The sequence below is a fragment of the Streptomyces sp. PA03-1a genome (assembly GCF_033792805.1).
Taxonomy (GTDB): Bacteria; Actinomycetota; Actinomycetes; order Streptomycetales; family Streptomycetaceae; genus Actinacidiphila.
The window spans coordinates 1-42,793 of the sequence record NZ_JARAVO010000053.1 but is presented as its reverse complement, the minus strand read 5'-3'; the positions used below and the strand labels follow the sequence as shown (position 1 = coordinate 42,793).

Here is a 42,793-nt window from a genome sequence, read left to right as displayed (position 1 = left end):
GGGGTGCGCAGGGCCGTCCGGCGCCTGCGGCCTCGGCCTTCGGGGGGTGGATGGCCGGCGCCGGTACGGCAGGAGCCGCCCCGATGCCGGAAACCGTGGGGGTGTCGGCCAGTCGGGGGCGGGGATCGGGGAGCCGGTCGAGTGCGACTCCGCACAGGGCGTGGTGGTCGGCGGGCGGTCCGTCGCCGCGGGCGACGTCCTGGTCCGGGCGGGTCGCGGCGTCCTGCGGCTGGCACGGGGCCGCCGCGGCGGGACCGGCGGTGAGGGTGTCGCCACCCGTGCGGTCCGGCCCGTGCGCGCAGGCCACCAGGTGGATGCTGGTGAACACGAGCACGCCCAGCAGCAGGAGCACTCCGCGGAAGGAGATGCGCCGACCAGCTCGCCACGTCATGTCACGGATCGTAGTCGATCAGTCGCTCTACGCGGGGAAGGGCCTCGCGCCGCGGAGCCCTTTCATCGGGCCGGCAGGTCGAGCAGCCGGAAGCGGCCGGGCGGGACGGACCAGGTCCGGCCGCCGATGCGGATCCGGAGCGGTGCCCCCGCGGAGGCGGGGACGGCGACGCTGATGCGGCCTCCGTCGACGTGGATCCGCACGCCCCAGTGACCCCGGTAGCGGACCGTGAAGGCGAAGCGCGACAGCTCCGGCAGCGGCGCCGGATCGAGCCACAGGGCGTCCTCACGGGCTTCCAGACCGGTCAGGCCGCGCTGGACGAGGTCGAGGGTGCCGGCCATGGCACCCAGGTGTATGCCTTCCTCGGTGGTGCCGCCCTGGACGTCGGTGACGTCCCCGAGCAGTGCCTCCTGCGCGCAGGACCATGCGTCGGCCGGGTGGGCCCGGGTCAGCACCCAGGCGTGCACCACCCCGCTGAGGGTGGAGCCGTGGCTGGTGCGGCGCAGGTAGTAGTCGACCGTTGACTGCCACGTGCCGTCGTCCAGCCGGTACCCCAGGCGCCCGAACAGGCGGTGCAGTTCGGTGGGTGGGAACAGGTAGCCCAGCATGAGCACGTCGGCCTGCTTGGACGCCCGGTAGCGGTTGACCGAGTCCCCCTCCGCCTCCAGGATCCGGTCCAGCCGGCGGATGTCCCCGTACCGGGCCCGGTAGCCCGCCCAGTCGAGCTCCTCCAGCCCGTCGTAGCCCGTGAACTGGCTGATCACGCCGGCGTGCCAGGGGACGTACAGCTTGCGCGAGACGTCCTCCCAGCGGTCCGTCTCCTCCGGGCCGAGGCACGTCCGCTCGCGGAGTTCGTCGCGGCGCGGCGCGGGGAGGGTCCGCCACAGCTCCAGGGTCCGCTCCAGTACCCAGGCAGCGGTGACGTTGGTGTACGTGTTGTCGTCGACTCCGGGCGTCGCGGAGCCGGGGTAGGCGTCGTGGTACTCGTCGGGTCCGACGACGCCGCGGATGCGGTAGCGGCCGCCGGTGTCGCAGTCGGGGTCCCAGGTGGCGCGGCAGGCCCAGAAGCGGGCGATCTGCAACAGCATCTCGGCGCCCTTGGTGTACAGGAACTCCGTGTCGCCGGTGGCCTGGCCGTACCGCCAGATGTTGTAGGCCACGGCGGAGCCGACGTGGTGCTGGAGCCGGGTGTGGTCCGGCAGCCAGCGTCCCGAGCGCGGGTTGAGGTGGAGGGTCTGGGTCTCCTCGCGTCCGTCGCTGCCGCTCTGCCACGGGTACATCGCTCCCGTGCACCCCACCTGGTCCGCCGCCCGGCACGCCTCCTCCAGACGGCGGTGGCGGTACTCCAGCAGCGCCCGGGACACCTCGGGGAAGTGCAGGTCGAGGTAGGGCAGGACGAACAGCTCGTCCCAGAAGACGTGTCCTCGGTAGGCCTCTCCGTGCAGTCCCCTGGCGGGCACGCCCACGTCCAGCTCGGCGGTGTGCGGGGAGAGGGTCTGCAGGACGTGGAAGGCGTGCAGCCGCAGGATCCGTCCGGCTTCGCCGGGAACGTCCAGGCCGGCGCGGCGCCACAGCCGGGCCCAGGCGGCGGTGTGCGTGGCGAGGAGGCCGGCGAAGTCCGGGGCCCGTTCAACACGGTCGAGGGCGGCGTGCAGCGGGTCGCTGATCGCCGGGTCCCGGGAGGTGTGCAGGGCGACGGTCTTCTCGACGACCGCCGGCCGGTCCGGCGCGACCGGGACGGTCAGCCGGTGGACCACGGTGCGCTCCCCCGGCTCCAGTGTCCGTACGGCCGTCGGAGACGTCGTGGCGCGTGTCCGCGCGGCGAGCGCGATGCGGATGTCGGAGGCGGTGGTACGGCACCGCAGCCAGACCGTGTCCGGTTCGGAGGTTCCGGTGTGCATCCGGGTGAGGTGACGGCCGTTCAGGTCCTGGTAGCGGGCGACACCTGCGTTGCCGACGTCGCCGTCGAGCGCGGACGCGACCTCCAGGTCGGCGGACCAGTGGCCCTCCGCGCGGAAGACGGTGCGCAGTGCGGCGAGGTGCGGGTCGTGCATGTGCACCAGCCGGGTCTGCTCGACGGCGAGGACCCGCCCGCGCGGGTCACGCAGCCGGAACGTCCGCGTCAGGGTGCCGCGTCGGAGGTCGAGGTCCTGCCGGTGCTCCAGCAGTGAGCCGTCGTCGGGGGCGAACCACTCCCCGCCGTCGCCGATCCTGAACCGCAGGGGCAGCCAGTTGGGCAGGTTGACCAGGTCCTCGTTCTGCACCTTCCGCCCGGCGACGGTGGAGTGGAGCCGGTTGTAGCACCCGGCGGCGTAGGTGCCGGGGTAGTGGTGGGGGCCGGCCACGGTCTCCGGGGCGGCGCCGCGGGTGGCGAAGTAGCCGTTGCCCAGGGTGCACAGTGCCTCGCGCAGGCGCTCCTGGGCGGGGTCGTACCCCTCGTACGACCAGGTCCACTCCCCCATCGTCTCCCCTCTCCGGGATCCGGCGGCCGGGACGGTTCGGCAGGGCTTTCCCGTCCAGTCTCCCCTGGATGCACCGCGCCCGCCCGAGGGCGGGACGGCGTCACGCGCGGGTCACACGGGCTGAGGGACGATGGCAACCGGGCACGGGGCGTGGTGGAGCATCGCGTGGTTGACGGGACCCAACTGAAGCCCGAACGGACTGTCGCGGCGGCGGGCGCCGACGACCAGCAGGTCCGCGTCGTCCAGTGTCCCGAGGAGGATCTTGCGGGCATGTCCCTCGCCCGTGTGCCGGCGGTGGCGGACCCCGGGGTGGGCGGCCGCCGCGGCGCGCAGGGCCTGGTCGAGGTGCTCCTCGGCGCGTCGCCGGTGTGCCGTGACGGCCTCGTCCTCGTAGCCGATCCACTGCGCGCCCTCGCCCGGAACCATCCGCCAGGCATGGACCGCCCGCACCCCGCAGTCATGCAACTCGGCCTCGCGGAAGGCGAATTCCACGGCCGCGGCCGAATTCTCGTCCGGGCCCACGCCGAGCACGATCCAGCGCCCGCCGTCGCGGGTTCCGCTTCCGTCGCGGTCACCCCTCACCACGACCACCGGGCACTGCGCACGACCGGCGAGGGTCAGGCCGACGGAGCCCAGCAGCAGGCCCGCCATCTCGCCGCGGCCTCGGTGGCCCACCACGAGTGCGGTGGCACGGGTCCCCTCGCGCAGCAGTCCGTACGTGGTGTCCTCCGCGAGTACCTCTGCCGAGACCTCCAGGCCCGGACGGCGCAGGCGGGCCCGTTCCGCCGCGGACTCGGCGATCTGCCGGGTGAGCTCCTGCTCCTCGGCGGGCTTCCGGGTGGAGGCGAGTGCCCGGCCCTCGTACCGCTCCCACAAGGAGGCATGGACGATCCGCAGCGGCAGGCCGCGCACGGATGCCTCGTCCGCGGCCCAGTCGACCGCTTCCAGGGCGGAGTCCGAGCCGTCGGTTCCCACGACCAGGGGAAGCGCCATGACCTCCACCGCCTCTCGATGCCCGGGTCGTCACCGTGTTGCCGACGACACTGCCGGGCGCGGACCGCTACGCCCATGGGCCGCTCGGCCCGTCCGGAGGGACACCCGGCCGTGGCGGTGGCCCCACCGGCCCATGTCGGGCCCCGGTGGACGCGACCGACAGTGGGACCGGACCGTACGGGACCAACCGCGCAGGGAGGCGGGGACGATGTACCACCGCAACGTCGGCGATCTGATGACCAGGGCGGTCGTATCGGTACGGCCGGACACGTCGTTCAAGGAGATCGCGAGGCTGCTCGCGGAACACGACGTCACCGCCGTCCCCGTCGTGGACGAAGGGGACCGCCCGGTGGGCGTGGTGTCCGAGGCCGACCTGCTGCGCAAGGAGGCGGGGCTGCCGGACCCCACCGGCCTTCTGCCGGCCCGGCACCCGCGCCCGGGCGAGCGTTCCCGCGTCGCCGCCACCACCGCGCAGGGGCTGATGAGCAGTCCGCCGACCGTCGCGCGGCCGGAGTGGTCCGTGGTCGAGGCGGCCCGGGTGATGGAGCGTCGAGGGGTGAAGCGACTGCCCGTGGTCGACGGGACGGGACGGCTGGTCGGGGTGGTCAGCCGCGCCGACCTGCTGCGGGTCTTCCTCCGCAGGGACCGCGCCATCCGTGAGGAGATCACCGGTGACCTGCTGGTGAGGACCCTGGGACTTGCCCCCGCCGCCGTGACCGTCCAGGTGGCCGAGGGGAAGGTCACCCTCGAGGGCGTGGTGGACCGCCGCAGCCTCGTGCCGGTGGTCCTGGAGCTGTGCCGCGGTGTGGACGGCGTCGTCGACGTCGAGGCGAGACTGGGTTACAAGGCCGACGACACCGTCCGGCCGTTACCCGCGCACCGGTGAGCCGTGCCGGCGAAGGACGTGGACGGCCCGGAGTTGGAGGGGCCGACCGACGGACCTCCGACCGACGGACCTCCCTCCGCACGTGGGGATGGGCCTGCGTGAGGGGATGAGGGCCCATCGGCCCCCGGCCGGGACCCGGCAGACCCCTGGAGGTGTCCCGGCCGCCATCCGATCGTGGGAGGTGGGCGGACGAGAGGGGGGAAGGGCGACGGCCGGGACGGTGCAGCGCCGGCCACGGTGACTGCCGCACCGAGGAGGAGACGACGATGAAGCAGCCCAAGGCAGGGCACGTGATGACGGCGGACATCGTCGGCGTCCGTGAGGGCACGCCCTTCAAGGACGTCGTCGCGTTGTTCGCACGGCACCGGATCAGCGGCCTGCCCGTGGTCGACGACGACGACAAGGTCCTCGAGGTCGTCGCCGAAACCGACCTGATGCTGCGGCAGGTGTCCCGGCTGGACGGCACGGGGCGGCGGCTGCCGGCGCTGTCACCCACCGCCCGGAGAAACGCCGCCCGGGCGCGTGCACGGACCGCCGGGCAGCCGATGTCCACTCCGGCGATCACCGTGCGGGCGGGGGAAACCGTCGCGGTCCCCGCGCGCACCATGGCGGAACACCACGTCAACCGGCTGCCGGTGGTCGACGAGGAAGACCGTCTCGTCGGCATCGTGACCCGCGGCGACCTGCTCCAGGTCTTCCTCCGCCCGGACCCCGGCATCCGTGCCGAGATCGTCGACGAGGCCGTCGTCCGCGCGCTGTGGCCGGCGCCGCGCGCGATCGGGGTCAGCGTCCACAACGGAGTGGTCACCCTCGGGGGCCGCGTCGAACGGCGCAGTGAGGTCCCGCCGGCCGAAGCCCTGACCCGCCGCGTCGACGGGGTGGTCGCCGTGGTGAACCGGCTCACCTATCGGCTCGACGATACCTGCGGGCGCCCCGTCGACGCCACGGCCCACGGCGTTGCCGACGACCGGCTGCGCACCGTGTGAGGAGGACGCCATGTTCGTCTACGACCACATGAACGGCTGGGGCTGGGCCCTGATCTCGTTGAGCTGGCTGGTGCTGCTGGTCCTCGTCGGCCTGGCAGCGGCCGTGCTGGTGCGACGCACCGCCGACGGCGGTCGCGGCCGGGCTCCCGAGCGACGTGACCCGGGTCCGTGGGAACTCCTGGCCGAGCGGTACGCCCGCGGCGAGATCGACGACGCCGAGTACCGGCGACGGCTGGAGGTGCTGGAACGAACCGCCGGTCACCGGCAGGATTCGAGGTGACCGAGGGCAGCGTGACCGGACGGGGGAGAGATCCACGCGGTGGTCAGCCGGACCCGGCGGGGAGCGACACCCGGAACTCGGTGTGCCCGGGGCGGCTGGTGACCTCGACGGCGCCGTGGTGGGCGGTGACGATCGCGTGGACGATCGCAAGTCCGAGGCCGGTACTGCCCGTACTGCGCGAACGGGCCTGGTCGGCACGGACGAAGCGGGTGAAGACCTCGGGCTGGAGTTCCGCCGGGATCCCGGGCCCGTCGTCGCTGACGGTGAGCCGTGCGCCGTCCGCGTCCGAGGAGAGGGCGACCGTCACTTCCGTACCGGCCGGGGTGTGCGTGCGGGCGTTGGCCATGAGGTTCCCGAGGGCCTGCTGTAGACGATGGCCGTCTCCGGACACCACGACGGGCTCCTCGGGAAGGTCCAGGAACCAGCGGTGGCCCGGTCCCGCGGCGCGGGCGTCGTCGACGGCGTCGAGGACGAGCCGGGTCAGGTCGACCTCCTCGTGCTCGAGCGGGCGACCCGCATCGAGACGGGCCAGGAGCAGGAGGTCGTCGACGAGGTGCGTCATGCGCTGCGACTCGGACTGGATGCGATCGAGGGCGTGGCGGATCTCGGCGGGGACAGAGCCCCGATGGCGAAGGGCGAGTTCGGCGTGGCCCCTGATGTTCGCGACGGGGGTCCGCAGTTCGTGGCTGGCGTCGGCGGCGAAGTGCCGGAGTCGCTCCTCGCCGGCCTGACGCCGGACCAGGGCGTCCTCCACGTGCCCGAGCATGTGGTTGAGCGCGGCGGCGACCTGGCCGACCTCGGTGCGGGGGTCGGTGTCCGGCAGGGGCCGCGGCATGGCGACCTCGCCGGTGGCCAGGGGCAGGCGTGCGACACCGGACGCGTGCTCGGTGACCCGGTGCAGGGGTCGCAGGCTCACCCGTACCCACAACGTCCCCGCGACTCCGGTGGCGAGGAGGGCCGCGCCGAAGACCACGGCCTCCACGGCTTCGAGGCGGTGCAGCGTCGCTTCGACGGGGTGCAGTGGAAGTCCGGTGAGCAGGACGTCGCCGTCGTCGCCGCGGACCGCCGTGACGCGGTAGGCGCCGAGCGAGGCGATGCGGATGCTGTGCCCCCTCCCGTCGACCGGGACACCTCCCAGGGCGCGTCGGTCTCCGGCGGAGAGCGCCAGGGGGCGGTCGGCCGCGTCGTCGACCACGGCGGCGTGGGTGACGTCGCCGCCCAGCAGTCGGGCGCCGAAGGTCGCGTCGGCCTGCCCCCTGGTGTCGGGGCGGTTGTCCGCGTCGGGCGTCCTCTCGTGCTCCAGACTGGCCGCGAAGCGCCCCCCGGTCGCCGTCAACTGCTCGTCCAGTCGTCCCAGCAGGAATCCCTTGAGCGCGAGGACGGTGGTGACGCCCACGGCCGCGCAGGCCACCGCCAGCAGGACGAGGAGGCCGGCGGTGAGCTGACCCCGCAGGGTGCGGGGAGGGAGTCGTCTCATGGGGCCTCGGACCTCAGGACGTATCCGACGCCGCGGACCGTGTGGATCATCGGGGAACGTCCCGCGTCGATCTTCTTGCGGAGATAACTGATGTAGAGCTCGACGACATGGGCCTGGCCGCCGAAGTCGTACGCCCAGACCCGGTCGAGGATCTGGCTCTTGGACAGCACCCGGCGCGGGTTGCGCATGAGAAAGCGCAGCAGTTCGAATTCGGTGCGGGACAGTTCGATCAGGGTCCCGGCACGGCGGACCTCCCGGGCCTCCTCGTCCATCGTGAGGTCGCCGACGACCAGCCGGTCCACGTCGGTGGCGGCGGTCATCCCGGCCCTGCGGAGCAGACCGCGCAGCCGCGCGATGACCTCCTCCAGGCTGTACGGCTTGGTCACGTAGTCGTCGCCGCCCGCCGTGATGCCGGCGACGCGGTCCTCGACCGCGTCGCGAGCCGTCAGGAACAGCACGCACACGCGGTCGGCGTCGCGCCGCAGCTCGCGCAGGACGTGCAGGCCGTCGACGTCGGGCAGCATCCAGTCCAGGACGACCGCGTCGGGGCGGAAGTCGCGGGCGGTCGCGAGCGCGGACGCCCCGTCTGCGGCCGTCCGTACCCGGCAGCCCTCTCCGGCCAGGGCGGCGGAGAGCACGTCGGTGACATCGGGCTCGTCGTCGACGACCAGGATGCGCACCGGGCTCCCGTCGGGACGGTGCATGCCGGGGGGTGGTGTGCGGCTCTCTTCCATGGTGAGTACAGCATCCCTCGCACACGTCCCCACGGCGGCCCCGGAAACCTCTGCGTTTCCTCTGAGTTCCCGCTGGGCTGCCCGGCTCAGAGGAAACGCAGAGGTTCGATGCCGATGCTGGGGGCGCCCGACGACGATCACGCTCCTGGGAGCCTCATGGCCGCCACCTCCACCACCGCCCACGCCGGTCGCGGACTGCGCCACCGGCGGCCGCGCCGCAGCCTCGTCCCGGTGCTCGCGCCGCTCGCGATCTGGGCGGGCGCCGCGGGAGTGCTGGCGTTGTGGTGGTCCGACACCACCTCCGTCGTCGGTCCGGCGGGGTGGCTGACCGGTGCGGGCCGCATCACGGGCCTCCTCGCCGGATACGCCTGCGCGGTCCTGCTCGTGCTGATGGCTCGCGTGCCCCTCCTCGACCACAGTGTCGGAACCGACCGGCTCGCCCGCTGGCACGCCTGGGGCGGGCGCTGCACCGTCTCCCTGGCCCTGGCCCACACGCTGCTGATCATCTGGGGTTACGCCGCCGCCTCGCACGCCTCCTTCGTGGGACAGACCACGACACTCGTCCTGGACTATCCGGACCTCCTCAAGGGCACCGCCGGATTCCTGCTGTTCGTCGCCACGGGTGCGGTCTCCGCGCGTGCGGCCCGCCGGAAGATGAGCTACGAGACCTGGCACTACCTGCACTTCGCCACCTACCTCGCGGTCTTCCTCGCCTTCGGGCACCAGCTGTCCAACGGAGCGGACTTCGTCGGGAACCGGGCAGCCCAGACCGCCTGGTACGCCCTCTACCTCGGCGCCGCCGTCCTGGTCGCCTGGTACCGATTCGCCGTCCCGCTCCGGCGCGGCCTCCGCCACGGGCTCACGGTCGTCGCCGTCCACCCGGAGGCACCCGGGATCGTGTCCGTCCACCTCACCGGTGAGCACCTGGACGAGCTGGCGGGTGCGCCGGGACAGTTTCTGCGCTGGCGCTTCCTGACCCGCGGGCTGTGGTGGACCGCCAACCCGTACTCCCTGTCCGCCCCGGCCCACCCTCGGCACCTGCGCATCACCGTGAAGTCCGCGGGCGGCCACAGCGGCGCCCTGGCCCGGCTGACCCCGGGCACCCGCGTGTGGGCGGAAGGCCCCTACGGCGCGTTCACCGCGGACCGTCGCACCGCGTCGAAGGTCCTCCTGCTGGCGGGAGGTGTCGGCATCACCCCGCTGCGGACTCTCTTCGAGACCCTGCCCGGCCCGGTGACCCTCGTTTACCGGGCACGCCGTCCGGAAGACCTCGCCCTGCGCGGCGAACTCGACGCGATAGCGCACAGGCGCGGCGCCACGGTCCACTACGTGGTGGACGACCCCGCTCGCCACCACTCCCCCCTGACCGCGCAGGCACTGTCCGCCCTCGTCCCCGGGCTGGCCGGTCACGACGTCTACCTCTGCGGCCCGCCGCCCATGACGGAAGCCGCGGTGCGGGCCTTGCGCGAGGCGGGAGTGCCCGCCCGCCGCATCCACCACGAGTCGTTCGCGTTCTGAGGAGAACCACCGCATGCGTCGCGCCGTGCTCACCACCACCGGGACCAGTGCCCTCATCGCCGGGATGCTCTTCCTCAAACCCCACCAGCCGTCCGTCGTGGCGGGCGGTCCGGATCCCTCGGCTGCCTCGCCCACGCCCCAACGGTCGGAGCAGGCGTCCCCAGGCGGCCACGGCGCCCCCAACGGCACCTTCACCGGTGCGCCCGTCGACACTCCCTACGGGACGGTGCAGGTGGCGGCCACGCTCGCCGACGGAAGGATCACCGCCGTCCGGGTCCTCCAGGCGCCGGACGAGAACGGCAGGGACCGGCAGATCGCCGCCTACGCCCTGCCCCGCCTGACGCAGGAGGCCCTCGGCGCCCAGAGCGCCCGCATCGACGCCGTGTCCGGGGCGAGCTACACCAGCCAGGGGTACGTCCGGTCCCTGCAGAGCGCTCTGGACCAGGCCCGTGCGTGACCCCGCCCGCGGGCTGCACCACGTCGAACACGTGATGGGCACCGTCTTCTCCTTCGACGTCCGGGACCGGGCCACCTGCGCCGTCCGCGATGCCCTCGACCGTGCCGTCCGCCATCTGCACACCGTGGACGCCGTGTTCTCCACGTACCGTCCCGACAGCGCCGTCAGCAGGCTCGGCCGCGGCGAGATCGTCCTCGCCGACTGTCCGGGCGAGGTGCGCGACGTGCTGGAGCTGTGCGCCCGGGCGAGCCACGAGACGGACGGCTGGTTCAGCATCACGGCCGGCGGCACCCTCGACCCCTCGGGTCTCGTCAAAGGGTGGGCCACCGAGAACGCCTCCCGGATGCTCCACGAGGCCGGGGCACACCACACCTGCGTGAACGGGGGCGGCGACGTCCGCCTCCGGGGCCAGGCGGCCCCGGGCACACCTTGGCGCATCGGCATCGCCGACCCGCTTCTCCCTGGAGCGCCGGCCGCCGTCGTGTCCGCGAGCGGCGACCTGGCCATCGCGACCTCGGGCACCGCGGAACGCGGCGCCCACATCCTCGACCCGCACGGCGGCACCCCCGCCGCCGCCCTGGCGTCCGTCACCGTCATCGGGCCGGCCCTGACGATGACCGACGCCTACGCCACCGCGGCCTTCGCACGTGGCAACGGATCCCGCGCCTGGCTGGAGGCGCTGGACGGGTACGAGGCGCTGGCCATCCTGCCCGACGGCCGCACGTGGCGAACGTCCGGATTCGGCAACCACGTCCCCTGAGCGGCGACCGCGCTGATCCACGCGCCAGATGGCCGGGAGGCGGGGGGCTTTGGGCCCGTCCACGGGGCCGGGTGGCCCAATGGCGGCGGTTACCGGCGGGTCCCAGACTGGGTGCGGGAGGTTTTCCGTCCCTCGTCGAAGGAGGCGGCCATGAACGCCAACCTGCAACCGGCGACGGTGAGCGACGTGATGACACGCAAGGTCGTCGCGGTGGCCCTGGGCACGTCCTTCAAGGAGATCGTGCGGACCCTGGAACAGTGGAAGGTCAGCGCGCTGCCCGTGGTGGCCGACGGCACCCGGGTCGTCGGCGTGGTCTCCGAGGCGGATCTGCTGCGCAAGGAGGAACACCGCGAGGACGTCGCCCCGCCGATCGGCGCGGGCCCGGACAAGGCGGCCGCGGTCACCTCCGAGCAGCTGATGACGGCCCCGGCGGTCACCGTGCGCGAGGACGCCCCCCTGGCGCAGGCGGCACGGACGATGGCGCTGCACCACGTGAAACGGCTGCCCGTGGTCGACGCCGACGGAACGCTGCGCGGCGTGGTGAGCCGCGGCGACCTGCTCAAGGTGTTCCTCCGGACGGACGAGTACATCGCCCGTGACGTGCGGGACGTCCTCGCGGGCGAAGTCCTGCCGGGCGCGTGGCAGTTGGTGGACGTCGAAGTCACCGACGGAATCGTGACGGTGAGCGGCCTGCTCGCCGACCGGTCGCTGGTCCCGGTCGTGGCACGGATGGTGCGCTCCGTCGAGGGTGTCGTGGACGTGCGCTTCGACCTCACGCCGAGCCGCGTGTGAGGCCCCTAAGGCGACCGGTCGGCCCCTTCGACGGGCCCGGCCGGCCCAAGCGGACGCCTGGCGCCGCACAACACCCTGACGGCAGGACACGACTCCGTCCGAAGGAGGGAAGGCCGTGAAGGCGTGGGTTTTCCAGGGGTCCGGGCAGGCCCGCTGGCAGGAGGTGCCGGATCCGCAGGTCAAGGACCCCGGCGACGCGATCGTGCGCGTCGGCGCGGTCACCGTCTGCGGAACCGATCCGCACATCCTCAAGGGTGACGTGCCCGACGTGCGCCCCGGCACCGTCTTGGGTCACGAAGCGGTGGGCGAAGTCGTCGAAACCGGTTCCGCCGTCACGACGGTGCGTCCCGGCGACCGGGTGCTGATCTCCTGCATCTGCGGGTGCGGCCGGTGCCGCTTCTGCCGCGAGGGCGCCTACGGGCAGTGCGTCGGCGGCGGAGGCTGGGTACTGGGGCACCTGATCGACGGGACCCAGGCCGAGTACGTGCGCGTGCCGTTCGCCGACGTCTGCCTGCACCCGCTGCCCGCCTCGGTGAGCAGTCAGGACGCGGTGCTGCTCGCCGACATCTTCCCCACGGCCTACGAGGTGGGCGTCCTCAACGGCCGCGTCCGGCCCGGCGACACGGTCGCCGTCGTCGGCAGCGGGCCGATCGGACTGGCCGCGATCGCCACGGCGCGCCTGTACTCCCCCGACCGGATCATCGCTGTCGACCTGGCGGAGACCCGTCTGGACGCGGCCAAGCGCCTGGGCGCGGAGGCGGTCGCCAACGCCGGTGAGCAGCCCGAGCGGCTGGTCCTCGACCTGACCGAGGGACTCGGCGCCGACGTGGTGATCGAGGCGGTGGGTGTTCCCGAGAGCTTCGAACTGTGCGCGCACATCGTCCGGCCGGGCGGCCATCTGGCCAACGTCGGCGTCCACGGCGCGCCGGCCACCCTTCACCTGGAGGACCTGTGGAGGAGGAACGTGACCATCACCACGGGGCTGGTGGACACGTACTCGACCCCGGTGCTGTTGCGCATGATGGCTTCCGGACGCCTTCCGGCCGCTTCCCTCGTCACCCACACGTTCGAACTCGACGACATGGAGGAGGCCTACGGCGTGTTCGGCCGGGCGGCCGACACCGCGGCGCTCAAGGTCGTGCTCGGCGGCCCGCACCACTCGGCGGTGGCGCTCACCGACTGAGCTCTGAGGAAAGGACCGACGGTCATGACGAAGCACTCCCCAGCCACCGCGCCCGGGGACATCGGCCGGCGCATCACGATGCGCCGTGAGGAATTGGGCCTGTCGCGGGAGGAAGTGGGGGCCCGTACGGGCATCGCCCCTGGCTACCTGCGGTACGTGGAGGAGGATTCCACCGCAGCTCCCGGCATCGCGACATTGCGTGGCCTGGCCATGGCGCTGGACACCAGCGTCTCCGCGCTCAGCGGAGGCGAGGCCGATCTGCCGCCGGGCCGCGGGCAGGCCGCAGGCCGCGCCGAACTGGTGGAACTGGGCGGTGAGGAGTGCTGGAGACTGCTGTCCTCTCACGGCGTGGGCAGGCTCGCCCTGTCCATGCCCGAGGGACTCACCGTCGTACCGGTCAACTACAGCGTCGACCAGGGCACGATCGCCTTCCGCACCTCGCCGGCCGCCACCCCCGCGGAGGCCTCCGACACCAAGTGCGCCTTCGAGGTCGACGAGGTGGACGACGCCCTGAGCCAGGGCTGGAGCGTCCTCGTCCGTGGGATGGCGCACACCGTCACCGACCCCGCGGGCGTCCGGCGGCTCAACGAACAGGCGTACACCGGGCCGTGGGCCGGCGGGGACCGCGACCTGTGGGTGCGCATCACACCGGCGAACGTGACGGGCCGCCGCATCGTGGTGGGCTGACATGACGACCAAGGGAGGCAGGGCATGACGGGCAGCGGATACGCAGCGGGGCCGCCCCGCGCACCGCACGGGGAGGTCGTCGTGGGGGTCGACGGATCGGACCCTGCCGTGCGCGCCCTGGACCGGGCGGCCGACGAGGCACACCGGCGGGACGCCGCCCTGCGGATCGTGCTCGGTCTGCCGTGGCCCGATCCGGGCGAGGTCGGATTCGGCCTGGAGGCCGATGGCGAGCGCCCGCCGGGCGAAGCGGCCCGTACGGTCCTGGACTTGGCCGCCAGACGCGTGGAGGACCGGCACCCGGGGCTGTCCGTCGCACTGGAGCAGGCCGCCGAGCCGGCGGCCTCGGCGCTGGTGCGCGTGGGCCGGACCGCGACCCTGACCGTGGTCGGCACCAGAGGCCGTGGCGGTTTCGCCGGCCTGCTCCTGGGCTCCGTCAGCCTGCGGGTGGCCGCCCACACCGCTGGTCCGCTGATGGTCGTCCGCGGCGAGGACGCGGCCGTCCGACGGGGGCTGCTGCACGACAAGGTGCTGCTGGGCCTGGAGGACGAAAGCGACGCCGAGGCCGCCCTGTTCGCGTTCGAGGAGGCCGAACGACGCGCCGCACGGCTGAGGGTCCTCCATGCCTGGACCCACCCGCACATCTCCATGGGAGAGTGGCCCACGTCCCACCGCCAGGACCTGGCCTCCCAGGCACGGCAGCACAGGGAACTGGCCCGGTTCGCCGTGTCAAAGCTGACCGAACGCTTTCCGGATGTCGCCGTGCGGGTGGACTCCGTTCCGGGACACGCCGCCGCCGCACTTGTGGAGGCGAGCCGCGCGGCGGACGTGGTGGTGGTCGGCGCCCATCGCCGCGAGGACCGCCCGCTCGGCATGCGCCTGGGACCGGTCACCCACGCGGTGCTCCAGCACGCGCACTGCCCCGTCGTCCTGGTCCCCATCGGCTGAGCGCCGGACCCCCTGGTCAGCGGTGGCCCTGACGTGCACCCGCCTTCGGTACCGGGCGGGCCAGGACAAGGGGCCGGTAGGCCCCTGCGGGCGGAGGGTGCCGGGGTGCAGGCTGAGGACGAGGGCCGCCGCCAGGGCCGCCCGGTCGTCCCCCGTCACATCGTGTGGACGGTCCTCAGGACGGAGGTGCCGGTGATGACCACCGCCACGACGAACGGCCTGCTCGACGTACTGCCGGCCCAGGCGCGACAGCGCCTGACGGAACTCGGCCGCGAGGTGTCCTTCCCGGCCGGGACCCGGATCTTCGAGGAGGGGCAACGAGCCGACAGGTTCTGGATCATCCACACCGGATCTGTCGCACTCGACCTCCACGTCCCCGGGCGGCGCCCCGCCGTGCTGGAGGCTCTCGGACACGGCGACCTTCTCGGCTGGTCGTGGCTGTTCCCTCCGTACAGCTGGCATCTGGGCGCCCAGGCGCAGAGCCCGGTGCGGGCGACGGAGTACGACGCCACGATCGTGCGGGCGCTGTGCGAGGCCGACCCTGCCTTCGGCCGGGCCGTGTCCCGCCGGGTGGCGGAGATCGTCGCCCACCGCCTGCTGCAGACCCGCACCCGTCTGCTGGACCTCTACGGTCCTGCCGGCAGCGGAACCGCGCACTGACCGGCTTCCGCCCGCCAGGAGGAGAGGGACCGATGCACGGCAGCCCGCACATCGTCAGCGACGTGATGACCCGTTCCGTCGTCGCCGTCGGCCGGGACGCCTCGTTCAAGGAGATCGTCACGACCATGGAGCGGTGGAAGGTCAGTGCACTCCCCGTGCTGGAGGGCGAGGGTCGGGTAGTCGGCCTGGTGTCCGAGGCCGACCTGCTGCCCAAGGAGGAGTACCGCGACAGCGCTCCCTCCCGCAACGAGCAGATGCGGCGCCTGCCGGATCTGTGCAAGGCCGGCGCCACCACCGCCGACGAGCTGATGAGCGCCCCCGCCGTGTGCGTGCACGCCGACGCCACACTGGCCCAGGCGGCGCGCGCCATGGCGTTCCGGAACGTCAAGCGGCTGCCGGTCATCGACGCCGAGGGCATGCTGTGCGGCATCGTCAGCCGTGGCGACCTGCTGAAGGTCTTCCTGCGTCCGGACGAGGAGATCGCCGAGGAGGTCAACCGCGAGATCGCCGGGTACCTCTTCCCCGGCGAGCCCTCACCGGTACGGGCACGCGTCGAGGGGGGCGTCGTCCACTTCTCCGGCGCGCCGGGAGACCCGTCGCTGGTCCCTGTGGCGTCACGGTTCGCCCGAGCCGTGGAGGGCGTCGTCGACGCCGTGTGGGACTGAAGCACACCGGAAGCACCCCGGGCGTTGGGGGTGATCATGCCCGCCGGTGGCCCCACGAGGGTTCCACTTCTGCCCACTCCCGCTCCCATGCCGCCGCCCGATGACGGTCGATCCGCAGCCGGACGGCCCAGCGTCCTGCCAGGACCAGCCCGCACGCGCCGGTGGCGGCGAAGACACCGAACACCTGGCCCTGCACCTGCGCCTGCACCGGTGTGAGCGGTGGTTCCCTGATCTCGTCGTGCCGGTCCACCCGGACGGGTGTGGTGGACCCCGTCCGGCTGTTCGGCTCCACGCGAGCGCTGCCGACGTGCGCGACACCGTCCGGTGCGGTCCACCGCACGGTGGCCCGCACCGTACCGGGGGACCCCGTGTAGGAGTTCTCCACCGCGTCCGCCGCGTCCTCGGTGAGGACTGCCGTCACCTGGCGCATGCCGTCACCTTGGTGCAGCGCGTCGTGCTCCACGGCGACCGCGGAGGCGACCCCCGCGGCGGGACCACCGACGGCCATCAGGACCGCCGCCGCCACTCCCGTCCACGCCTCCGCGACATCCGTTCCGCGTCGCATCGAATTGCGCCGCCACCGCCAGAACATCACCCGACCGCTCATGGCCACGCCCCTTTCCCTGCGGCGACGGTCGCACGGAGGCGGGGTTGAGGAGCAGGGGCCGAAGAGGCCGCCCGGGTGGGCCGGGCAGGCCGTTCTCACCGGCTGCCGGGTCCGTTCGGCCCTGTCTCAGGAGCCGCCGGTGGGCGACGATCGTAAGGGTCCGACCCGCACGCGGCAGTGCGCGGTCTCTCAGATCCTCGGGACCAAGGACGTGAGCAGCATGGCACCGAATCCGTATCCGGCCGCCCCTGGTGACATGGGGCGCCGTGTGGCGAAGCGGCGTGACGAGTTGGGTCTGACCCGTGAGGAAGTCGCGGCCCGGGCCGGCATGGCCACCAGTTACCTGCGGTTCATCGAGGAGCAGTCCACGGCCGCTCCCGGTCCGGGAACGCTGGGAACGCTCGCGGCCGCCCTGGACACCACGGTCGTGGCGCTCAACGGAGGGGAGGCCGACCTTCCGCCCGGCCGCCTCGGGCGCGCCTCATCGCACGCACGCCTGGTGGAGCTCTCCCCCGAGGAATGCTGGTCGCGCCTGGACGGCCACGGCGTGGGCCGGATCGCAGTGACCGCTCCCGGCCGCGAGGCCATCCTGCCCGTGAACTACAGCGTGGTCGACGGTTCCGTCGTCTTCAGGACCGCCCCCGGTTCCGGGCCGGCCGAGGTCACCGGAACGGAGGTCGTCTTCGAGGTGGACCACGTGGACGAGGCGCTCAGCCAGGGCTGGAGCGTCCTGGTACGGGGCCCGGCCAGGCGCGTCGAGGACCCGGAGGCCGTGCGGCACCTCGCCCGGCGGGCGTACAGCGGCCCGTGGCCGGGCGACGACGACCGCAGCGAGTGGGTGCGGATCGACGCGGCCGCGATCACCGGCCGGCGCATCGACGTCCCCTGACGGGCCCGCCCCGTTCCGATGGGTCCGTTCGGCCCTGGCGCGCCCGGCCGTGGTGGGTGAGGATCACCGGGACACGGGACGTCAGGGCAGCGACACACGGCAGGGGGCCGGCATGACCGGTGCAGAGGAGTTCTCACCGCGGGCGCCGATCAGGGTGTTCCTGGTCGACGACCACGAGGTGGTACGGCGGGGCGTGCACGACCTCCTCGACGCCGAACCCGACATCGAGGTCGTCGGGGAGGCCGGCACGGTCGGCCACGCACTGGCTCGGGGACCGGCCCTGCGGCCGGACGTGGCGATCCTCGACGTGCGTCTCCCGGACGGCGACGGCATCGGTGTCTGCCGGGAGCTGCGCTCGCGCATGCCGGAACTGGCCTGTCTGATGCTGACGTCCTTCGACGACGACGACGCCCTGCTGGACGCGATCATGGCGGGCGCCGCTGGCTACGTGCTGAAGCAGATCAAGGGCTCCGACCTGGTCTCCGCCGTCAGGACCGTGGCCTCGGGCCAGTCGATGCTCGACCCGGCGACCACCGCCCGGTTGATGAGCAGCCTGCGCCACCAGGAAGAACCGGCGAGTCCGCAGGACGAGACCCTCGCCACGCTCACTCCGCGCGAGCGGGAGATCCTGGAACTCATCGGCGAGGGCCTGACGAACCGGCAGATCGGCAAGCGGCTGTTCCTGTCGGAGAAGACGGTCAAGAACCACATCTCCCGGATGCTGGCCAAGCTCGGCGTCGAGCGCCGCATCCAGGCCGCCGTGCTCGCCACCCAGCACCAGACCGGGGGCGGCGGGGACGCCGAGTCACGACGCTGAGATGGTGCCGCGTGGCTCCTGCCTCAGGGACGAGCGGCCCCTCCCCCGCGAGCACGGCGGGGCGGAACCTGGAGCCAGGTTCCGGGCCGGGAGGAGACCACCATGATGCCGACGACCCTCGACGGCGCGACGTTGGAGAAGCTCATTTCCGCCGCCGTCGCCGCGCCGTCCTTCCACAACAGCCAGCCGTGGCGATTCCGCCTGGAGCCGGACACCGCCACGGTCCTGGTCCGTGCCGCGGGTGAGCGCGGGCTGCGTGAGGCCGACCCACTGGGCCGGGCGCTGCACGTGTCCGTCGGTGCGGCGGTGTTCAACCTGCGGGTCGCGGTGGCCCACTTCGGCTGGGAGCCCGTCGTCCGGCTGCTGCCGGTCCCGGCGCAGCCGGACCTGCTGGCTTCGGTACGGCTGGCCGGACCGTCCCGCAGCGGTGGGGAGCACCGTGCGGACCTGTACCAGGCGTTGTGGCGCCGGCACAGCAGCCGCGCTCCCTTCTCGGCGCACCGGCCCCCGGGGCCGGTCCTCGCCGAACTGGCGGACGCCGCCCACTCGGAGGGGGCGAAACTGTACGTGCCGGACGCCGGCGAGACCCAGCGAATACTGCGGCTGACCTCGGAGGCGGAGCAGCGGGGTGTGACCGACCCCGCGCGCCGTACCGAGAGCCGGGGCTGGATCCGCGAAGGTGCTCGGGACGGCCTGACGCCGGTGGCCCTGGGCCCGCGGGACGCCGCAGGGCGGCTGCCGATGCGGGACTTCTCCGCGCTGGGTCCGCAGAATCAGCTGCCGGCCGCGGTATTCGAGCAGCAGCCGCTGATCGCGGTGCTGTCCACCGCCCACGACCGGCGTGCGGACTGGCTGCGGGCCGGCCAGGCGTTGGAGCACGTCCTTCTGGTGGCCACCGCGCACCGGGTGCGGGCGTCGCTGCTGCACCAGGCACTGGAGTGGCCCGACCTGCGTTGGGCGCTGCGCAGCGCGGAAAGCGGGCCGGGACACGTCCAGATGCTCGTCCGGCTCGGGTACGGCCCTCAGGACCCGGCAAGCCCGCGCATGTCGGCGACGGAGGTCATGGAGGGACATCACGCGCCGGCTCCGGGCCGAGCGGCACCTTCCACTCCAGGTGCGTCCCCCCGGACGGCCTCGTCCGGACGGTGAACGACCCGCCGAGCTTCTCGGCCCGCCTGGCGAGATTCGTCAGACCGCTGCGGCGGCCGCCTTCGGGCAGCCCCACCCCGTCGTCGGTCACGGCAAGTGCCAGGATGCCGGAGCCGACCACCAGGGCGACCTCAGCCGAACCGGCGTGTGCGTGCCGTGCCACATTCGAGAGTGCCTCACCCAGCACCGCGACGACCTCGTCGGCCACTGGGGCCGGAACATCGGTGTCGATGAGGCCCTCCATCCGCAGTGCCGGGGTGAACCCGAGCGCGGGCACGGCCTCCTCGACCCCCTTCGCAGTGCGCACCCGCAGACCATGCCGGGTCGAGGTCGTTTCGTGGACACGGAGGCCGAAGATCGTCGAGCGGATGATCTTGATGGTTTCGTCCAGGTCGTCCACTGCGCGCAGCAGGCGCTCGCTCGCCTGGGGGTGGTCGACGAAACGCGCCGCGCTCTGCAGGGTCATGCCGGTGGCGAACAACCGCTGGATGGCCAGGTCGTGCAGGTCCCGGGCGATACGGTCGCGGTCCTCGAGCTGTGCCATCTGCTCTGCGGCACGGCGTCGCTCGGCCAGTTCCATGGCGAGGGCGGCCGATCCGGCGAACGCCAGCAGCAACTCCGTCTCGGTCTCGGTGAACACCGGCTGCCCTTCTGCGCGGGCCAGCAACAGCGCGCCGCGCACCCCCTGCGGGGCGCTCATCGGGACGGCCACCGCAGGGCCGAGCCCGGCGAACCGGGGCGGGCCGGCCGTGATGCGCGGATCGTGCTCCACGTCCGGGCTGGTGATCGGTTCGGTGGCCTCCATGGCGGCGCCCGCGAAGGACCCCTGCCGGGGGCAGGGTGAGTCCACGGTGGAGGTCCGCGTCGGTGCCGGTGGCGATCGCCACCTCCACGTCCGTCGTGCCGTCGACCGGCAGCGCGACCACCCCGAGATCCGCGCCGGTGATGCGGCGTGCGCGCTCCACGATCAGCTCCAGGATGCGGGACTCGTCCACCCCCGACAGGAGACTGGCGGTGACCTCCGCGTTCGCCTCCAGCCACCGCTGCTTCGACCGGGCTTCCTGGTAGAGCCGTGCGTTGTCGACGGCGACGCCCGCGGCGACGGCGAGGGTGGACAACACGGTCTCGTCCTCGTCGTCGAACTCCTTGGCGCCGCGCTTCTCCGTCAGGTACAGGTTGCCGAACACTTCGTCACGGACGCGGATCGGCACCCCGAGGAACGAGTGCATCGGCGGGTGGTCGACCGGGAATCCGTACGAGGCCGGATGGTGGGAGAGCTCGCGCAGGCGCAGCGGTTCGGGGTGCCGGATCAGTTCGCCGAGGATGCCGTGGCCCGACGGCAGGGGACCGATCGCCTCGATCTGCTCGTCCGAGACCCCGACGGTCAGGAACTGCGCGAGCTTCGCGTCGTCGCCGATCACGCCCAGCGCCCCGTACTCGGCGTCCACCAGCACCACTGCCGCCTCCACGATCCGCCGCAGCACCTGCGGCAGGTCCAGCTCCCGCCCGACCGACAGCACCGCCTCCAGCAGGCTGTGCACGCGGTCCCGCGTCCCCCGGACCGCGTCGATGCGTGTCTGCAGTTCGTCCAGCAGCTCGTCGAGCCTCAGCCGGGGCAGGCGCTCCGCGCCCTCGCTGCCGTCCATCCCCACGGATCCTCCATCCGGCACAGCAGGCAGGTGACCAGCTTCAAGATAGCCGGATCGGGGCGACTTCGAACGTCCCTCCACCGGCGTTCCGCCGTTGCGACCGGCGCGGTGGCCGGGGGGCGTCGCCCACGGCCCCGGCTCCCGCAGGGGACCTGTCGCGCCCACTCGGTCCTCGACCGACGAGCCGGCCGCCGTCGACGGCTCGGCCGCCTCGCCGCGGGGCCCGGCACGTCAAGCGCGTGGGCGTGCTGCGCCTCCATGATCCGAGGGCGGCCAACACTGAGGCGCTCGGCATCCGTTTCCCGCTGCGCGGCATTCGCGCGCCGGCCCCGCCGCTGACTGCCCATGTCCGCGAACCGTTCAGCGCACACGGTCTGGTGCACCAACTGGTCGCTGCAGAAGGGACGTTCGGCCCCATGCCCACGGGCCTTCGGCCCACGGCGCCGCACCTCCGCCACGCAGGACAGTGAACACGCAACGAAATCCACCAGGTTCACGCTCCGCCCGGATCGGAAGGGATCAGCACCATGGCCATCCAAGGACACCCCCAGCGGCACACGGGGTTCCGCCTCCCCGCACGGCGCAGGACCGGCACAGGCACCGCCCCGTCCGGCGAGGCTGCTGCCACGTCGGCAACGTCCGCCACGTCCGCGCGCGTGTACGTCCTCGCCGGACTGCGCGTCCTGACCGGGTTCGTCTTCCTGTGGGCCTTCCTCGACAAGACCTTCGGTCTCGGCTACGCCACCGGCTCCGGCAAGGGCTGGATCGACGGCGGCTCGCCGACCAAGGGGTTCCTCAGCGGCGTCGCCGCGGGTCCCTTGCAGTCCACCTTCCACGCCTGGGCCGGCGCCGCCTGGGCGGACTGGCTGTTCATGCTGGGCCTGCTGGGCGTCGGCGTCGCGGTCATGAGCGGTGTGGCGCTGCGGATCTCCGCCGTGGCCGGCACCGCGATGATGGCCCTGATGTGGGTCGCCGAGTGGCCTCCGGCCCGGCACCTGGCCGACGGGTCGCCCAGCATGTCGACCAACCCCTTCGCCGACTACCACCTCGTGTACGCGGTCGTGCTGACCGCCCTTGCCGCCGCCTCCGCGGGCACCACCTGGGGCCTGGGCCGCGTCTGGGCCCGGCTGCCCGTCGTCCGCGACCACGCCTGGCTGCGCTGACGCCCGGCGCGACGCTCAGCACCGGCCCGGGGAGCTCGGCTCCCCGGGCCCTGACGGCGGGCGAGAAGGAGCCCGGCGCTCAGGGGCGGATCACGGTGTTCCTCCCGCGCCCGCGAAGGGGATCTGCGCCGAGTCGGCCGCCTGACTGCCGAAGGGGTGCCGCCACAGGCGCTGTGCCTGGAGTCTCGGCAGGACCCCCTCTCCGAACCAGTACGCCTCCTCCAGGTGCGGATAGCCGGAGAGGATGAACTCCTCAATGCCGAGGGCGTGGTACTCCTTGATCCGCTCGGCGACCTCGTCGTGACTTCCAACCAGCGCGGTACCCGCGCCACCGCGGACCAGGCCGATGCCCGCCCACAGGTTGGGGTGGACCACCAGGCGGTCGCGGCTGCCGCCGCGGTGCAGATCGAGCATGCGCCGCTGGCCCTCGGATTCGCTGCGGGACAGTCCGGCCTGGACGGCCGCGACGGTCTGCGGGTCGAATCCGTCCAGGAGCCGGTCGGCCTCGGCCCAGGCCTGCTCGGAGGTGTCGCGCGTGATGACGTGCAACCGGATGCCGAAGCGCAGGGTGCGTCCCTGTCCGGCCGCCAGGCCCCTGATCCAAGCGATCTTCTCCGCGACCTGCGCGGGCGGCTCGCCCCAGGTGAGGTAGACGTCCGCGTGCCGGGCGGCGACCTCGCCGGCCACCGGTGAGGAACCCCCGAAGTACACTTCGGGAACCGGGTCGGGCACCCGGGCGAGCTTCGCGTCCTCGACCTGGAGGTGCTCACCGCGGAGGTCGACGGACTTGCCCTCCCACAGTCCCTTCACGACCTCCAGGAACTCACCGGTGCGGCGGTACCGCGCATCCTTGTCCAGGAAGTCGCCGTACGCCCGCTGCTCATGGCTCTCTCCCCCCGTGACGACGTTGAGGAGCAGCCGTCCGCCGGTCTGGCGCTGGAAGGTGGACGCCATCTGCGCGGCGAGCGTCGGCGAGACGAAGCCGGGCCGGAAGGCCACCAGGAACTTCAGCCGTGGCGTGTGCTGGCTGACCATGGCGGTGGTCAGCCATGCGTCCTCGCACCACGCGCCCGTGGGGGTGAGCGCGCCGGCGAAGCCGAGGTCCTCCGCGGCGCGGGCGATCTGGCTCAGGTAGGCGACCGTCGGCGGCCGGTCGCGGCCGGACCGCGTGGCCGGGGTGCCGTGGCCGCCTCCGACGACGTGGCGGCTGTCGCCGTTGGTGGGCAGGAACCAGTGGAAGGTGAGGGACACGTGGGCTCTCCGATCGGGGTGGTCCGTCACAGCAGGCCGTGGCGGGGCGGCCTGGTGCCGTTGAGCACGTACCGGCCGATGTGCTGGACCTTCCAGCGGGACGGTTCGTGCAGGGTGTGGGTGCGGGCGTCGCGCCAGTGACGGTGCAGGCCCAGGGAGTCGAGTGCCGACCGGGTGCCGGAGACCTCGAAGAGGGCGCTGGCGACCTCCACCGCGGTTTCCGCAGCCGTCACCTTGGCCGCGGCCACCGCGATCGAGGCCTCGGCGGCCGAGGTCTCGGTCAGGTCGGCACGCGCCGCGTCCACGGCCTTCGCCGCGGCGGCCAGGAGCGCGTCGGCGGCCCGCACCCGGATGGCCAGTTCCCCGAACCGCTGGATGAGCAGGGGGTCCTCGGCGGCGGCCTCGTGCCCCTCCTCGACGCTCTCGAACCAGGGGCGGCTCTTGGTGCGGACGAACTCCACGGCCTCCGCCAGCGCGCCGGCGGCGATCCCCGCGTCGATGGCGGCGTGCAGCAGCTGGGCCACGGCGCCGTGCAGTTGCGGGCCCCGGAAGGTGAGGTGGTGGGGCACGACCCGTTCGGCGGGAACGAGCACCGACTCCAGGCGTACGGTGCCGCTGGCCGTCGTGCGCTGCCCCATGCCGTCCCAGTCGTCCACGACGGTGAGGCCGGGCGCGTCACGCGGCACGTACGCCACGTGGAGGTTCCCGTCGTCGGAGCGGGCGAGGACCGGGATCCAGTCGGCGAACAGGGCGCCGGTGGAGTAGTGCTTGACGCCGTCGAGCGCGTACGTGCCGTCCGGCAGCCGGGTGAGCCGGGTCCGGATGTCCTGCACGTGCCGGGTGCCCGCTTCGGACTGGGCGTTGCCGAACCGCTTCCCCCGCAGCACCTCGCGGAAGAAGAACTCCTTCTGCTCGCGGGTGCCCTGCCGGCGCAGCACGTTGACGTACACGAAGTGGCTCTGCGGGATCTGGGCGAGACTGGGATCGGCGGCGGCCAGCAGATGGAAGATGCCGGCGAGCGTCCCGGTGCTGACGTCCGCGCCGCCGAACTCGGCGGGCACGGTCACCGCGAGGAGGCCGGAGGCGGACAGCCGTTCCAGCTCCGGGCGCGGGAGCCTGCGCTGTGCGTCCCGCTCGGCGGCGCCCTTGCGGAAGTCGGCGGCGAGTGCGGCGGCGACGGCGAGCGCCTCGGCGTCGTCGGCGATGGTGGTCGCGGCGCTCATCCGGTGGCCGCCAGGAAGGTGGGGTGGCCGCCGAGCGCACCGGAGAACTGGTCCGTGACCTGACGCAGTGCCTCGGCCGATGCGGAGGCCACGGTCAGCGTGCCGTCGTCGCCCACGGTGATGTCCTTGTCGAGGGTGAACCAGCCCGGCGTGATGTGCGCGGGGTTCATGGAGCTCAGTACGGGGCGCAGGGCGTAGTCGATGGCCAGGACGTGGGCGGTGGTGCCGCCGGTGGCCAGCGGGAGGACGGTCTTGCCCGCGAGCGCGTACTGCGGGAGCAGGTCGAGCAGCGACTTCAGCAGCCCGGAGTAGGCGGCCTTGTAGACGGGGGTGCCGATCACGACGCCGTCCGCCCGGGCGAAGAGGGCCACGGCCTCGACGATCGCCGGATGGCCGAAGTCGGCGTGCAGCAGGGCCTCGGGCGGGAGTGTGCGGACGTCCAGCGGGATCACTTCGTGCCCCTGGGCGGTGAGCCGGTCGTCCAGGTGGCGCAGCAGCCGCGCGGTACGGGACGTTGCGGAGGGGCTTCCGGAGACGGACAGGACGGTGGCCATACCGGGACCTTCCAGGTGTCGGGGCGGGTCAGTGAGCGGTGCGGGTGAGGGCGGGGGCGTCGCCGGCGGGCCGGGCGGCCTCCATCTCGCGGACGAGGGGCAACGGCCCGTTGTCCTCGGCGCGCACGGCCAGTTCGCGGTTGTCGTCGTAGTCCCAGCGCTGTTCGATGCTGCTCGTGACCAGTCCGCCGCTGACGTTCGGCACCCAGTAGGCGAAACGGAGGGGGTCGGTCGCGGGTGGTGCGGGCATGGGGGTCTCCTGGCGAAGGTGCGCACGGATCGGCGCGCGCGAGGGCGGGGAGGAGGTTCGTCGACCGGAATTCAGGCGCGCGGGACGGAGGTTCCCGGGCAGGCGGCGGTCACGGCAGATGGCGGCCGCAGTACGAATTCACGGGGGAGATCGACGTGCGTGCGAGGGTTTCCCTCGGGCGCGTTCAGGCCCGGCGGCGACAGAAGGAGCTGGAGACACGCTCGAGGTCGACGTGGCGTCGCCGCGTGAGGTCCTGTCGCTTCATGTCTTCGATGGAACAGCAGGAAGTCCGGCCGGTCAAGAACGCCCGGACGCGATTCCACATGCTGAGAGACGGTATTCACGAGCTTGTGACAGGGATTCCCTTGAACCCGGCTCGCTGCCGGCGGCACTCTCCTGCCGTGCGCATCGAACAGCTCGAGTACATCGCCGCCGTCACGGTCCGGCTCGCTGCGGCGTGCCGCCGAGCAACTGCACCTGTCCCAGCCGGCGCTCAGCGAGACCGTGCGGAACCTCGAGCGCGAGCTCGGGGTGGACCTGCTGGAACGCAAGCGGTCGGGGGCGAAGATCAGCGACGAGGGCAGGGAGCTGCTGCCCCACATCCTGAGCGTGCTGGACGCGGTCGACCGGCTCCGTGGCGCGGCCGGGGAGCAGCACCGCGTCAGCCGCATGGTGCGGCTCGGCACGGTCAACAGCGCCACCGTCCCGTTGCTCATCCCGATCGTGCGCGAGTTCCGGGCCTCGCACCCGGTCACCCAGGTCGAGGTGGTCGGCGCGCAGCAGGCGGACATCCACCGCGGGCTGCTGGAGGGTGGCTTCGACCTGGGGCTGGTGAACTACCTGCGGGGCGATGACATGCCACCTGGCATCGAGTCCACCGAGCTCCTGCGCGGCCGTCCCGTGGTGTGCATCCGTTCCGACTCGAGACCGGGACGGCCGAGGAGTTGTTCGCCCGCCCCCGCCACCCGTACACCCGCGAACTGCTCGCGGCGATCCCGGGCGGGCCTCGCCCCTCCGCTGCCGCCGGGCCCACCACGCCGTGAGGAGGCACCCAGGATCACCTCCCTGGCGTTCCTCACTCCGGGGAACTTCGAGGACGACGATCCGTACACCGGTCTGGAGCACACGCTGCAGCTGTTCGAGTACGGCGAACGGCTCGGTTTCGACGGCGCCTGGATCCGTCAGCGCCACCTCGAACACGGGGTGGGCTCGGCCGCGGTGTTCCTCGCCGCGGCCGGGCAGCGCACCCGGCGGGTCGAGCTCGGGACCGCGGTCATCCCGATCGGGTACGAGAGCCCGTTCCGGCTGGCCGAGGACCTGTCGCTGGCCGACGTGCTGTCCCGGGGACGGCTCCAGGCCGGTTTCAGCACCGGCATGCCCCACGCCGAGCTGCTCGGCGACCTGGTGCACGACGGCGACTGGCGCAGCCTGGACCTGTCGTACGGCAGGATCGCCCGGCTCGTCGACAACCTGCGCGGCCACTACCTCGGCGGCCCTGACACGGTGATCCAGTCGCCCGGGAACACCCAGCGGCCGCGGCTGCAACCGCACGACCCCGCGCTGGTGGACCGGATCTGGTACGGCGCCGGCAGCGTGCGTTCGGTCCGCTGGGCCGCCGGGAACGGCCTGAACCTGTTGTCCGGCAACATCGTCAGCAGCGAGGGCACCGACGACTTCACGACGGCCCAGTCGAACCTGCTCTCCGAGTACCGGCGCGCCCTCGACGAGGCCCGGCCGGCGCCGCGCGTGGCCGTGGGGCGTGTGATCGTGCCCTTGGACAGCGCCGACGCGGTCACCCGGGCCCGCTACGAGCGCTACGCGGCCGGCCGGCGCGAGCGCACCCTTGCCCCGCGGGCCTTCGGCCCGAAGCAGGTCCTGTTCGCTCCCGATGTGGTCGGGACCGCAGAGCAGATCCTGGAACGGTTGACGGCGGACCCCGTCCTCGCGTCGGTGACCGAGCTGCGGCTGGAACTGCCGTACGAGTTCCACCGGGAGGAGTACGAGCAGATCCTGCACGACGTACGGCACCTGGTCGCGCCCGAGCTGGGGTGGCGGCCCGCCGAGGACGACCTGCCCGCCGGACGGCCGCTCCCCGCCGGACGGTGACGCTGCGACCCGGCCGGACCGCGTCTCGCACCGTTGCGGGCGCGGGCGTCACGGGACGCGGGCGACTCCTGCGTAGATCCCACTGTCCTCGGGGGACGGCGCCGGGGACGTTCTGAACCACTCCGGGGCCGTCACCAGGCCGGGGGCGACCAGGTCCAGGCCGTCGAAGAATCGGGCGACTTCCGGGTGCGAACGGAAGCCGAGGCGGATGCCGCCCTTGGCGTACTCGGCGGTGACCTGTTCGGCGAGCTCCGGGAAGAGATCGGACGCGGCGTGGGACAGGACGAGGTAACTGCCCGGCGGCAGCGCGGCCAGCAGGGGGCGCACGATGCCGTGGGCGTCCTGCTCGCCGGGGACGAAGTGCAGCAGGGCGATGAGCGAGAGCGCGACGGGGCGTGTGAAGTCCAGGACGCCCCGCGCGTGCTCGACGATCTCCTCCGGCCGCCGGACGTCGGCCTCAAAAAAGTCCGTGACGCCCTCGGGACGGCCCGCCAGCAGCGCCTGCGCGTGGTGCAGCACGAGGGGGTCGTTGTCCGTGTAGACGACCTTCGCCGCCGGTGTCACGCGCTGGACGATCTGGTGCAGGTTGGGTTCGGTGGGGATGCCCGAGCCGATGTCGAGGAACTGGTCGACGCCCTGCGCGGCGAGCCAGGCGGCGGCCCGTTGCATGAACTGCCGGTTCTGCCGGGCCGCGTCACGCGCCTCGGGCGGCAGCTTCTCGCCGACGGCCTCGTCGACGGGGTAGTTGTCCTTGCCGCCCAGCAGCCAGTCGTACACGCGCGCCGGGTGGGCCCTGCTGGTGTCGATCCGCGGTGAGTGGGGGGTGGTGCCGGTCGTCATGACGGACTCCATCGCCGAGGGGGGGTCGGACGTGCTGTCGATCACGGCAGTCTCGCACACCATGTCCCAGGCCAGCATGGGGAGTTGGCTGAGGTCACGGCCGCGTCCCCACGGCTTTGGTGTCACAAATGGCGACATCTTCGGGCGCTCCCGAATTCACGGCAAAACGGTGGGAGCATTCATTCCCGCCCTCGAAACTTTCGGGGAAAGCGGGGCCCCGGCCGCACCGCCGCTCGAGTTCTTTTGTTTCCGGTCGGTAAATTTCGCGGACCCTCCCCCGGGCTCTTAACCCGCAGGTCACCGGGGTCTCCTGAGGGCACCTCACCCGGCCGCCACGACCAGGTCCATCCGACCCGAAAACAGAGAACGCTACATTCCGATAGCCTCAGGTTCAAGCTCTTTACACGCCCTCTTCAGTGGTGATCGAATTCGTGCAATCATCCACGCTGGAGGGCAATGTGAGACCCCCTTCTACCCGAAGATATGCGGCGGCCGTGGCTGCTGCCGTTGTCGTCGCTCTCGTCACCCCTGGAGCGGCGAACAGCGTTCCTCCCTCCCCGTCGGCCCCGGCGACACCCGCAACCGCCGAGGCACAACGCACGTCCGCACGGGTCACGTTGGTCACCGGTGACAAGGTGACGGTGACCCAGGGGCCGAAAGGCACCGCGCCCGCGGTGGAGGTCGAGCGCGCGCCGGGGGCCACGGGCTCGGTGCGCGTCGCGACCGAGGGCGGGGACACCTACGTGTTCCCCGACGAGGCGGTGGCGTACATCGCCAAGGGGCTGCTCGACAAGCAACTCTTCAACGTCACGCAGCTGATCGCCCAGGGTTACGACGACGCGCACCTCAGCGCGCTCCCCCTGATCGTCACCCGCACCGAGGGCTCCGCCACCCTCACGTCCCGCTCCTCGGCGCTGCCGGGGGCCGAGACCACGCGCAGCCTTCCCTCGGTCCGCGGCGAGGCGGTCCGCACCCGGCGGTCGAAGACGGCGGCTTTCTGGTCGGCGCTCACCGGCACCGCGCGGGCCGACGCCGAACGGGCCGCGGCCGCACCGCGGTTCACCGCCGGCGTCGACAAGGTGTGGCTCGACGGCAAGGCGAAGGCGACGCTCGCCGACACCACGGCGCAGGTCGGGGCGCCCGCCGCCTGGGCCGCGGGAGGCACGGGAGCCGGGGTGCGGGTGGCCGTCCTCGACACCGGGGTGGACGCCACCCATCCGGACCTGGTGGACCGCGTCGTGGCGTCCCGCAGCTTCGTCCCGGACGGGAACGTCGTCGACCGGAACGGGCACGGCACCCACACGGCGTCCACCGTCGCCGGGACGGGCGCCGCCTCCGGCGGCAAGGAGCAGGGGGTCGCCCCCGGCGCCGACCTGTTGGTGGGCAAGGTCCTGGACGACACCGGATCCGGGACCATTTCGGGGATCATCGCCGGTATGGAGTGGGCGGCGCGGACCGAGCACGCCAAGGTGGTCAGCATGAGCCTGGGCGTCAGCGGCTGGCACACCCAGGACGATCCGCTGAGTCAGGCCGTCAACCGGCTGAGCGCCGAGACGGGTGCGCTCTTCGTCATCGCCGCGGGCAACGACGGGCCCGGCGCCTACAGCGTGGCAGCGCCCGGGACGGCGGACGCCGCGCTCACCGTCGGCGCGGTGGACGCGTCCGACCACGTCGCCGAGTTCTCCAGCGCGGGACCCCGGATGAACGACGACGCCATCAAGCCCGACATGACCGCCCCCGGCGTGGACGTGCTGGCGGCGCGCTCGCAGTACATGGAGTGGGGCGAGGGCTTCTACCGGGTCGACAGCGGCACTTCCATGGCCACGCCCCATGTGGCCGGGGCGGCGGTCCTCCTGGCGCAGAAGCACCCGCGGTGGACGGGCCGGCAGATCAAGGACGCCCTGATGGGCACCACCGTGCCGACCCCCGACTACAGCCCCTACCGGGCGGGCACCGGCCGGCTGAACGTGGCCGCCGCCTACAACCAGGACCAGGTCATCGCGACCGGATCGGTCGACGCGGGGCTGGTGCGGTGGTCGCCCGGTGCGCCGCGGCAGCCGGTCAAGCGGCAGATCACCTACACCAACACCACCGACCGCCCGATCACCTTGCAGCTCTCCGTCGACCGCGGCGACTCCCCGGCGCAGGTGTTCGCGTTGTCCGGCGACCGGGTGACGGTTCCGGCGAACGGCACCGCCACCGCCGAGGTCGTGGTGAATCCGAAGGGCCTCGCGGCGGGCCAGTACGGCGCCCGGGTCACGGCACGCCACGCGGGCGGTGACGTCCACACGGCGGTCGGGGTCTCCGTGGAGTCCGAGAAGTACGACCTCACCATCCGCCTGAAGGACCGCTCGGGCCGGCCCGCGAGCGGCGAGGTCGAGGTCCGGAGCGCGGACGGCGGTTCCACCTACCTGTGGGTTCCCGACGGGTCGCTGACCAGCCGCTGGGCGCCCGGTTCCTACATGGTCGCGTCGCTGGCGGACGTGCAGGGACTCCACGGGCCCCACTCCCTCGGGCTCGCGGTGCTGACGGCACCCGAGATCGAGCTCACCGGCGACCGCTCCGTGGTGCTCGACGCCTCCCGGGCCCGCCAGGTCAAGGTGGCGACACCGCAGCCGACCAGCGTGGTGAGCAGCAGGATCGACCTGTACCGCTCCTTCACCTCCGGCACTCCGACCCCCGGCGACGGGAGCGCCCTGCGCGAGCGGATCTGGCCCTCGGCGACGTACGACAGCCTGTGGGCGCTGCCGACCAAGGACGAGGTGCGCAAGGGAAGCTTCGTCTTCACCACCAGGATCCGTGCCGAGCAGCGGCCCCTGGAGATCACCTACCGTGGCCACCGCCTCGACGACCCGCTCGTGCAGCCCGGTTCCCGGCCACTGCGGGACGGCACCTCGCGCCTGGAGGCCGTCTTCGCCGGTACCGGCACGCGGGCCGAGTACGCCGGCGTGTCCGCCCGCGGCAGGGCCGTGGTGGTCCGCGACAGCGACGCCGTGACGCCGGCCGATCAGGCCGCGGCGGCGCGCGCCGCCGGTGCGGCACTGCTGCTGGTGGTCAACGACCGCGAGGGCCGCGGCAGCGACTGGTACGGCGACCCCGACAAGGTGACGACCGGGCAGCTCCCGGTCGCCTCGCTGTCCCTGGACGAAGGGGAGGCGCTGATCAAGGAGGCCACCGCGGCGGGCAGGAAGGGCGTGCGGCTGGCGGTCGAGGCGCATCCCGCGCCGACGTACCTGTACGACCTGGTCGACCAGCACCTCGGTGGGATTCCCGTGGATCCCTCCGCCAGGACGGACGCCCGCAGCCTCGCGCGCGTCGACGTCGACTTCACCCCGCCTCCCGGACGGCAGGTCACCGAGTCGCGGCTGGACTTCCCGTCGTACGACTATCCGCCGTACAACGGGTTCTCGCCCAACGCGCTCCCCGCCGAGGTGGTCGCCCCCGGGCGGCGCACCGACTGGGTCACCGCCGGCGTCACGTGGCAGCAGAACGCGGCGCTGGACGGCTGGGGCGGCTCGTCGACGGACCTGATGACCTACCGGGCGGGCAGTGTGCACAAGGACCGCTGGTTCGGGCCGATCACCCGGCCGCGCATGGTCACCTCCGACCTCCCCTACCGGGGCGAGAACGCGATGAGCGCCTACATCCAGGGGTTCGGCGACGCGGGGTCGGCGCACAGCGGCGGGTCGCGCATGTACCAGGCGATCTCCTTCTACCAGGGCGACCGGCAACTGACCCACATGGAGGGCTTCCCCTGGTTCGGCGTCGGTGACCTGGCGCCCGAGAAGCTCCCGTACCGGCTGGTCGTCGACACCAAGGGCGACACCGGGCTCAGCCCCTACTCCACCGCCACCCGCACCGAGTGGCGCTTCAGCTCCGGTGCCCCGGAGGGTGTGCAGGCCGTCCCGTTGGTGCAGTTGGACTACGGCACGGCACTGGACGCCGAGGGCCGGGCGCAGCGCAGGACGGAACTCTCGGTCTCTCCGGTGGTGCTCGGCAGCTCGGCCGCGGGGGACGCGGTCTCCTCGGTCCGGCTGGAGGTCTCCTACGACGACGGCGCGACCTGGCTGCGCCAGGGACTCAAGCAGAAGAAGGGCACCTGGCAGGCGGCTCTGAACGCGCCGCACCGGGCCGGCTACGTGTCGATCCGCGTCACCGCCGAGCAGCGCAACGGCGGCGGAGTCACCCAGACCGTCACCCGGGCCTTCGGCCTGAAGTGACACCGTGAGGGGCCGGTGCCCGGCACGACATCGTGCCGGGCACCGGCCCTTTCGCATGCCCGCCAGCGATCTTGCGTAGGGCACTCAATAAATTGCATCCCCTTCGAGCGCTCGCCACACCGACGCCGGCTCATCCGGACGCCGTTCGTAGGGTCTAACAGGGTCTATGCCGCCATGGCCCACAGACCCACGCGCGCAAACGATCCGCAAGTGACGCAAGCACGGCTCGGCCTCAACTACCCCTGAATTACAAGCTGTTGACAAACCCGAGACGTACGAGAAACCTAATGACGCAGTTTCCGCAAGAAGTTGACTGGCTGACTCAATTGGCGTGCATGGCCGGCTCTCACGTCGGGACGCTCCCCTTCGGTCCCCGCTTCTCCTGCTCCCCCTGCTCCCCCTGCTCCCCCTGCTCCTCCTGGTTCCTCCTCGCCCGGCTGCCGCGCTCCCCGCCCCCACGGAATAGAGGACCCTATGCATTGGAGACCCCTCGGCCGACGGTCGCTGTCCGCCGCCGTCCTGGCCGGGCTCATGACGGTCGGGCTGTTACCCATCTCCGCCACCGCACAGGCAGCCCCCACGGCCTCGGACGCTGCCGCCGCCGACGTCAACCTCGCCCTCGGCCGCCCTGCCACCGCCGGCGGTTCCCTCGGCGCGTACCCGGCCGGGAACACCACCGACGGCGCCCAGGCCTCCTACTGGGAGGGCCCGGCCGGCTCCTTCCCCCAGTGGGTGCAGGTCGACCTCGGCGCCACCCGTGCCGTCGACCGGATCGTGCTCAAACTGCCCTCCGGCTGGGAGACCCGGACCGAGACGCTCTCCCTGCAGAGCAGCACCGACGGATCCTCGTTCACCACGCTCTCCGCCTCCGCCGGCCGGGTGTTCAACCCGGCCCAGGCCAACACCGTCGCCGTGGACCTGAGCTCGCCCGTCAACGGCCGGTACGTCCGCGTCAACGTCACCGGCAACACCGGCTGGAACGCCGCGCAGCTGTCCGAACTGGAGGTGTACGGAGAGGACGGCGGCAGCACCGACCCGCCGCCCACCGGCACCAACCTGGCGCGCAACAAGCCGGTCGAGGCCACGTCGTCGACGCAGACCTACGTCGCCGCAAACGCCACCGACGACTCCACCTCCACCTACTGGGAGGCGGCCGGCCACCCGGCGGACCTCACCGTGAAGCTCGGCTCCGCCGCGGACGTCACCGCCGTGGTGGTCAAGCTCAACCCGGACCCGGTGTGGGGCGCCAGGACCCAGGGCATCCAGGTGCTGGGCCGCGGGGCGTCCGACACCGGCTTCACCTCGCTGCGCGACCGCGCGGACTACGCCTTCAGCCCGGGAACGGGCAACGCGGTGACCATCCCGGTCAGCGGCCGCTGGGCCGACGTGCGCCTGCGGTTCTTCTCCAACACCGGCGCGCCCGGCGGGCAGGTCGCCGAGTTCCAGGTCGTCGGCACCGCGGCGCCCGCGCCCGACCTCACCGTCACCGGCCTGACCTGGTCACCGGCCGCCCCGTCGGAGCGGGACGCGGTCACCGTGAACGCCGGGGTGCGCAACGCCGGCACCGCGCGCTCGGCCGCGACGACCGTGGACGTCAGCGTGGAGGGCACGGTCGCCGGCAGCGCCGACGTGCCCGCCCTCGACCCGGGTGCGTCCGCCACCGTCGCCGTCTCCACCGGCACCCGCGCGGCCGGCAGCTACGCCGTCTCCGCGGTGGTCGACCCGCGCAACACGGTCGCCGAGCTGGACGACACCAACAACAGCCGGAACGCCGCGGACCGGCTGGTCGTCAGCCAGGCCCCCGGCCCCGACCTCGAGGTGACCTCCATCGCCACGAACCCGGCGAATCCGGCCGTGGGCGCGTCCGTCTCCTTCACCGTCGCCGTGCACAACCGCGGCATCACCGCCGCCGCGGCGGGTTCGGTGACCCGGCTCCAGGCCGGCACCACCACGCTGAACGGCACGACCGGTCAGGTCGCGGCCGGTGCCACGGTCAACGTGGCGATCGGCGGGACCTGGACGGCGACCGCCGGCGGGGCCACGCTCACCGCCACCGCGGACGCCACCGGGGTCGTCACCGAGACCAACGAGAACAACAACGTGCTCACCAAGTCCCTCGTCGTCGGACGCGGCGCCGCCCTGCCGTACACCGAGTACGAGGCCGAGGACGGCCGTTACCAGGGCACCCTGCTCACCGCCGACGCCAAGCGGACCTTCGGGCACACGAACTTCGCCACCGAGTCCTCGGGCCGCAAGTCCGTCCGCCTCGACTCCGGCGGTCAGTACGTCGAGTTCACCTCCACCACGTCCACCAACTCCATCGTGGTGCGCAACTCCATCCCCGACGCCTCCGCCGGCGGCGGAGCCGACGCCACCATCAGCCTGTACGCCGACGGCACGTTCGTGCAGAAGCTGAACCTCTCCTCCAAGCACAGCTGGCTGTACGGCAGCACCGACGACCCGGAGGGGCTGACCAACCGGCCGGGCGGCGACGCGCGGCGGCTGTTCGACGAGGCGCACGCGCTGCTGTCGCGCACGTACCCGCAGGGCACCACGTTCCGTCTGCAGCGCGACGCGGGCGACTCGGCGGCCTACTACGTCATCGACCTGATCGACCTGGAGCAGGTGGCTCCCGCGCTGAGCAAGCCGGCCAACTGCACCTCGATCACCGAGTACGGGGCCGTCCCCGGCGACGGGCTCGACGACACCGACGCCATCCAGCGGGCGGTCACCGCCGACCAGAACGGCCAGATCTCCTGCGTGTGGATCCCGGCCGGGCAGTGGCGGCAGGAGCAGAAGATCCTCACCGACGACCCGCTCAACCGCGGCCAGTACAACCAGGTGGGCATCAAGGACGTCACCATCCGCGGCGCGGGCATGTGGCACTCCCAGCTCTACACCCTGACCCCGCCGCAGAACGCCGGCGGCATCAACCACCCGCACGAGGGCAACTTCGGCTTCGACATCGACGGCAACACCCAGATCTCCGACATCGCCATCTTCGGCTCGGGCACCATCCGCGGCGGCGACGGCAACGCCGAGGGCGGTGTCGGCCTCAACGGGCGCTTCGGCAAGGACACGAAGATCACCAACGTGTGGATCGAGCACGCCAACGTCGGCGTCTGGGTGGGCCGTGACTACTCCAACATCCCCGAGCTGTGGGGCCCCGGCGACGGGCTGGAGTTCACCGGCGTCCGGATCCGCGACACCTACGCCGACGGCATCAACTTCGCCAACGGCACCCGCAACTCCACCGTCTACAACTCCTCGTTCCGCAACACCGGCGACGACGCGCTGGCGGTGTGGGCCAGCAAGTACGTCAAGGACACCTCGGTCGACGTCGGCCACGACAACCACTTCCGCAACAACACCATCCAGCTGCCCTGGCGGGCCAACGGCATCGCGGTCTACGGCGGCTACGGCAACACCATCGAGAACAACATCGTCTCCGACACGATGAACTACCCGGGCATCATGCTCGCCACCGACCACGACCCGATCCCCTTCTCCGGTCAGACCACCATCTCGGGCAACGCCCTGTACCGGACGGGCGGCGCGTTCTGGGGCGAGGCGCAGGAGTTCGGCGCCATCACGCTCTTCGCCCAGGGCACGGACATCCCGGGCGTGACCATCCGGGACACCGAGATCCACGACTCGACCTACGACGGCATCCAGTTCAAGACGGGCGGCGGCTCCATGCCCGGCGTCAAGGTCACCGACGTCCGCATCGACAACTCCGTCAACGGCTCCGGCATCCTCGCGATGAGCGGCGCCCGCGGCAGTGCCACCCTGACCAACGTCACGATCACGAACTCGGCCCAGGGCAACGTACTGATCGAGCCCGGCTCCCAGTTCACCATCACCGGATCGCCGAACGGCGCATCCGCAGCGCGCAGGTCCGTCTGAAACCGGCTGGGTCCCCGGCTCACCGCGAGCCGGGGACCCCGCACGGTGTCACGTCCGGCCGCCGACCGGCGCTCGTGCCACGAAGGTGTGCGCGACGCCGGTCTGCCAGCCGGGCAAGGGCAGGACCCGCACCTGCCGGAAGCCCGCCCGTCGCATCCGTGCGGCGAAGACGTCGGCGGTGTCGAACGCGAGGACGCTGCGCCACAAATGCTCGTACAGGGGGCGGTCCCCGGTCAGGCGCGCGACGGGCAGGAGCAGTCCCCGGCACACCGCGGTCCATACCGCGCGATGGCGAGGCCGCCCGCTGAGGGTGTACTCGTGGACCGCGATGCGCCCGCCGGGGGCCATCGTGTCCAGCACCCGGGCGAGGACCAGATCAGGGTCGGCCACGTTGCGGAAGAGGTAGGCGGCGAACACCGCGTCGAACGGTCCGGCCGCCCCCGCTTCGGCAAGGCCCTCGGCCGGGGCGTGGTGGAAGGTGACACCAGGGCCCCATCGCTTGCCGGCCGCGACATGGAGCATGCCCTCGGAGGAGTCGACCGCGGTGATCCGCGCACGCGGGGCCGCCGTGAGCAGGGCGACGGTGGACGCACCGGTGCCGCACCCCAGGTCCAGCAGCCGCATGCCCGAACCACCGGCAGGCAGCCGCAGCCGCCGTGCCGACCGTCGCAGATGGGCGTGGTAGCCCGGATTGACGGCGACCATCCGGTCGTACAGCGTGGCGGCGTGGTCGAACGCGGACGCGAGTTCGCCACCGTGCATCAGGGTCATGCCGTGCTCCTCTGCCGCCGGAAAGGTACGGGGACGGCGAACGCCGGCCATGTCCGGCCAGTGCCCATCCCACCCTCGGTCCCGTCGAGGCGCACCTCGGCGGGCACATCCACGGACGGATCAAGAAGCGCGTGTCCGGGTCGACCGTGGTCCCTCCCGGCCGCGGAAGCGGCGATCATCGCCACAACCGCTCCGCACGCGTCACCGTTCGGGAGGATCCGTTGACCGAGGCCGACCACCTGGATGCCGTCGACGTCGTGATCGTCGGGGCGGGCGCCGCCGGGCTGTCGCTGGCCCACCGTCTGACAGCCTCGCCGGGTCCGCGCGGCCTGCCCGCATCGGTCGTGCTCGTCGAGCCCCCGGCGGGGTCGCCCCTCCGCTCCCCCGCCCGGACATGGTGCTCCTGGGAGCACGAGCAGGACGAGTACGACAGCCTGGTGGCCGCCCGCTGGCACCGGATGCGGATCACGGCCAGGGACGGCCGCCACATCTCGTTCACGTCCCCTCGCGCCTACCGGATGATCCGCTCGGCCGACTTCCTCCACGGAGTCGGTGCCGTGCTCGAGCGCCGGCCCGGAGTACGAAGGGTCGCGGCGACCGTGACCCAGGTGCGCGACGTGCCGGGAGGCGCCGAAGTGACCGGCCACGACGTGGCAGGACGTGCGATCCGGCTGAACGCCCGCTGGGTCTTCGACTCACGGCCCCCGAGCGACCTGCCGGCCGCCCGCACCACGCTCCTGCAGCACTTCCGGGGCTGGTTCGTCACCACCCGGGACGACCGCTTCGACCCCGAAGTCGCCGACCTGATGGACTTCCGCACCCGCCAGCCCGAACACGGCCTGTCCTTCGCCTACGTGCTGCCCTTCACCCCTCGCGAGGCACTGGTCGAGTACACGGAGTTCTCCGCCGAACCGATGACGGGGTCCGCTTACGACGCGGCACTGGAGGAGTACGTCCGCGGGAGGCGCATCTCGCACTACTCCGTGACAGCTGTCGAACAGGGGGTCATCCCCATGACGGACGGGCGCTTCCCCCGTCGCGCGGGGCACAGCGTGTTCCGGATCGGCGTGGCAGGGGGCGCCACCCGCCCGTCGACGGGGTACTCCTTCGCCGGGATCCAGCGGCAGTCGGCCGCGGTGGCCGCCGCCTGGCAGGCCGGCCGGACCCCCCGGCCACCCGTACCGCACGCCGCACGTCACCGCTTCATGGACGCCGTCATGCTGCGTGCGCTGGCGACCGGCCGGGCCGGTGGGGCGGGCTTCTTCGAAGCTCTGTTCAGCCGCAACCCCCCGGACCGGATCCTGCGTTTCCTCGACGGCACGTCAACCCTGCACGAGGAGTGGGCGATCGGTCTCACCACACCGGTGCCGGCCATGCTGCGCTCATTGCTGGAGCTCCCTCTGGTTCCACGACGAAAGGCCACCGCATGCCCGTGAATGCCCCCTTCCGGCCGGTCCGTCCCGGCCGCGATCGCAGGGCCGGCCTGTGGCCGGCGCGGGACGGCGCCGATCGTGTTCCGGCACCTGGGCCCCGCGTCGCCGTGGTGGGTGGAGGCATCGCCGGGATCGCCGCGACCGCCGCACTCGCCGAGCGCGGCGTCCGGGTCGACCTGCTGGAGCGGGAGGAGGTGCTCGGCGGCAGGGCCGCCGGATGGCGGACCACTCTGGCCGACGGCCGCCCGGTCACGATGAGCCGGGGTTTCCACGCCTTCTTCCGCCAGTACTACAACCTGCGCGCACTGTTCCGTCGGGTCGACCCTGGTCTCGACTCGCTGCGACCGCTGGCCGACTACCCGCTCCAGCGCGGCACCGGCGCCCGTGACAGCTTCCGCAACGTGCCGCGCACACCGCCGTGGAGCGTGCTGGGCTTCGTCGCGCTCAGCCCCAGCTTCGGCTGGTCGAGCCTGGCCCGGATGAACCCGCGGGCCGCCCTGCCGCTGCTGGACGTGCGCGTCCCTGAGGTGTACGAGCGGCTCGACGGGATCAGCGCGAGCGCCTTCCTGGACGACATCCGTTTCCCGGAAGAGGCCCGGGACCTGGCCTTCGAGGTGTTCTCGCGGAGCTTCTTCGCCGACCCGAAGGAGCTGTCCGCCGCCGAGCTGGTGCTGATGTTCCACATCTACTTCCTCGGTTCGTCGGAGGGGCTGCTGTTCGACGTTCCCCGCGAGCCGTATCCGCAGGCGTTGTGGGAGCCGCTGTCCGACCACCTGTCCGGGATGGGGACCGCCATCCGTACCGGTCGCACGGTGCTGGCCGTGCACCCCGACGGGGACGGCTTCCGGCTCACGGTCACCGCGACCGGTTCACCTCACGCGCCGCAGGAGCACGGGTACGACGCGGTGGTCCTCGCCCTCGACACGGCCGGGCTTCAGGCCGTGGTCGCGGCGTCACCCGGCCTGGAGAGGGGCGGTTGGCGCGCGGGCGTCGAACGCCTACGGCAGGCGCCGCCCTTCCTGGTCTCGCGCTGCTGGCTGGACCGGCCCGTGCGGCCCGACCGGCCCGGCTTCCTGGGGACCAGCGGCTTCGGCCCGGTGGACAACGTCAGTGTCCTGAGCCACTGGGAGGGAGAGGCGGCCCGGTGGGCTCGGGAAACCGGGGGTTCGGTGGTGGAGCTCCACGCGTACGCCGTCGACCCAGCCGCCGACCGGACCGTCGTCGCGGACTCGATGCTGCGCGAACTGCACCGGATCTACCCCGAGTGCGCCGGGGCGACCCTGGTCGACAGCCGCCACGAGTGGCGGCAGGACTGCCCGCTCTTCTCCGTCGGCGGCTACCAGGACCGGCCCGGCGTGCTCACCTCCCACCCCCACCTGGTGCTCGCCGGAGACCTGGTGCGCACCGCGCTGCCGGTGGCCTTGATGGAGCGCGCGGCGACCACGGGCATGCAGGCGGCGAACGCGCTCCTGGCGACCTGGGGCGTACGCGGCCACCCGTTGTGGTCGGTCCCTCTGGGTGGGCGGAACCACGTCATGCGCGCCCTGTCCCGGTGCGGCTGAATCCGCCGAGGCCCTACGGCACCCCGTCGAACGGGGCCGCTCCCCACGGCCGCTCACCGCACGGCAGGGCGTCAGCCGGGGAACCGGCCCTGGCTGCGCAGGGCGTAGCGGCGCTCGGCGTAGGCGAGGTCCTCGCGCCACAGCCGGCCGGCACCGCGCCGCATCAGCGACCGCATCAGCGGCGCCGCCCGGCGCGCGAGGGTGAAGCCCCGGCGCGGCGAGTGGGCGACGACGGCTTCGATCACGGCGGTGCGCGGTCGTCCGTCGCTGCCGGGGCCGAGGGGTGTGGCGTGGGTTTCCACAACACTGGTGGCGCCCTCCCCGGAGACGATCCGCATCACCACGGTGCGCGGCCCGGGCGCGGTGAACTCCGCCCGCACCGGAACGCCGAGGCGCCCACGGACGCGGAAGGAGACGTCGACCAGGAACCGGTCCACGGCGACGTCTGCCGGACCCGAGTCATGGGCGGCAGGGGCCTCGGCGACACTCAGGTCGGCGAAGGAGTGAGGGTGGAACCAGGCGCCGTGCCAGGGGTCGAGCCGGTTGGCGACGACGTCCTCGGGTTCGCAACGTCCGGCGACGGTCATGACGGCCGCCAGTGACGAAGCGAGGGCGGGCCGCGTGGGGACGGGCGGCGCCGCCGAGGGCTCCTCACCGCCGACGGCGTCCAGACGCGCCCACACCAAGAGGCCGTCGTCGTGGGCGGGGTAGGGCTCCCAGCCGGGAAACCCCGAGGGCTTCAGCGCGAGGCCGTGCCAGTGGCAGACGATCGTGCCGTCCCGCACGAAGCTTTCGCACAGCGGAGCGCCCAGGTGGGGGCAGGCGCCGGGGGCGGCCCGGACTCGCCCCTGACGGTCCCGCCACAGCACCAGTTCGACGCCGGCCACGCACCTCCCGGTGATGCGCCCGCTGGCGACCTCCGAGCTGGCCGCCACCACGTACCAGTTCCCGGACGGCCGGGCCTGGGCGCGCTTCAGCGCGGCCGCGACGAGGGCCGGTTTGGCCTCGTGCCAGGTGGGCGGCTGGTCCTGCCACTTGCCACCGCTGAGCAGGGCCAGCGGATGGAACGGACGGCGGGAGCGGCTCATACCGGCGACCCCTCGGGAGTGTCGGATGCGGCACCGGACGGCGCCGGGCGCGGGCAGGCCCGATGGACGGCGCGGCTCGAGGCGACGGCGATCAGACCACGGGCGGCTTCGCGCGCACGGCGGTGGCGGGGCACGGCCACGCGGCGGTGGAGCACCGGGTAGCCGGCGGCCTCGATCTCGTCGAGGATGCCCCGGTAGAGCACCAGTGCCGTTCGGACGCAGGGGCGCGAGACAGGTGCGAGCAGGCCGATGCCGGTGGCGGCCCGCCGGTACACACCGCGGGTGAGAGCGGCGGTCTCGTGAAGGGCGGCGCGGACCCGTGGGTCGGTGGTGCCCCGCTGCCGGCACCACGTCAGGAGGGCCTGGTCGGCCCCGTGGGCGCCCAGGATGTCGCCGGGGATGTAGACGCGACCGCGGTCGAGATCCTCCCCGACGTCGCGCAGGAAATTGGTGAGCTGGAAGGCGACGCCGAGTGCGGCCGCCGCAGGAGCGGCCTCCTCACGCGACGTCACGGTGCCGAGGACCGGCAGGACCTGGAGGCCGATCACCGCGGCCGAACCGTGCATGTAGCCGGCCAGGTCGCCGTAGGTGGGGTAGGCGGTGACCGTCAGGTCCATCTGCATCGAGGCCATGAAGTCGGTGAACAGCGTGTGGTCGAGTCGGTGCCGGCGGACGGTGTCGGCGAGCGCGGTGACCACGGGATGGTCCGCGTGGCCCGTGCGCAGTCCGTCCAGCAGCACCGTCTCCAACTCGGCGAGCGCCTGCTTCCGGGCGGCGGAGGTGACACCGCTGCCGTCGTGGCAGTCGTCGACGATGTCGTCGGCCCACCGGGCGAAGCCGTAGAGGGCGTGGACGAAGGGGCGGCGGTCCGGGGTGAGCAACCGGGTGGCCAGGAAGTAGGTCTTGCCGTGCCGTGCGTTCAGCGCCCGGCAGCGGCTGTAGGCTGCCCGCGTCCGGGGCTCGGTGATCCCCGCGGCGTCGAGTTCACGGGCGGTCACGGGACGCTCCTGCGCGGCCGGTGCCGGGCCACCGCACGGTCCCCGGCGATGCGGGCGGCCGCTAGCTTCCCGGAGATCAGCACGGTGGGCACTCCGACACCCGGTACGGTGCCGCAACCGGCCAGCACGACGTTCTCGGCACCGTGGACGAGGTTGCGGGCGCGGAAGGGGCCGGTCTGGGCGAAGGTGTGAGCGGCGGAGAAGGGTGTGCCCGCGGCGTGCCCTTCGGCCGCCCAGTCGGCAGGTGAGACGGTCCGCGAGGTCTCGACGGACGCCTCGAACCCCTCCAGCCCGCGCTTTTCCAGTTCTTCCACCAGGCGCTCCCGGTAGGTGGGGCCCAGCTGGGACCAGTCGGCGGGGCCGGTGGAGAGGTTGGGGCACGGGGCGAGGACGTAGTGCAGGTGCCGGCCTTCGGGGGCGAGGGAGGGGTCGGTGGTGGTG

The 42,793-nt window shown here is 72.6% G+C and carries 35 protein-coding genes and 4 pseudogenes; 22 read left to right on the top strand and 17 right to left on the bottom strand.

The window, feature by feature from the left end; all coding sequences use genetic code 11:
- From PV341_RS14585 to PV341_RS14575, 3 genes are all read right to left on the bottom strand, one after another.
- Positions 1 to 391: hypothetical protein (locus PV341_RS14585; protein ID WP_500357999.1), on the bottom strand; the 391-nt coding region annotated here is incomplete at its 3' end.
- A 62-nt stretch (positions 392 to 453) separates the two neighbouring features.
- Positions 454 to 2,853, bottom strand: coding sequence for a glycoside hydrolase family 65 protein (locus PV341_RS14580; protein ID WP_500357997.1), 2,400 nt, complete (start codon positions 2,851 to 2,853; stop codon positions 454 to 456).
- 111 nt (positions 2,854 to 2,964) lie between these two features.
- On the bottom strand, positions 2,965 to 3,846 hold the full coding sequence (locus PV341_RS14575) for a universal stress protein (RefSeq protein ID WP_500357996.1): 882 nt from the start codon (positions 3,844 to 3,846) through the stop codon (positions 2,965 to 2,967).
- A gap of 208 nt (positions 3,847 to 4,054) precedes the next feature.
- Between PV341_RS14575 and PV341_RS14570 the strand changes: the two genes are divergently transcribed.
- The 3 genes from PV341_RS14570 (at position 4,055) to PV341_RS14560 (ending at position 5,998) form a co-directional block, all read left to right on the top strand.
- Positions 4,055 to 4,732: a CBS domain-containing protein gene (locus PV341_RS14570; protein ID WP_500357994.1), complete on the top strand. Its 678-nt coding sequence runs from the start codon at positions 4,055 to 4,057 to the stop codon at positions 4,730 to 4,732.
- 266 nt (positions 4,733 to 4,998) lie between these two features.
- The gene (locus PV341_RS14565; protein WP_500327467.1) at positions 4,999 to 5,718 is read left to right on the top strand and encodes a CBS domain-containing protein; all 720 of its coding nucleotides are present in this window, start codon (positions 4,999 to 5,001) and stop codon (positions 5,716 to 5,718) included.
- A 10-nt stretch (positions 5,719 to 5,728) separates the two neighbouring features.
- Positions 5,729 to 5,998, top strand: coding sequence for an SHOCT domain-containing protein (locus PV341_RS14560; RefSeq protein ID WP_500327469.1), 270 nt, complete (start codon positions 5,729 to 5,731; stop codon positions 5,996 to 5,998).
- A gap of 43 nt (positions 5,999 to 6,041) precedes the next feature.
- Here PV341_RS14560 and PV341_RS14555 read toward each other — a convergent pair whose 3' ends face one another.
- Both PV341_RS14555 and PV341_RS14550 read right to left on the bottom strand, forming a co-directional pair.
- Entirely contained in the window at positions 6,042 to 7,475 is a 1,434-nt protein-coding gene (locus PV341_RS14555; protein ID WP_500357992.1) for a sensor histidine kinase, read from the bottom strand.
- On the bottom strand, positions 7,472 to 8,209 hold the full coding sequence (locus tag PV341_RS14550; protein WP_500357991.1) for a response regulator transcription factor: 738 nt from the start codon (positions 8,207 to 8,209) through the stop codon (positions 7,472 to 7,474). Before PV341_RS14550 ends, PV341_RS14555 begins: the two co-directional genes overlap by 4 nt.
- 156 nt (positions 8,210 to 8,365) lie before the next feature.
- Between PV341_RS14550 and PV341_RS14545 the strand changes: the two genes are divergently transcribed.
- The 9 genes from PV341_RS14545 (at position 8,366) to PV341_RS14505 (ending at position 15,876) form a co-directional block, all read left to right on the top strand.
- Positions 8,366 to 9,727 carry a ferredoxin reductase family protein gene (locus PV341_RS14545; RefSeq protein WP_500357989.1) on the top strand — a complete coding sequence of 454 codons (1,362 nt, stop codon included), beginning with the start codon at positions 8,366 to 8,368 and terminating at the stop codon, positions 9,725 to 9,727.
- A 13-nt stretch (positions 9,728 to 9,740) separates the two neighbouring features.
- A complete protein-coding gene (locus PV341_RS14540) occupies positions 9,741 to 10,184 on the top strand; it encodes an FMN-binding protein (protein WP_500357988.1) in 444 nt (147 codons plus the stop codon).
- Positions 10,185 to 10,218: 34 nt separating this feature from the next.
- Positions 10,219 to 10,944: an FAD:protein FMN transferase gene (locus PV341_RS14535; RefSeq protein ID WP_500358002.1), complete on the top strand. Its 726-nt coding sequence runs from the start codon at positions 10,219 to 10,221 to the stop codon at positions 10,942 to 10,944.
- Positions 10,945 to 11,094: 150 nt separating this feature from the next.
- Positions 11,095 to 11,736, top strand: coding sequence for a CBS domain-containing protein (locus PV341_RS14530; protein WP_500327475.1), 642 nt, complete (start codon positions 11,095 to 11,097; stop codon positions 11,734 to 11,736).
- A 115-nt stretch (positions 11,737 to 11,851) separates the two neighbouring features.
- Positions 11,852 to 12,919: a zinc-dependent alcohol dehydrogenase family protein gene (locus PV341_RS14525; RefSeq protein ID WP_500357987.1), complete on the top strand. Its 1,068-nt coding sequence runs from the start codon at positions 11,852 to 11,854 to the stop codon at positions 12,917 to 12,919.
- Between the two features lie 24 nt (positions 12,920 to 12,943).
- The gene (locus tag PV341_RS14520) at positions 12,944 to 13,606 is read left to right on the top strand and encodes a helix-turn-helix domain-containing protein (protein WP_500327479.1); all 663 of its coding nucleotides are present in this window, start codon (positions 12,944 to 12,946) and stop codon (positions 13,604 to 13,606) included.
- A 24-nt stretch (positions 13,607 to 13,630) separates the two neighbouring features.
- Positions 13,631 to 14,551: a universal stress protein gene (locus PV341_RS14515; RefSeq protein ID WP_500357985.1), complete on the top strand. Its 921-nt coding sequence runs from the start codon at positions 13,631 to 13,633 to the stop codon at positions 14,549 to 14,551.
- Positions 14,552 to 14,746: 195 nt separating this feature from the next.
- A complete protein-coding gene (locus tag PV341_RS14510) occupies positions 14,747 to 15,211 on the top strand; it encodes a Crp/Fnr family transcriptional regulator (RefSeq protein ID WP_500327693.1) in 465 nt (154 codons plus the stop codon).
- A gap of 32 nt (positions 15,212 to 15,243) precedes the next feature.
- Entirely contained in the window at positions 15,244 to 15,876 is a 633-nt protein-coding gene (locus tag PV341_RS14505; protein WP_500357984.1) for a CBS domain-containing protein, read from the top strand.
- A 34-nt stretch (positions 15,877 to 15,910) separates the two neighbouring features.
- Here the strand turns inward: PV341_RS14505 and PV341_RS14500 are convergent, their stop codons facing one another.
- Positions 15,911 to 16,483, bottom strand: coding sequence for an Rv1733c family protein (locus tag PV341_RS14500; RefSeq protein ID WP_500357982.1), 573 nt, complete (start codon positions 16,481 to 16,483; stop codon positions 15,911 to 15,913).
- A gap of 268 nt (positions 16,484 to 16,751) precedes the next feature.
- Between PV341_RS14500 and PV341_RS14495 the strand changes: the two genes are divergently transcribed.
- The 3 genes from PV341_RS14495 to PV341_RS14485 all read left to right on the top strand — a co-directional run bounded on the left by PV341_RS14495 (position 16,752) and on the right by PV341_RS14485 (position 19,338).
- On the top strand, positions 16,752 to 17,372 hold the full coding sequence (locus tag PV341_RS14495) for a pyridoxamine 5'-phosphate oxidase family protein (protein ID WP_500357980.1): 621 nt from the start codon (positions 16,752 to 16,754) through the stop codon (positions 17,370 to 17,372).
- A 112-nt stretch (positions 17,373 to 17,484) separates the two neighbouring features.
- Complete coding sequence (locus PV341_RS14490; RefSeq protein ID WP_500327489.1) at positions 17,485 to 18,189, top strand: response regulator; 705 nt, start codon at positions 17,485 to 17,487, stop codon at positions 18,187 to 18,189.
- A 102-nt stretch (positions 18,190 to 18,291) separates the two neighbouring features.
- Positions 18,292 to 19,338 carry an Acg family FMN-binding oxidoreductase gene (locus PV341_RS14485; protein ID WP_500327491.1) on the top strand — a complete coding sequence of 349 codons (1,047 nt, stop codon included), beginning with the start codon at positions 18,292 to 18,294 and terminating at the stop codon, positions 19,336 to 19,338.
- Here the strand turns inward: PV341_RS14485 and PV341_RS14480 are convergent.
- Positions 19,250 to 20,984 (bottom strand): annotated as a pseudogene (locus PV341_RS14480) (sensor histidine kinase). The gene PV341_RS14485 and the pseudogene PV341_RS14480 sit on opposite strands and share 89 nt — an antisense overlap.
- A gap of 530 nt (positions 20,985 to 21,514) precedes the next feature.
- Here PV341_RS14480 and PV341_RS14475 point away from each other — a divergent pair.
- Positions 21,515 to 22,150 (top strand): hypothetical protein, encoded by a 636-nt coding sequence (locus PV341_RS14475; RefSeq protein ID WP_500357978.1) that lies wholly within the window; start codon positions 21,515 to 21,517, stop codon positions 22,148 to 22,150.
- Between the two features lie 90 nt (positions 22,151 to 22,240).
- Here PV341_RS14475 and PV341_RS14470 read toward each other — a convergent pair whose 3' ends face one another.
- The 5 genes and pseudogenes from PV341_RS14470 to PV341_RS14450 all read right to left on the bottom strand — a co-directional run bounded on the left by PV341_RS14470 (position 22,241) and on the right by PV341_RS14450 (position 25,693).
- Complete coding sequence (locus PV341_RS14470) at positions 22,241 to 23,401, bottom strand: LLM class flavin-dependent oxidoreductase (RefSeq protein WP_500357977.1); 1,161 nt, start codon at positions 23,399 to 23,401, stop codon at positions 22,241 to 22,243.
- Between the two features lie 26 nt (positions 23,402 to 23,427).
- A complete protein-coding gene (locus PV341_RS14465) occupies positions 23,428 to 24,624 on the bottom strand; it encodes an SfnB family sulfur acquisition oxidoreductase (RefSeq protein ID WP_500357976.1) in 1,197 nt (398 codons plus the stop codon).
- Positions 24,621 to 25,178 carry an NADPH-dependent FMN reductase gene (gene ssuE / locus PV341_RS14460; protein ID WP_500327500.1) on the bottom strand — a complete coding sequence of 186 codons (558 nt, stop codon included), beginning with the start codon at positions 25,176 to 25,178 and terminating at the stop codon, positions 24,621 to 24,623. Before ssuE ends, PV341_RS14465 begins: the two co-directional genes overlap by 4 nt.
- 106 nt (positions 25,179 to 25,284) lie before the next feature.
- Positions 25,285 to 25,428 (bottom strand): annotated as a pseudogene (locus tag PV341_RS14455) (dimethylsulfone monooxygenase SfnG); the annotation flags it as partial.
- Positions 25,429 to 25,612: 184 nt separating this feature from the next.
- The gene (locus PV341_RS14450; protein WP_392567699.1) at positions 25,613 to 25,693 is read right to left on the bottom strand and encodes a putative leader peptide; all 81 of its coding nucleotides are present in this window, start codon (positions 25,691 to 25,693) and stop codon (positions 25,613 to 25,615) included.
- 136 nt (positions 25,694 to 25,829) lie between these two features.
- On the opposite strand from PV341_RS14450, the pseudogene PV341_RS14445 reads away from it, so the two are divergent.
- Positions 25,830 to 26,352 (top strand): annotated as a pseudogene (locus PV341_RS14445) (LysR family transcriptional regulator); the annotation flags it as partial.
- Entirely contained in the window at positions 26,329 to 27,534 is a 1,206-nt protein-coding gene (locus PV341_RS14440; protein WP_500358000.1) for an LLM class flavin-dependent oxidoreductase, read from the top strand. The pseudogene PV341_RS14445 and the gene PV341_RS14440, both read left to right, overlap by 24 nt.
- Positions 27,535 to 27,582: 48 nt before the next feature.
- Here PV341_RS14440 and PV341_RS14435 read toward each other — a convergent pair whose 3' ends face one another.
- The gene (locus tag PV341_RS14435; RefSeq protein ID WP_500357975.1) at positions 27,583 to 28,374 is read right to left on the bottom strand and encodes an SAM-dependent methyltransferase; all 792 of its coding nucleotides are present in this window, start codon (positions 28,372 to 28,374) and stop codon (positions 27,583 to 27,585) included.
- A gap of 641 nt (positions 28,375 to 29,015) precedes the next feature.
- Here PV341_RS14435 and PV341_RS14430 point away from each other — a divergent pair.
- On the top strand, positions 29,016 to 32,594 hold the full coding sequence (locus PV341_RS14430) for a S8 family serine peptidase (RefSeq protein WP_500357973.1): 3,579 nt from the start codon (positions 29,016 to 29,018) through the stop codon (positions 32,592 to 32,594).
- Positions 32,595 to 33,068: 474 nt separating this feature from the next.
- Positions 33,069 to 36,500, top strand: a complete 3,432-nt coding sequence (locus PV341_RS14425) for a CARDB domain-containing protein (protein WP_500327507.1) — start codon at positions 33,069 to 33,071, stop codon at positions 36,498 to 36,500.
- 48 nt (positions 36,501 to 36,548) lie between these two features.
- On the opposite strand, the gene PV341_RS14420 is transcribed toward PV341_RS14425, so the two are convergent.
- Positions 36,549 to 37,271, bottom strand: coding sequence for a class I SAM-dependent methyltransferase (locus PV341_RS14420; protein ID WP_500327508.1), 723 nt, complete (start codon positions 37,269 to 37,271; stop codon positions 36,549 to 36,551).
- A gap of 221 nt (positions 37,272 to 37,492) precedes the next feature.
- On the opposite strand from PV341_RS14420, the gene PV341_RS14415 reads away from it, so the two are divergent.
- Positions 37,493 to 38,707, top strand: a complete 1,215-nt coding sequence (locus tag PV341_RS14415; RefSeq protein ID WP_500357972.1) for a lycopene cyclase family protein — start codon at positions 37,493 to 37,495, stop codon at positions 38,705 to 38,707.
- Complete coding sequence (locus tag PV341_RS14410; protein WP_500357970.1) at positions 38,698 to 40,266, top strand: FAD-dependent oxidoreductase; 1,569 nt, start codon at positions 38,698 to 38,700, stop codon at positions 40,264 to 40,266. Before PV341_RS14415 ends, PV341_RS14410 begins: the two co-directional genes overlap by 10 nt.
- A gap of 71 nt (positions 40,267 to 40,337) precedes the next feature.
- Here PV341_RS14410 and PV341_RS14405 read toward each other — a convergent pair whose 3' ends face one another.
- The 3 genes and pseudogenes from PV341_RS14405 to PV341_RS14395 all read right to left on the bottom strand — a co-directional run.
- On the bottom strand, positions 40,338 to 41,354 hold the full coding sequence (locus PV341_RS14405) for a Rieske (2Fe-2S) protein (RefSeq protein WP_500327511.1): 1,017 nt from the start codon (positions 41,352 to 41,354) through the stop codon (positions 40,338 to 40,340).
- Positions 41,351 to 42,352 carry a phytoene/squalene synthase family protein gene (locus tag PV341_RS14400; protein WP_500327513.1) on the bottom strand — a complete coding sequence of 334 codons (1,002 nt, stop codon included), beginning with the start codon at positions 42,350 to 42,352 and terminating at the stop codon, positions 41,351 to 41,353. The genes PV341_RS14405 and PV341_RS14400 overlap by 4 nt, the downstream gene beginning before the upstream one ends.
- A pseudogene (locus PV341_RS14395) lies at positions 42,349 to 42,793 on the bottom strand (phytoene desaturase); the annotation flags it as partial. The pseudogene PV341_RS14395 and the gene PV341_RS14400, both read right to left, overlap by 4 nt.

Bases quoted from the DNA above. Each gene is read 5' to 3' on its own strand.
- PV341_RS14580 (WP_500357997.1), bottom strand. From the start codon at position 2,853: ATGGGGGAGTGGACCTGGTCGTACGAGGGGTACGACCCCGCCCAGGAG.
- PV341_RS14575 (WP_500357996.1), bottom strand. From the start codon at position 3,846: ATGGCGCTTCCCCTGGTCGTGGGAACCGACGGCTCGGACTCCGCCCTG.
- PV341_RS14570 (WP_500357994.1), top strand. From the start codon at position 4,055: ATGTACCACCGCAACGTCGGCGATCTGATGACCAGGGCGGTCGTATCG.
- PV341_RS14565 (WP_500327467.1), top strand. From the start codon at position 4,999: ATGAAGCAGCCCAAGGCAGGGCACGTGATGACGGCGGACATCGTCGGC.
- PV341_RS14560 (WP_500327469.1), top strand. From the start codon at position 5,729: ATGTTCGTCTACGACCACATGAACGGCTGGGGCTGGGCCCTGATCTCG.
- PV341_RS14555 (WP_500357992.1), bottom strand. From the start codon at position 7,475: ATGAGACGACTCCCTCCCCGCACCCTGCGGGGTCAGCTCACCGCCGGC.
- PV341_RS14550 (WP_500357991.1), bottom strand. From the start codon at position 8,209: ATGGAAGAGAGCCGCACACCACCCCCCGGCATGCACCGTCCCGACGGG.
- PV341_RS14545 (WP_500357989.1), top strand. From the start codon at position 8,366: ATGGCCGCCACCTCCACCACCGCCCACGCCGGTCGCGGACTGCGCCAC.
- PV341_RS14540 (WP_500357988.1), top strand. From the start codon at position 9,741: ATGCGTCGCGCCGTGCTCACCACCACCGGGACCAGTGCCCTCATCGCC.
- PV341_RS14535 (WP_500358002.1), top strand. From the start codon at position 10,219: ATGGGCACCGTCTTCTCCTTCGACGTCCGGGACCGGGCCACCTGCGCC.
- PV341_RS14530 (WP_500327475.1), top strand. From the start codon at position 11,095: ATGAACGCCAACCTGCAACCGGCGACGGTGAGCGACGTGATGACACGC.
- PV341_RS14520 (WP_500327479.1), top strand. From the start codon at position 12,944: ATGACGAAGCACTCCCCAGCCACCGCGCCCGGGGACATCGGCCGGCGC.
- PV341_RS14515 (WP_500357985.1), top strand. From the start codon at position 13,631: ATGACGGGCAGCGGATACGCAGCGGGGCCGCCCCGCGCACCGCACGGG.
- PV341_RS14510 (WP_500327693.1), top strand. From the start codon at position 14,747: ATGACCACCGCCACGACGAACGGCCTGCTCGACGTACTGCCGGCCCAG.
- PV341_RS14505 (WP_500357984.1), top strand. From the start codon at position 15,244: ATGCACGGCAGCCCGCACATCGTCAGCGACGTGATGACCCGTTCCGTC.
- PV341_RS14500 (WP_500357982.1), bottom strand. From the start codon at position 16,483: ATGAGCGGTCGGGTGATGTTCTGGCGGTGGCGGCGCAATTCGATGCGA.
- PV341_RS14490 (WP_500327489.1), top strand. From the start codon at position 17,485: ATGACCGGTGCAGAGGAGTTCTCACCGCGGGCGCCGATCAGGGTGTTC.
- PV341_RS14485 (WP_500327491.1), top strand. From the start codon at position 18,292: ATGATGCCGACGACCCTCGACGGCGCGACGTTGGAGAAGCTCATTTCC.
- PV341_RS14475 (WP_500357978.1), top strand. From the start codon at position 21,515: ATGGCCATCCAAGGACACCCCCAGCGGCACACGGGGTTCCGCCTCCCC.
- PV341_RS14465 (WP_500357976.1), bottom strand. From the start codon at position 24,624: ATGAGCGCCGCGACCACCATCGCCGACGACGCCGAGGCGCTCGCCGTC.
- ssuE (WP_500327500.1), bottom strand. From the start codon at position 25,178: ATGGCCACCGTCCTGTCCGTCTCCGGAAGCCCCTCCGCAACGTCCCGT.
- PV341_RS14450 (WP_392567699.1), bottom strand. From the start codon at position 25,693: ATGAAGCGACAGGACCTCACGCGGCGACGCCACGTCGACCTCGAGCGT.
- PV341_RS14435 (WP_500357975.1), bottom strand. From the start codon at position 28,374: ATGACGACCGGCACCACCCCCCACTCACCGCGGATCGACACCAGCAGG.
- PV341_RS14425 (WP_500327507.1), top strand. From the start codon at position 33,069: ATGCATTGGAGACCCCTCGGCCGACGGTCGCTGTCCGCCGCCGTCCTG.
- PV341_RS14420 (WP_500327508.1), bottom strand. From the start codon at position 37,271: ATGACCCTGATGCACGGTGGCGAACTCGCGTCCGCGTTCGACCACGCC.
- PV341_RS14410 (WP_500357970.1), top strand. From the start codon at position 38,698: ATGCCCGTGAATGCCCCCTTCCGGCCGGTCCGTCCCGGCCGCGATCGC.
- PV341_RS14405 (WP_500327511.1), bottom strand. From the start codon at position 41,354: ATGAGCCGCTCCCGCCGTCCGTTCCATCCGCTGGCCCTGCTCAGCGGT.